At 36.1% G+C, this 57,671-nt stretch carries 32 protein-coding genes (2 of these 32 running past the window's edge); 23 read left to right on the forward strand and 9 right to left on the reverse strand.

The genetic code is table 11. From position 1 onward, the window contains the following. Positions 1 to 17,273, forward strand: partial view of a GA-like domain-containing protein gene (locus tag JG554_RS01045; RefSeq protein ID WP_203265344.1) — the 3' portion only. Its footprint begins 538 nt before the window's first position; the window shows 17,273 of its 17,811 coding nt (coding positions 539–17,811); its start codon lies beyond the left edge, outside the window; it ends in the stop codon at positions 17,271 to 17,273. Positions 17,274 to 17,471: 198 nt separating this feature from the next. Here the strand turns inward: JG554_RS01045 and JG554_RS01050 are convergent, their stop codons facing one another. From JG554_RS01050 to JG554_RS01060, 3 genes are read right to left on the reverse strand one after another with little or no spacing between them, the layout of a single operon-like run. Then, positions 17,472 to 18,038 carry an NADPH-dependent FMN reductase gene (locus JG554_RS01050; RefSeq protein ID WP_046206956.1) on the reverse strand — a complete coding sequence of 189 codons (567 nt, stop codon included), beginning with the start codon at positions 18,036 to 18,038 and terminating at the stop codon, positions 17,472 to 17,474. Between the two features lie 12 nt (positions 18,039 to 18,050). Beyond that, positions 18,051 to 19,112, reverse strand: coding sequence for an LLM class flavin-dependent oxidoreductase (locus JG554_RS01055; protein ID WP_064210014.1), 1,062 nt, complete (start codon positions 19,110 to 19,112; stop codon positions 18,051 to 18,053). Positions 19,113 to 19,124: 12 nt separating this feature from the next. Beyond that, entirely contained in the window at positions 19,125 to 20,051 is a 927-nt protein-coding gene (locus JG554_RS01060) for a VOC family protein (protein WP_046206958.1), read from the reverse strand. Positions 20,052 to 20,420: 369 nt separating this feature from the next. On the opposite strand from JG554_RS01060, the gene JG554_RS01065 reads away from it, so the two are divergent. Next, positions 20,421 to 21,161 (forward strand): sulfite exporter TauE/SafE family protein, encoded by a 741-nt coding sequence (locus JG554_RS01065; protein WP_046206959.1) that lies wholly within the window; start codon positions 20,421 to 20,423, stop codon positions 21,159 to 21,161. Positions 21,162 to 21,226: 65 nt separating this feature from the next. On the opposite strand, the gene JG554_RS01070 is transcribed toward JG554_RS01065, so the two are convergent. After that, on the reverse strand, positions 21,227 to 21,640 hold the full coding sequence (locus JG554_RS01070; protein WP_070038848.1) for a DUF2871 domain-containing protein: 414 nt from the start codon (positions 21,638 to 21,640) through the stop codon (positions 21,227 to 21,229). A 375-nt stretch (positions 21,641 to 22,015) separates the two neighbouring features. Here JG554_RS01070 and JG554_RS01075 point away from each other — a divergent pair, with 375 nt between their 5' ends. Continuing rightward, on the forward strand, positions 22,016 to 33,151 hold the full coding sequence (locus JG554_RS01075; protein WP_203265345.1) for an Ig-like domain-containing protein: 11,136 nt from the start codon (positions 22,016 to 22,018) through the stop codon (positions 33,149 to 33,151). 191 nt (positions 33,152 to 33,342) lie between these two features. After that, entirely contained in the window at positions 33,343 to 33,681 is a 339-nt protein-coding gene (locus JG554_RS01080) for a hypothetical protein (protein WP_046206576.1), read from the forward strand. Positions 33,682 to 33,824: 143 nt separating this feature from the next. Here JG554_RS01080 and JG554_RS01085 read toward each other — a convergent pair whose 3' ends face one another. Beyond that, on the reverse strand, positions 33,825 to 34,766 hold the full coding sequence (locus JG554_RS01085) for a DsbA family protein (protein WP_070037064.1): 942 nt from the start codon (positions 34,764 to 34,766) through the stop codon (positions 33,825 to 33,827). Between the two features lie 139 nt (positions 34,767 to 34,905). On the opposite strand from JG554_RS01085, the gene JG554_RS01090 reads away from it, so the two are divergent. Both JG554_RS01090 and JG554_RS01095 read left to right on the forward strand, forming a co-directional pair. Continuing rightward, on the forward strand, positions 34,906 to 35,466 hold the full coding sequence (locus tag JG554_RS01090; protein WP_070037067.1) for a TetR family transcriptional regulator: 561 nt from the start codon (positions 34,906 to 34,908) through the stop codon (positions 35,464 to 35,466). A 27-nt stretch (positions 35,467 to 35,493) separates the two neighbouring features. Further along, the gene (locus JG554_RS01095) at positions 35,494 to 35,835 is read left to right on the forward strand and encodes a DoxX family protein (protein ID WP_046206579.1); all 342 of its coding nucleotides are present in this window, start codon (positions 35,494 to 35,496) and stop codon (positions 35,833 to 35,835) included. A 74-nt stretch (positions 35,836 to 35,909) separates the two neighbouring features. Here JG554_RS01095 and JG554_RS01100 read toward each other — a convergent pair whose 3' ends face one another. Then, positions 35,910 to 36,362 carry a hypothetical protein gene (locus JG554_RS01100; RefSeq protein WP_046206580.1) on the reverse strand — a complete coding sequence of 151 codons (453 nt, stop codon included), beginning with the start codon at positions 36,360 to 36,362 and terminating at the stop codon, positions 35,910 to 35,912. A gap of 2 nt (positions 36,363 to 36,364) precedes the next feature. Next, complete coding sequence (locus JG554_RS01105) at positions 36,365 to 37,171, reverse strand: DUF3100 domain-containing protein (protein WP_064209135.1); 807 nt, start codon at positions 37,169 to 37,171, stop codon at positions 36,365 to 36,367. 177 nt (positions 37,172 to 37,348) lie between these two features. Between JG554_RS01105 and JG554_RS01110 the strand changes: the two genes are divergently transcribed. After that, complete coding sequence (locus JG554_RS01110; protein ID WP_070037070.1) at positions 37,349 to 38,518, forward strand: YbfB/YjiJ family MFS transporter; 1,170 nt, start codon at positions 37,349 to 37,351, stop codon at positions 38,516 to 38,518. A 289-nt stretch (positions 38,519 to 38,807) separates the two neighbouring features. Continuing rightward, positions 38,808 to 39,785: a tRNA dihydrouridine synthase gene (locus tag JG554_RS01115; RefSeq protein WP_070037073.1), complete on the forward strand. Its 978-nt coding sequence runs from the start codon at positions 38,808 to 38,810 to the stop codon at positions 39,783 to 39,785. Between the two features lie 56 nt (positions 39,786 to 39,841). Here JG554_RS01115 and JG554_RS01120 read toward each other — a convergent pair whose 3' ends face one another. Beyond that, a complete protein-coding gene (locus JG554_RS01120; protein ID WP_064209137.1) occupies positions 39,842 to 41,032 on the reverse strand; it encodes an MFS transporter in 1,191 nt (396 codons plus the stop codon). A 440-nt stretch (positions 41,033 to 41,472) separates the two neighbouring features. Between JG554_RS01120 and JG554_RS01125 the strand changes: the two genes are divergently transcribed. The 10 genes from JG554_RS01125 (at position 41,473) to JG554_RS01170 (ending at position 52,183) form a co-directional block, all read left to right on the forward strand. Next, a complete protein-coding gene (locus tag JG554_RS01125) occupies positions 41,473 to 42,438 on the forward strand; it encodes a DUF4352 domain-containing protein (protein ID WP_052722077.1) in 966 nt (321 codons plus the stop codon). Positions 42,439 to 42,461: 23 nt separating this feature from the next. Beyond that, a complete protein-coding gene (locus tag JG554_RS01130; protein WP_070037077.1) occupies positions 42,462 to 42,812 on the forward strand; it encodes a DUF4064 domain-containing protein in 351 nt (116 codons plus the stop codon). 366 nt (positions 42,813 to 43,178) lie between these two features. Beyond that, positions 43,179 to 44,285 carry a M23 family metallopeptidase gene (locus JG554_RS01135; protein ID WP_070037080.1) on the forward strand — a complete coding sequence of 369 codons (1,107 nt, stop codon included), beginning with the start codon at positions 43,179 to 43,181 and terminating at the stop codon, positions 44,283 to 44,285. A gap of 169 nt (positions 44,286 to 44,454) precedes the next feature. Beyond that, positions 44,455 to 45,213: a glycerophosphoryl diester phosphodiesterase gene (locus tag JG554_RS01140; protein ID WP_046206587.1), complete on the forward strand. Its 759-nt coding sequence runs from the start codon at positions 44,455 to 44,457 to the stop codon at positions 45,211 to 45,213. A gap of 274 nt (positions 45,214 to 45,487) precedes the next feature. Continuing rightward, a complete protein-coding gene (gene arr, locus JG554_RS01145; RefSeq protein WP_070037083.1) occupies positions 45,488 to 45,916 on the forward strand; it encodes an NAD(+)--rifampin ADP-ribosyltransferase in 429 nt (142 codons plus the stop codon). 180 nt (positions 45,917 to 46,096) lie between these two features. Then, positions 46,097 to 47,044 carry an SLAC1 family transporter gene (locus tag JG554_RS01150; protein ID WP_203265346.1) on the forward strand — a complete coding sequence of 316 codons (948 nt, stop codon included), beginning with the start codon at positions 46,097 to 46,099 and terminating at the stop codon, positions 47,042 to 47,044. 18 nt (positions 47,045 to 47,062) lie between these two features. Beyond that, positions 47,063 to 48,133: a MalY/PatB family protein gene (locus JG554_RS01155; RefSeq protein WP_316601016.1), complete on the forward strand. Its 1,071-nt coding sequence runs from the start codon at positions 47,063 to 47,065 to the stop codon at positions 48,131 to 48,133. Positions 48,134 to 48,279: 146 nt separating this feature from the next. Then, positions 48,280 to 48,738, forward strand: coding sequence for a MarR family winged helix-turn-helix transcriptional regulator (locus JG554_RS01160; RefSeq protein WP_064209143.1), 459 nt, complete (start codon positions 48,280 to 48,282; stop codon positions 48,736 to 48,738). Between the two features lie 196 nt (positions 48,739 to 48,934). Next, positions 48,935 to 50,578 carry an alpha-keto acid decarboxylase family protein gene (locus JG554_RS01165; RefSeq protein ID WP_203265347.1) on the forward strand — a complete coding sequence of 548 codons (1,644 nt, stop codon included), beginning with the start codon at positions 48,935 to 48,937 and terminating at the stop codon, positions 50,576 to 50,578. A 117-nt stretch (positions 50,579 to 50,695) separates the two neighbouring features. Then, a complete protein-coding gene (locus tag JG554_RS01170) occupies positions 50,696 to 52,183 on the forward strand; it encodes an aldehyde dehydrogenase family protein (RefSeq protein WP_046206593.1) in 1,488 nt (495 codons plus the stop codon). A gap of 129 nt (positions 52,184 to 52,312) precedes the next feature. On the opposite strand, the gene JG554_RS01175 is transcribed toward JG554_RS01170, so the two are convergent. Beyond that, complete coding sequence (locus JG554_RS01175; RefSeq protein ID WP_046206594.1) at positions 52,313 to 53,542, reverse strand: NADH-dependent flavin oxidoreductase; 1,230 nt, start codon at positions 53,540 to 53,542, stop codon at positions 52,313 to 52,315. Between the two features lie 308 nt (positions 53,543 to 53,850). Here JG554_RS01175 and JG554_RS01180 point away from each other — a divergent pair, with 308 nt between their 5' ends. The 5 genes in view from JG554_RS01180 to JG554_RS01200 are tightly spaced (at most 26 nt apart) and all read left to right on the forward strand, a layout consistent with a single transcriptional unit that may run on beyond the window. Further along, complete coding sequence (locus tag JG554_RS01180) at positions 53,851 to 54,855, forward strand: LLM class flavin-dependent oxidoreductase (RefSeq protein WP_070037096.1); 1,005 nt, start codon at positions 53,851 to 53,853, stop codon at positions 54,853 to 54,855. A gap of 26 nt (positions 54,856 to 54,881) precedes the next feature. Beyond that, positions 54,882 to 55,214: a glycine cleavage system H family protein gene (locus JG554_RS01185; RefSeq protein ID WP_046206596.1), complete on the forward strand. Its 333-nt coding sequence runs from the start codon at positions 54,882 to 54,884 to the stop codon at positions 55,212 to 55,214. Between the two features lie 3 nt (positions 55,215 to 55,217). Further along, entirely contained in the window at positions 55,218 to 56,006 is a 789-nt protein-coding gene (locus JG554_RS01190; protein WP_070037101.1) for a protein-ADP-ribose hydrolase, read from the forward strand. Continuing rightward, positions 55,999 to 56,883 (forward strand): SIR2 family NAD-dependent protein deacylase, encoded by an 885-nt coding sequence (locus JG554_RS01195; protein ID WP_046206598.1) that lies wholly within the window; start codon positions 55,999 to 56,001, stop codon positions 56,881 to 56,883. The genes JG554_RS01190 and JG554_RS01195 overlap by 8 nt, the downstream gene beginning before the upstream one ends. 9 nt (positions 56,884 to 56,892) lie before the next feature. Beyond that, on the forward strand, positions 56,893 to 57,671 hold the 5' portion of the coding sequence (locus JG554_RS01200; protein WP_070037109.1) for a lipoate--protein ligase. It continues 244 nt past the right edge of the window; 779 of the gene's 1,023 nt are visible here — the first part of the coding sequence; it begins with the start codon at positions 56,893 to 56,895; the stop codon falls past the right edge of the window.

Raw genomic sequence — 57,671 nt, forward strand, 5'->3', positions numbered from 1 at the left:
AAAATACGGATACTAAAATAAATAGTAATTCGAAATTGAACGAAAAAGAGCAACCAGTCACTCAAAATTTGATTTCGATGGAAAATAGAGTTACTGAAACGAAAGTTGAAGTGTCTAATAATAATATAGAGAAAAATGAATCAGAAAAAGGTTTGAGCACGAACGAAAAAGACGTCAAAAATGAAAAACAACCAGAAAAGCAATATATTCCAAAAACTCGAGTAGCTAGAAGTATCGACCGAAATCGATACTATAATGGAATAAGCTATAATCACCATTACTTTGGACCTAGATTATCTTATAATTCATTAAGAGCCGGAGATTATATTGCGACGGCACTTAATGAAGTAGAAAGAAATAGAGGAGAACTAACGGAAGAAGAAAGAAAGCTGTTTTTAAGAAATATTATTAGACAAACTTCATTAAAAAATAATAAAGCGGCTTATGACAGAATTTTTAATAGGGATTATTCTGTAGCAAGAAATAGAAAAATCACAGGGAGTCAAGCGAATAATATAAACACACTACTGTCAAAAATGAAAGATTTAACAGTTAATCGTGACAGTCCGAATTATCAAGGTATATATACATTTACAAATCAAAATGATGTAACTAAAAATGATTTTGGTATAGTAAAAGATGAAGTGTTACATGATGGTGAAGCTTTAATAGCAACAATGGAATTGTCAAAAGAAAAAGGTAGAGGAACGTATAGATTTGAAAACTATGCGATAAGACCAAATGATAGCCTCAATAAAAAAATTAAACAGGTCGTAGCAGTTTATGAAGGTAGACAAAGAGTTGTACTACGACAAGATCATTTAGGTTATTATTCATATACACGTCCAAACAGTGGCGGAAATGGTGACCCTGATAGAGGTGGTGGATCAGGCGGATCAGTAAAATTTTACATTTCTTTTGACGCTAATCAATATATTGATGTGAATAAAGATAAATTATTTGGTTATATCTTGAGTGATACTACAGATACTAATGTATTAAGAGGCGTAAATATTACTAATAAAGCTGTTAATATCCAAGAAGTGGCAGAAACAATCAATGAAGCTTTGAAAAAAGCAAAAATCAAAAAAGTAGAAGATGCTATAGAAGCAGCAACACAAGTGCAAAAACAAGCCAAAATAAAGCTAGGTGAAGTGACGCAAGACCAATTAGTAACACCAGATGAAAAAGCCGAAATAGATAAAATGAATGTAGAAATTGAAAAGGCCAAATCATCAGCAATACAAGTATTAGACGCTCTACCGAATGGCCTCACTAATAAAGATTTATTACGAAAAAGAATAAATGATATTACATCCGTAACATCACCAGAAGTAAACGATGCAGATAGTAATGGTGTGCTAGATACTGAACAATTGTCTGAAGCAACACAAGCAGTAGTGAATGCGGAACAGACAAAAGCAGCAGTAGATACGAAGTTGGCAGAAGTAACAGCAGATGGGTTAGTGACTCCGGACGAAAAAGCCGCAGTAGATGCGTTAATACAAACATTAGAAAGCGCAAAACAAACAGCGAAAGAAAAATTAAATAATGTATCGAATATCATAGTAGGAAAAGATGATCTCCAAACAAGGCTAGATAACATTGCATCCGTAACATCACCAGAAGTAAACGATTTAGATGGTAATGGAGTCTTGGATACTGAACAATTATCCGAAGCGTCTCAAGCCGTAGCGAATGCAGAACAAGCGAAAACCGCAGTGGATACGAAGTTATCTGATATTACAGCAGATGGATTAGTAACACCAGATGAAAAAGTCGCAGTAGATGCGTTAATCCAAACATTAGAAAGTGCGAAACAAACAGCGAAAGAGAAGGTAAATAGCGTACCATCTAGTATCGCAGGTAAGACAGATTTACAAACAAGATTGGATAACATTGCATCTGTAACGTCACCAGAAGTAAACGATGCAGATGGTAACGGAGTCTTGGATACTGACCAATTATCCGAAGCGTCTCAAGCAGTAGTGAATGCAGAACAAGCGAAAACCGCAGTGGACAATAAGCTAGCAGAAGTAACATCTGATGGTCTAGTAACGCCAGATGAAAAATCAGCAGTAGATGCGTTAATCCAAGCATTAGAAACAGCGAAACAAACAGCGAAAGAGAAGGTAAATAGCGTACCGAACGGTACTGCAGGCAAAGGTGAACTCCAAACAAGACTAGATAACATTTCATCTGTAACGTCACCAGAAGTAAACGATGTAGACAGTAATGGCATGTTAGATACAGATCAATTGTCCGAAGCGTCTCAAGCCGTAGTGAATGCGGAACAAGGGAAAACCGCAGTGGATACGAAGTTATCTGAGATTACAGCAGATGGTTTAGTGACTCCAGATGAGAAATCAGCAGTAGATGCGTTAATACAAACATTAGAAAGTGCGAAACAAACAGCCCAAGAGAAAGTAAATAGCGTACCGAACGGTACTGCGGGTAAAGAAGATTTACAAACAAGACTAGATAACATCGCGTCAGTAACATCACCAGAAGTAAATGATGTAGACAGTAATGGTGTGCTAGATGCAGATCAATTATTCGAAGCGTCTCAAGCCGTAGCGAATGCAGAACAAGCGAAAACCGCAGTAGATACGAAGTTATCTGAGATTACAGCAGATGGCTTAGTGACTCCGGACGAAAAAGCCGAAGTAGATACATTAATACAAACATTAGAAAGTGCAAAACAAACAGCACAAAAGAAAGTAAATAGTGTACCGAACGGTACTGCGGGTAAAGAAGATTTACAAACAAGACTAGATAACATCGCGTCAGTAACGTCACCAGAAGTAAACGATGCGGATAGTAATGGTGTTTTGGATACGGATCAATTATCCGAAGCGTCTCAAGCAGTGACTAATGCGGAACAAGCAAAAACAGCAGTGGACAATAAGCTAGCAGAAGTAACATCCGATGGCTTAGTGACTCCGGACGAAAAAGCCGAAGTAGATGCGTTAATCCAAACATTAGAAAGCGCAAAACAAACAGCCCAAGAGAAAGTAAATAGCGTACCGTCTAGTACCGAAGGTAAGTCTGATCTTCAAACAAGATTAGATAACATCGCGTCAGTAACATCACCAGAAGTGAACGATGCAGATAGTAATGGAGTCTTGGACACAGATCAATTATCCGAAGCATCTCAAGCCGTAGCGAATGCAGAACAAGCAAAAACCGCAGTGGATACGAAGTTATCTGAGATTACATCAGATGGATTAGTGACGCCAGATGAAAAAGCCGAAGTAGATGCGTTAATCCAAACATTAGAAAGCGCAAAACAAACAGCCCAAGAGAAGGTAAATAGCGTACCATCTAGTACTGCTGGTAAAGAAGATTTACAAACAAGATTAGATAACATTGCATCAGTAACATTACCAGAAGTAAACGATGCAGATAGTAACGGAGTTTTGGATACAGATCAATTATCCGAAGCATCTCAAGCCGTAGTGAATGCCGAACAAGCGAAAACCGCAGTGGATACGAAGTTATCTGAGATTACAGCAGATGGATTAGTAACACCAGATGAAAAAGCCGAAGTAGATGCGTTAATCCAAGTATTAGAAACAGCGAAGCAAACGGGCCAAGAGAAGGTAAATAGCGTACCGAACGGTACTGCTGGTAAAACTGATTTACAAACAAGACTGGATAATATCACTTCAGTAACGTCACCAGAAGTAAATGATGCGGATAATAATGGCGTGTTAGATACAGATCAATTGTCTGAAGCAACGCAAGCAGTAGTGAATGCAGAACAAGCAAAAACAGCAGTGGACAATAAGCTAGCAGAAGTAACAGTAGATGGATTAGTGACACCTGATGAAAAATCTGAAGTAGATGCGCTAATTCAAACATTGGAAGCATCGAAACAAACAGCCCAAGAGAAGCTAAACAATGTACCGAACGGTACTGTAGGGAAAGACGAGCTACAACCAAGATTGGATAACATTGCATCCGTAACATCACCAGAAGTGAACGATGCAGATGGTAACGGAGTCTTGGATACGGATCAATTGTCTGAAGCATCACAAGCCGTAGCGAATGCGGAACAAGCAAAAACAGTAGTGGACAATAAGCTAACAGAAGTAACATCAGACGGTTTAGTAACACCAGATGAAAAAGCAGCAGTAGACCAGTTAATTCAAACATTAGAAAGCGCAAAACAAACAGCCCAAGAGAAGCTAAACAATGTACCGAATGGCACTACAGGTAAAAATGCGCTACAAACAAGATTGGACAACATTACATCGGTAACATCACCAGAAGTAAATGATGTAGATAGTAACGGAGTCTTGGATACTGAGCAATTATCCGAAGCAACGCAAGCAGTAGCGAATGCAGAGCAAGCAAAAAGATCAGTAGATACGAAGTTGGCAGAAGTAACATCTGATGGTCTAGTAACACCAGATGAAAAATCTGAAGTAGATGCGTTGGTTCAAACATTAGAAGCAACGAAGCAAACAGCACAAGAAAAGGTAAATAGTGTACCGTCTAGTACCGAAGGTAAGGCTGATCTCCAAACAAGATTGGATAGTATCTTATCTGTAACGTCACCAGAAGTGAATGATGCGGATAGTAATGGCATGTTAGATACAGACCAATTGACTGAGGCATCTCAAGCCGTAGTGAATGCAGAACAAACGAAAACCGCAGTAGATAATAAATTAGCAGAAGTAACATCAGACGGCTTAGTGACGCCAGATGAGAAATCAGCAGTAGATACGTTGGTTCAAACATTAGAAGCAGCGAAACAAACAGCCCAAGAGAAGATAAACAATGTACCGAGTGGTACTGCAGGTAAAGATGATTTACAAAGAAGATTGGATAACATTGCATCAGTAACATCACCAGAAGTAAACGATGCAGATGGTAACGGAGTCTTGGATACAGATCAATTGTCCGAAGCAACGCAAGCCGTAGCGAATGCAGAACAAACGAAAACCGCAGTAGATAATAAATTAGCAGAAGTAACATCAGACGGCTTAGTGACGCCAGATGAGAAATCAGCAGTAGATACGTTGGTTCAAACATTAGAAGCAGCGAAACAAACAGCCCAAGAGAAGATAAACAATGTACCGAGTGGTACTGCAGGTAAAGATGATTTACAAAGAAGATTGGATAACATTGCATCAGTAACATTACCAGAAGTAAACGATGCAGATGGTAACGGAGTCTTGGATACAGATCAATTGTCCGAAGCAACGCAAGCAGTAGTGAATACAGAACAAGCGAAAACCGCAGTGGATACTAAATTGTCAGATGTAATAGCAGACGGATTAGTGACGACAGATGAAAAAGCTGAAGTAGATGCGTTGATTCAAACATTGGAAGCATCGAAACAAACAGCCCAAGAGAAGATAAATAATGTACCAGCAAGTACCGAAGGTAAGACAGAGCTACAAACAAGACTGGATAATATCACTTCAGTAACGTCACCAGAAGTAAATGATGCGGATAATAATGGCGTGTTAGATACAGATCAATTATCTGAGGCATCTCAAGCAGTGGTAAGTGCAGAACAAGCAAAAACCGCATTGGATACGAAATTGGCAGAAGTAACATCAGATGGTCTAGTAACACCAGATGAAAAAGCCGCAGTAGAAGCGTTAATCCAAGCATTAGAAAGTGCAAAACAAACAGCACAAGAGAAAGTAAATAGTGTACCGAACGGTACTGCGGGTAAAGAAGATTTACAAACAAGATTAGATAACATCGCCTCTGCAACATCGCCAGAAGTGAATGATGCGGATAGTAATGGCATGTTAGATACAGATCAATTATCCGAAGCGTCTCAAGCAGTAGTGAATGCAGAACAAGCAAAAGCCACAGTGGACAATAAGCTAAAAGAGGTAATATCCGATGGTCTAGTAACACCAGATGAGAAATCAGCAGTAGATGCGTTAATCCAAGCATTAGAAAGCACAAAACAAGCAGCGAAAGAGAAGGTAAATAGCGTACCATCTAGTACCGCAGGTAAGGCAGATTTACAAACAAGATTGGATAACATCACATCTGTAACTTCACCAGAAGTAAATGATGCAGATGGTAACGGAGTCTTGGATACAGATCAATTGTCCGAAGCAGATCAAGCAGTGACAAAAGCGGAACAGGCAAAAACCGCAGTTGATACTAAATTGGCAGAAGTAACATCAGATGGATTAGTGACACCTGATGAAAAAGCTGAAGTAGATGCGTTGATTCAAACATTGGAAGCATCGAAACAAACAGCACAGGAGAAGCTAAACAATGTACCGAACGGTACTACAGGAAAAGATGACCTACAAACAAGACTAGGTAACATCGCCTATGTAGCATCACCAGAAATAAATGACGTAGACAGTAATGGCGTGCTAGATAGTGATCAATTATCAGAAGCATCACAAGCCGTAGCGAATGCAGAACAAGCAAAAACAGCAGTGGATACGAAGTTATCTGATATTACAGCAGACGGATTAGTGACGACAGATGAAAAAGCCGAAGTAGATACATTAATTCAAACATTAGAAAGTGCAAAACAAACAGCACAAGAGAAAGTAAATAGTGTACCGAACGGTACTGCGGGTAAAGATGATTTACAAACAAGACTAGATAACATCGCGTCAGTAACGTCACCAGAAGTAAACGATGCGGATAGTAATGGTGTTTTGGATACGGATCAATTATCAGAAGCATCTCAAGCCGTAGTGAATGCAGAACAAGCGAAATCCGTAGTGGATACGAAGTTATCTGATATTACAGCAGATGGCTTAGTGACTCCGGTCGAAAAAGCCGAAGTAGATACATTAATTCAAACATTAGAAAGCGCAAAACAAACAGCCCAAGAGAAAGTGAATAGTGTACCGAATGGCACTACAGGTAAAAATGCGCTACAAACAAGATTGGACAACATTACATCGGTAACATCACCAGAAGTAAATGATGTAGATAGTAACGGAGTCTTGGATACTGAGCAATTATCCGAAGCAACGCAAGCAGTAGCGAATGCAGAACAAGCAAAAAGATCAGTAGATACGAAGTTATCTGAGATTACAGCAGATGGCTTAGTGACTTCGGACGAAAAAGCAGCAGTAGATGCGTTAATCCAAACATTAGAAAGTGCGAAACAAACAGCACAAGAAAAGGTAAATAGTGTACCGTCTAGTACCGAAGGTAAGGCTGATCTCCAAACAAGATTGGATAGTATCTCATCTGTAACGTCACCAGAAGTGAATGATGCGGATAGTAATGGCATGTTAGATACAGATCAATTATCAGAAGCATCTCAAGCCGTAGTGAATGCAGAACAAGCGAAATCCGTAGTAGATAATAAATTAGCAGAAGTAACATCAGACGGTTTAGTAACACCAGATGAAAAAGCAGCAGTAAATGCGCTAATTCAAACATTAGAAACAGCGAAGGAAACGGCTCAAGAAAAGGTGAATAGTGTACCGAATGGTACTGCGGGTAAAGATGATCTTCAAACAAGATTGGATAACATTGCATCTGTAACATCGCCAGAAGTAAACGATGCGGATAGCAATGGTGTTTTAGATACTGAGCAATTGTCTGAAGCAACGCAAGCCGTTGCGAATGCAGAACAAGCGAAAACAGTAGTGGACAATAAGCTAACAGAAGTAACATCAGACGGTTTAGTAACACCAGATGAAAAAGCTGAAGTAGATGCGTTAATTCAAGCATTAGAAGCAGCGAAGGAAACAGCCCAAGAGAAGATAAACAATGTACCGAATGGTACTGCGGGTAAAGATGATTTACAAACAAGATTAGATAACATCGCGTCAGTAACATCACCAGAAGTAAACGATGTAGACAGTAATGGAGTTTTGGATACTGAACAATTGTCTGAAGCAACGCAATCAGTGACTAATGCGGAACAAGCAAAAACCGCAGTGGATACGAAATTGGCAGAAGTAACAGCAGGCGGATTAGTAACTCCAGATGAGAAATCAGCAGTAGATGCGTTAATCCAAGCATTAGAAACAGCGAAGGAAACGGCGAAAGAGAAGGTAAATAGCGTACCGAACGGTACCGCAGGCAAAGGTGAACTCCAAACAAGATTAGATAACATTTCATCTGTAACGTCACCAGAAGTAAACGATGTAGACAGTAATGGAGTCTTGGATACGGATCAATTATCAGAAGCAGACCAAGCTGTAGTGAATGCCGAACAAGCGAAAACCGTAATGGATACTAAATTGTCAGAAGTAACATCAGACGGATTAGTAACACCAGATGAAAAAGCCGAAGTAGATGCGTTAATCCAAGCATTAGAAGCATCGAAGCAAACAGCCCAAGAAAAGGTAAATAGTGTGCCATCTAGTACCGCAGGTAAGACAGATTTACAAACAAGACTGGATAATATCACTTCAGTAACTTCACCAGAAGTAAATGATGTGGATGGTAACGGAGTCTTGGATACAGATCAATTGTCCGAAGCATCTCAAGCAGTAGCGAATGCCGAACAAGCGAAAACCGTAGTGGATACGAAATTGACTGAAATCACAACAGATGGTCTAGTAACACCAGACGAAAAAGCCGCAGTAGATACATTAATTCAAACATTAGAAAATGCAAAACAAACGGCGAAAGAGAAGGTAAATAGTGTACCGTCTAGTACCGAAGGTAAGGCTGATCTTCAAACAAGATTGGATAACATTGCATCAGTAACATCGCCAGAAGTGAATGATGCGGATAGTAATGGCATGTTAGATACAGATCAATTGTCCGAAGCGTCTCAAGCAGTAGTAAGTGCAGAACAAGCGAAAACCGCAGTGGATACGAAATTGGCAGAAGTAACATCAGATGATTTAGTGACTCCAGATGAGAAATCAGTAGTAGATGCATTGGTTCAAACATTAGAAAATGCAAAACAAACGGCGAAAGAGAAGGTGAATAGTGTACCGTCTAGTACCGAAGGTAAGGCTGATCTTCAAACAAGATTAGATAACATCGCGTCAGTAACATCACCAGAAGTAAATGATGCAGATAGTAATGGAGTCTTGGACACAGATCAATTATCAGAAGCATCTCAAGCCGTAGTGAATGCGGAACAAGCAAAAACAGTAGTGGACAATAAGCTAACAGAAGTAACATCAGACGGTTTAGTAACACCAGATGAAAAAGCTGAAGTAGATGCGTTGATTCAAACATTGGAAGCATCGAAACAAACAGCACAAGAGAAGATAAATAGCGTACCGAATGGTACTGCAGGTAAAGACGAGCTACAACCAAGATTAGATAACATCGTGTCAGTAACATCACCAGAAGTAAACGATGGGGATGGTAATGGTGTGCTAGATACTGAACAATTGTCTGAAGCAACGCAAGCCGTAGCGAATGCAGAACAAGCAAAAACAGCAATAGATAATAAATTAGCAGAAGTAACATCAGATGGATTAGTGACGACAGATGAAAAAGCTGAAGTAGATGCGTTGATTCAAACATTGGAAGCATCGAAACAAACAGCACAAGAGAAGATAAATAATGTACCATCAAGTACCGAAGGTAAGACAGAGCTACAAACAAGACTGGATAACATTACATCAGTAACATCACCAGAAGTAAACGATGCGGATGGTAATGGAGTTTTGGACACAGATCAATTATCAGAAGCATCACAAGCCGTAGCGAATGCGGAACAAGCAAAAACAGTAGTGGACAATAAGCTAACAGAAGTAACATCAGATGGTTTAGTGACGCCAGATGAGAAATCAGTAGTAGATGCATTGGTTCAAACATTAGAAGCATCGAAACAAACAGCCCAAGAGAAGATAAATAATGTACCAGCAAGTACCGAAGGTAAGACAGAGCTACAAACAAGACTGGATAACATTACATCCGTAACATCACCAGAAGTAAATGATGCAGATGGTAACGGAGTCTTGGATACAGATCAATTGTCCGAAGCAACGCAAGCTGTAGTGAATGCAGAACAAGCAAAAACCGCAGTGGATACGAAATTGGCAGAAGTAACATCAGATGGTCTAGTAACACCAGATGAAAAAGCCGCAGTAGATGCATCGGTTCAAACATTAGAAAGTGTGAAACAAACAGCCCAAGAGAAGGTAAATAGTTTACCGAACGGTACTGCAGGTAAAGAAGATTTACAAACAAGACTGGATAACATTACATCCGTAACATCACCAGAAGTAAACGATGTAGATGGTAACGGAGTTTTGGATACTGAACAATTGTCTGAGGCATCTCAAGCAGTAGTGAATGCAGAACAAGCGAAATCCGTAGTAGATAATAAATTAGCAGAAGTAACATCAGACGGTTTAGTAACACCAGATGAGAAAGCCGCAGTAGATGCGTTAATCCAAGCATTAGAAACAGCGAAGGAAACGGCCCAAGAGAAGGTAAATAGCGTACCAAACGGCACTGCAGGTAAAGATGCGCTACAAACAAGACTGGATAACATCACATCAGTGACGTCACCAGAAGTAAATGATGTGGATGGTAATGGAGTCTTGGATACTGAACAATTATCCGAAGCGTCTCAAGCCGTAGCGAATGTAGAACAAGCGAAAACCGCAGTGGATACGAAATTATCTGATATTACAGCAGACGGTTTAGTAACACCAGATGAAAAAGCCGCAGTAGATGCGTTAATCCAAACATTAGAAAGTGCGAAACAAACAGCGAAAGAGAAGGTAAATAGTGTACCATCTAGTACCGCAGGTAAGACAGATTTACAAACAAGATTAGATAACATTGCATCCGTAACATCACCAGAAGTAAACGATGCAGATGGTAACGGAGTCTTGGATACTGAACAATTGTTTGAGGCATCTCAAGCAGTAGTGAATACAGAACAAGCGAAAACCGCAGTGGATACGAAGTTATCTGAGATTACAGCAGATGGATTAGTAACACCAGATGAAAAATCTGCAGTAGATGCGTTAATCCAAACATTAGAAAGTGCGAAACAAACAGCCCAAGAGAAAGTAAATAGCGTACCGAACGGTACTGCGGGTAAAGAAGATTTACAAACAAGACTAGATAATATCACTTCAGTAACATCACCAGAAATAAATGACGTAGATAGCAATGGTGTGCTAGATACAGATCAATTATCAGAAGCAACGCAAGCCGTAGTGAATGCAGAACAAGCAAAAACCGCAGTGGACAATAAGCTAGCAGAAGTAACATCAGATGGTCTAGTAACACCAGATGAAAAAGCCGCAGTAGAAGCGTTAATCCAAGCATTAGAATGTGCAAAACAAACGGCGAAAGAGAAGATAAACAATGTACCGTCTAGTACCGAAGGTAAGACTGATCTTCAAACAAGATTAGATAACATTGCATCAGTAACATCGCCAGAAGTGAATGACGCAGATAGCAATGGTGTGCTAGATACTGAACAATTATCCGAAGCGTCTCAAGCCGTAGCGAATGTAGAACAAGCGAAAACCGCAGTGGATACGAAATTATCTGATATTACAGCAGACGGTTTAGTAACTCCAGATGAAAAAGCCGAAGTAGATACATTAATTCAAACATTAGAAAGTGAAAAACAAACAGCACAAGAGAAAGTAAATAGTGTACCGAACGGTACTGCGGGTAAAGATGATTTACAAACAAGACTAGATAACATCGCGTCAGTAACGTCACCAGAAGTAAATGATGTGGATAATAATGGCGTGCTAGATACAGATCAATTGTCTGAAGCGTCTCAAGCAGTAGTGAATGCGGAACAAGCAAAAACAGTAGTGGACAATAAGCTAAAAGAAGTAACATCAGACGGCTTAGTGACACCAGATGAAAAAGCTGAAGTAGAGCAGTTAATTGAAACATTAGAAGCCGTGAAACAAACGGCAAAAGAAAAGCTAAATAGTGTACCGAACGGTACTGCAGGAAAAGGAGTTCTCCAAACAAGACTGGATAACATAACATCTGTAACATCACCAGAAGTAAACGATGCAGATGGTAACGGAGTCTTGGATACAGATCAATTGTTTGAAGCAACGCAAGCAGTAGCGAATGCGGAACAAGCGAAAACAGCAGTAGATAATAAATTAGCAGAAGTAACATCCGATGGTCTAGTAACACCAGATGAAAAATCTGGAGTAGATGCATTGATTCAAACATTAGAAAGCGCAAAGCAAACAGCGAAAGAGAAGGTAAATAGCGTACCATCTAGTACCGCAGGTAAGACAGATTTACAAACAAGATTGGATAACATTGCATCTGTAATGTCACCAGAAGTAAACGATGCGGATAGCAATGGTGTGCTAGATACAGAACAATTGTCTGAGGCATCTCAAGCAGTAGCGAATGCGGAACAAGCGAAAACCGCAGTGGATACGAAATTGGCAGAAGTAACATCTGATGGTCTAGTAACACCAGATGAAAAAGTTGAAGTAGATGCGTTAATTCAAAAATTAGAAGCATCGAAACAAACGGCGAAAGAGAAGATAAACAATGTACCTAGTGGCACTGCAGGTAAAGATGCGCTACAAACAAGACTGGATAACATCACATCAGTGACGTCACCAGAAGTAAATGATGTGGATGGTAATGAAGTCTTAGATACTGACCAATTATCCGAAGCGTCTCAAGCAGTGGTAAGTGCAGAACAAGCAAAAACCGCAGTGGACAATAAGCTAGCAGAAGTAACATCCGATGGTCTAGTAACACCAGATGAAAAAGCTGAAGTAGATGCGTTAATCCAAACATTAGAAAGCGCAAAACAAACAGCCCAAGAGAAAGTAAATAGCGTACCGAACGGTACTGCGGGTAAAGATGATTTACAAACAAGATTGGATAACATCACATCAGTAACATCACCAGAAGTAAACGATGCGGATGGTAACGGAGTCTTAGATACGGATCAATTATCCGAAGCATCACAAGCAGTGACGAAAGCCGAACAAGCGAAAATCGCAGTGGATACGAAATTGGCCGAAATCACAGCAGACGGATTAGTGACGACAGATGAAAAAGCTGAAGTAGATGCGTTGATTCAAACATTGGAAGCATCGAAACAAACAGCCCAAGAGAAGATAAACAATGTACCGAATGGTACTGCAGGTAAAGATGATTTACAAACAAGATTGGATAACATCGCCTCTGTAACATCACCAGAAGTAAATGATGTGGATGATAACGGAGTCTTGGATACTGAGCAATTATCCGAAGCATCTCAAGCCGTAGTGAATGCGGAACAAGCGAAAACAGTAGTGGATAAGAAGTTGGCAGAAGTAACATCAGACGGCTTAGTGACGCCAGATGAAAAAGCCGAAGTAGATGCATTGATCCAAACATTAGAAAGCGCAAAACAAACGGCAACAGAAAAACTAAACACTGTACCGAGCGGAACCGTAGGTAAAGACGATCTACAAACAAGATTGGACAACATTACATCGGTAACATCACCAGAAGTGAATGATGTAGATAGTGATGGTATTGTAGATAATCAACACATTTCTGAAGCAGGAAAAGCAGTAGCGAAAGCCGAACAAGCGAAAACAGCAGTGGACAATAAGCTAGCAGAAGTAACATCAGATGGATTAGTGACTCCAGATGAGAAAGCCGAAGTAGATGCGTTAATCCAAACATTAGAAAGTGCAAAACAAACGGCAAAAGAAAAGCTAAATAGCGTACCAAGCGGCACTGCGGGTAAAGATGATTTACAAACAAGATTGGACAATATCACATCAGTAACGTCACCAGAGATAAACGATGCAGATAGTAATGGTGTTTTAGATACAGACCAATTGTTAGAAATTTCTCATATCATAGCAGATGTGGAAAAGGCAAAAGTAGCAGTGGATACAAAATTGTCTGAGATAACAGCAGACGGATTAGTGACTCCGAATGAAGCAGCCGAAATTGATAGACTAATCTTTGGATTGAAAGTAATCAAACAATCAGCGAAAAATAAATTGAATACTGTACCGGATGGCACACCAGGTAAAGATGTATTACAAAGAAGATTAGACAATATCAAATCCGTAAGATCACCAGAAGTGAACGATGCAGATAGTAATGGCGTGTTGGATACAGAGCAATTATCAGAAGCATCACAAGCAGTGACGAAAGCCGAACAAGCGAAAATCGCAGTGGATACGAAATTGACCGAAATCACAGCAGATGGATTAGTGACTCCAGACGAAAAAACTTCAGTAGACGCGTTAATTCAAAAATTAGAAGCTACGAAACAAACGGCGAAAGAGAAGATAAACAATGTACCGAATGGTACTGCGGGTAAAGATGATTTACAAGCAAGATTGGATAATATCGCATCAGTAACGTCACCAGAAGTAAATGATGCGAATAGCAATGGTAAGTTAGATTCAGAGAAATTGTCTGAAGCAACGCAAGCAATAACGAATGCCGAGAAAGCGAAAACCGCAGTGGATACGAAGTTAACAGATGTAACATCCGATGGCTTAGTAACACCAGATGAGAAATCAGAAGTAGATGTATTAATTCAAGCATTAGAAACTGAGAAACAAGTAGCGAAAGAGAAATTAGATAATATACCGGACAGTACAGAAGGTAAAGATGATTTACAAACAAGATTGGATAATATCACATCAGTAACGTCACCAGAAGTAAATGATGCAGATAGTAATGGAGTCTTGGATACTGAACAATTATCCGAATCGTCTCAAGCAGTAGTGAATGCAGAACAAGCAAAAACCGAAGTGGATACGAAGTTATCTGAGATTACAGCAGATGGATTAGTGACTCCAGACGAAAAAACTTCAGTAGATGCGTTAATCCAAGCATTAGAAAGCGCGAAACAAACTGCAAAAGAGAAACTAGAAAGTGTGCCGAATGGTACTGCAGGTAAAGGTGACCTCCAAACAAGATTAGACAGCATCGCTTCAGTAACATCACCAGAAGTAAACGATGCGGATAGTAATGGTAAATTAGATACAGACCAATTGTTTGAAGCAACGCAAGCAGTAGTAAGTGCGGAAAAAGCGAAAGTGACAGTGGATAAGAAATTGACTGAAATCACAGCAGATGGATTGGTGACTTCAAACGAAAAGGCAGAAGTAGATGCGTTAATTCAAGCATTAGAAAGCGCGAAACAAACTGCAAAAGAGAAAATAAATAGCGTACCGAGCGGTACCATAGGGAAAGATGAGCTCCAAACAAGATTGGATAACATTAAATCCGTAACATCACCAGAAGTAAATGATGTAGATAGTGATGGTAATGGAGATAATCAACACATTTCTGAAGCAGGAAAAGCAGTAGTGAATGTGGAACAGGCAAAAGCAGCAATAGATACAAAATTGTCTGAGGTAACAGCAGATGGATTAGTGACTCCAGATGAAAAAGCGAGCGTAGATGCGTTAATCCAAGCATTAGAAAGCGCGAAACAAGCAGCGAAAGAGAAATTAGGTAGTGTGCCAAATGGTACCGCAGGGAAAGCCGAGTTACAAACAAGATTGGACAATATCACATCAGTAACACCACCAGAAGTGAACGATGCAGATAACAATGGTGTGCTAGATACTGAGCAATTATCCGAAGCGTCTCAAGCAGTAGTGAATGCGGAACAAGCCAAAACGACAGTGGACAACAAGTTAACAGAAATAACATCCGATGGTCTAGTAACGCCAGATGAAAAATCTGAAGTAGATGCATTAATTCAAACATTAGAAAGCGCAAAACAAACGGCAAAAGAAAAGCTAAATAGCGTACCAAGCGGCACTGCGGGTAAAGATGATTTACAAACAAGATTGGACAATATCACATCAGTAACGTCACCAGAGATAAACGATGCAGATAGTAATGGCGTTTTAGATACAGACCAATTGTTAGAAATGACTCATATCATAGCAGATGTGGAAAAAGCAAAAGCATCAGTGGATAAAAAATTGTCTGAAATAACATTCGATGGTTTAGTAACTCCAAGTGAAGCAGCCGAAATTGATAGACTAATCTTTGGATTGAAAGTAATCAAACAATCAGCGAAAAATAAATTGAATACTGTACCGGATGACATACCAGGTAAAGATGTGTTACAAAGAAGATTAGACAATATCACATCAGTAACATCACCAGAAGTAAATGATGCAGATAGTAACGGTATCTTGGATATAGAACAATTATCAGAGGCGGAAAAAGCGATAGAAGCAGCTGAAATAGCAAAAACAGCAGTGGATAAAAATTTAACTGAAATCACATCCGACGGCTTAGTGGCTCCAGAGGAAAAAGCAGCAATAGATCAGTTGATTCAAACATTAGAAACTGCGAAACAAGTAGCGAAAGAGAAATTAGAGAATGTACCAAACGGAACTGCGGGTAAAGATACGTTACAAAGAAGATTGGATAATATCGTATCGATAACATCACCAGAAGTGAATGATGCAGATAGTAATGGTGTTCAAGATACAAAACAAGTATCAGAGGTAAGTAAAGCGATTAAAGCAACAGAATCAACAAAAGCAGCAGTAGATAAGAAACTAGCAGAGATTCAATCCGATGGACTAGTAAATCCAAAAGAGAAAGCAGAAATTGATAAGTTGATTCAAAAATTAGATAAAGAAAAACAAGCAGTGAAAGACAAGTTAGCCAAAGTACCAAACGGCACAGTAGGAAAAGCAGAGTTACAAAGAAAATTAAATGAAATTCCATCCGTAACGTCACCAGAAGTAAATGATGCAGATAGTAATGGTGTTCAAGATACAAAACAAGTATCGGAAGCTAAAAAAGCAATTGCTGATGCTAATGCAGCACAAACAAAAGTGATTAATAAAATAAAAGAAATTAGAAAAGATGGTTTGATTACGCCAAGTGAACAAGCTGACTTAGACAAACTAATTGAAAAATTAGATTCATTAAGAAGTATTGCAAAAGAAAAAATAAGTAACTTGCCAAACGGTACATCAAATATTGCTGAATTACAGACTAACTTAGATAAAGTCACATCTGAAATAATATCAAAAGTAAAAGATATAGATAGTAATGGTATATCAGATAAGAAACAGTCATTAGGTATGGATAAAATAAATGACAAATATAATTCAAGTCATTTTGAAAATGACGAAAAAGCGACTAAAAATAATAAGTTGCTAGACATGCATTCACGTCAATTTAATGTTCAAAATAATCATCACAATCTTGAAAGATTAAACAAAAAATTGTTTGTAAATCCAAACAAAGAAAATAATTTCAATATGAATTTACCGTATAGTGGATTAGACAAAAATAACCCTTATGCATTCGAAATTCTATTTGGAATTTTAGGATTAATGATTGTTTATAGAAGATACTTAAAAAGTGATAAAAACACAGAACATTAAGTTTAAAATTTAAAAAGTTTCATTGGATTTATAAGCACTTTGGAATGATTAGATTAAAAGTCTAGTCTCCAAAGTGCTTTTTTAATAAAATTAATGGTATATAGTAATTAAAAAAGACTTATTTTGTTCCTAATCATGTAAACAAAATAAGTCTTAAAACTTAGCAACCGTGAATTTTAATATATTGATGATCATTAATTAGAAATCATATTGATCTTCTTCTTCTTTCAAAACTTGTGCATATGCTTTTGAAGTACGTAATGTAGATGAAACTAAATCATCTATCCTAAATAAAATATCATCGTTTACAATCTCATTATTTGAAAAATCGCGTTCTTCTATAAATACATAAGTTTGCATAATATGTGCCTTCATATAACCTAATATTGGTTTTAGTTGTGTTTCTGGGATGAGATAATGTTTTGGCGATCCTGCAGTTGCAAGTATACTTACTATTTTATCTTTAAATGCATTAACTGGTAGTAAATCAAATACATTTTTTAATGTACCGGGAATAGAAGCTTGGAAAATTGGGAATCCGATAAAAATGACATCAGCATTCATCAAAGTTTGCGTAAGATATAATGTATCGCCATTGTAATCTAAATAATTTCTGCCATCACTAAACACTAGTTCTAATTCTTTTAAATCAATAAAATTAATATGGTGTGTATCATCTTGATTCATAAGTGCTTGATTCAAATATGTCATAGCAGTACGCGTTTTTGAACCAACGCTGGAGCCAGATAGTAATACAATATTCATAGTATCATTGACCTACTTTCTTAAATGTTTTTTTACTGTTGGAATAATTTCATTGCCTATAAGGTCTATATTTTTCATGATTTTATTAAATGGAACACCGCCAAAATCAATTTGTGCCATAAATCGTTGGTGATTATATAACTCATGTTGATATAGAATTTTTTCAATGATTTGTTGTGGGCTACCAACCATTAAGGCATCTCTATAGTCAGGGGCCTTTGCAAATTGTTGTTTTGGATAACCTGCACCTCTGATAAATGACATTCCAACATTTAGATGCGGGTAGAATTCTTTTAAAGCATCTTGAGTAGTGTCAGCAGTATAAAATAAACTTGCTGTTGATACTGGTAAAGATTCAGGTGAATTATCATAACCATTTTCTTTTGCAGCTAATCTGTACTGTTCTATAGAATCTTGAAAAGTCATTGCTGGACCACCGAGTGTTGTAATCATCATTGGTATTCCTTGCCTACCTGCTTTGATAGCACTTGCTGGAGGTCCTCCGACTGCACGCCAAATAGGTAATGTGTCATCAATTGGACGTGGGAAAATCTTCATATTATTTAAATCAGGTCTGAATTTGCCTGACCAAGTAATTTTATCTGTTTTATTTAATTCCATTAATAAATTAAGTTTTTCTTCATAAAGTTCATCATAATTATTCAAATCTAATCCAAATAAATCAAATATACCTGTTCGTGAAGCACGACCTGCTACAATTTCAGCTCGGCCATGTGAAATTAAGTCTAAAGTAGCAAAATCTTCAAATACCCTTACAGGATCTGCAGCACTTATAATACTAGAAGAACTGGAAATTTTTATTGTTTTAGTGGCTTGTGCTACGGCACCTAAAACTACTGTATGTGCTTGTGTTGTAAAATGTTCTTGATGGCTTTCACCGATACCAAATACATCAATACCAGCCTGTTCAGCTAATTGACTAGCTTCAATAAGTTCATTAATTCTTTGTTCATAACTCACTTTTTCTCCATTATGTGGATTTAATAAATGGTCACCCAATGAGTAGAGTCCAAATTCTAATGGAGTATTTTCATTCATTTTTAACTGTGCCATATAATCACCTTTCTATAATTCATGTAGATTATTTTCAATTTCTGTACGTTGTGGTTCCATAAAGTCTGGTAAATTTAAATGTTTACCCAAATCTTCTATTTTTGTATCTACTGTAAACCCAGGTTCATCCGTGGCAAATTCGTATAAAATACGGTTTTGTCTAAAATATAAAGATTTGAAAAAATATCGGTCTATAATTCCTGAGTTATTTTCAGGTTGTTGCTCTATTATTTTATGAATTGAATTTAAATCACTATCTTTTGGTGTATTAACAGCAATATGGTGCACATAACCTTGGCCAGGTCGAGCACGTTCACCTTGTTGTTCTACAATAACAAAATCAGTATATAATCCGTTATGATCTAAAGTCATCACGGTTTCGTTTAAATCACTTCTAAGTGTATATGATAAGCTATTTTTTAAAAAATCGAGTGTAGCTTGAGCATTTTTAACTCTTAGTTCTACAGGACCCATTCCTAAAATTTGGTATTGCTCAGGTATCTCAGTATATGGATTTTTTCTCCAAGCATTCGGTGTATAATAATTGTCATTAACTAATAAAATGATCTCCAAACCATCTATATCTTTAAAGGTAATGGCAGGCTGATTTAAATAAACTAACGGTGTCCATGTAATATTGAATTGACTTAATCTTTCTTTAAAAAAATTCAAAGCACTTTCGTCAGGTATAAGTAATGATAAGCGATATATAGAATCAGTTCCTGGACGGTTTTTTCCTAAAAGTGGTATTTCAAAAAAACTTAATAGTGTCCCAGCCGAACCAATTTCATCTCCAAAAAACAAATGGTACATTTTAGGATTATCTTGGTTAACTGACTTTTCAACCAGTCTTAGTCCTAAAATTTGAGTATAAAAATCTTTGTTTTTTTGAGCGTTTTTTGTATACATTGAAATGTGATGGTGACCAACGATATTCATATAATACCTCCTCGTAATAAACTTTCTAGTTGCTTGTGTTTTAAGTATGGTAGTAATAAAACTTCTCAATACTCATAACCACTATCGTGTAGATTAAACACTAACGGTATAAAAAATATACTAGTTTTGTATAATATATTTCCTTTTTAGAAAAAAAGCAAGTTTGAGCGTTTATGAATGATAGTAGAATAAAGCGTGCTCTGATTTTTAAAATATTATAATGAAAGTTTGATATAATCAATTTGATAGTTTATGAATGTTATTATTATAAGCGTTAGTAAGTGTTAACAAAATAAATTAATAAGTAACATAATATTAATAGAAGAGATATGGCTGTTATGGATGACGCATTGAATCAGGAGTTAAAGCATGGATTTATTTTTAGTTTACATTTTGATTTCTATATTTTTAGGTGGATTAGTCAGAACATATTTTGGTTTTGGGGAAGCACTCGTGAGTATGCCACTTTTAGCATTGATAGGATTAAATTTACATACATCTATTTCACTGGTGGGGTTGGCTGGACTAACAGTAGCGAGTTTAAATATATTTTTAGATTATAGAAATATAAAAATTAAAGTACTATTATTAATGTTGTTGGGGAGTTTATTAGGTGTTCCACTTGGTATTTTGATTTTACAGCATATTGCAACTTCATTTATACAAATTATGCTTGGGTTATTTTTAATATTATATGGTATATATGCGTTTGGAAAGATTACCTTTTTTAAAAATAGATATAATATCATATTAAAATCTAACATATGGCCAAGCCTAACAGGTATGATTTCAGGTGTATTAGGAAGTTTGTATAATTCACATGGTGTACCAGTTGTCATTTATGGCACAATGGCGCCTTGGCATATTAAAGATTTTAGAAGTACAATACAAGCCCATTTTTTAATTACAGCTATATTCGTAGTGATCGGTCAAGCATCTGGAGGAATATGGACCAGTCAAACGGTATCATTATTTTTATTGAGCATACCTTGTTTGATTATTTCAGTTGTTGTTGGAAAGTATCTTATAAACCATACGACTTATCATAATTTTGAAAAATGGATTTACTTGTTTATTATAATTTTAGGTTTTTTACTATTGTTAATATGAAAGTCAAAAGGTCGAATCGATTTCTATGTTTAGAAATGTGATTCGACCTTTAATTATATCTACGTTTATTTAGAATTGACATTAATACTTTTATTTAATAATACAAAGAATAAAATGAAAGCGATAGAAATAGCAATGTGACCTAATCCTGAAATACCAGCAATAGCAGGGCTCACTTCAAAACCTTTCATAGTTGCTATACCATTTACAAATTGCATAGCAACCGTTAATAATACACCGATATGATAGACATAAAAGAAATAGTTAAATAAAGTGGGGTGTTGAGTAAGTTTTAATTGGTGTTCTATCACCATAAATATTAAAAACATAATTGTACCTAAAACAAGTAAATGTGTATGTGTTACGTTTAATTGCGAATAACCACTAAAGTTTTCTGCTTTTGACATCTCTCTATAAAATAAACCACTTAGCATGCCTAATAATGTATAAAATGCTGAACTGAACATTAATCTTTTCATTTTAACGACCTCCTGTAATGAATGTTTAATTTAAATATAATGTAAGATTGTGAACTCTATATGAACGATTGAAAACTTCTTTATTTTTGTATGGCATTTCATTGTTTAATTAATTTTACAATTTAAAACAATTTTTTTATCATGCTTAATGGAGAAAATTGTTCGTAAAACAGAATTTCTGAAACTATATAGAAATTAACAATATTGAAAATATCTTGATTGTGGCATGCTAAAACATATAAATTTAAAATGGCGAACAACTGTAATTTGCGACATTTTTTCATATTAATAACTTACCTTTAAGAAATATCTTGATTTTTCAAATTAATTGAGTAGAATTAAATTGTGATAAAGTTTATTTTGAGGTGGGAAAAGATGAAAAACAAACAAGGATTTTTACCTAATAGGTTAAATAAATACTCTATTAGAAAGTTTACAGTTGGAACAGCATCATTATTGATTGGGGCGACACTTGTATTTGGAGTAAGTAGTGAAGCAAAAGCTGCTGAATTAGACTCAATTACGAATGATAATAAGGCTAATGATTCAGATAAAGGTGAAGCACTTGATGTGCAAGACATAAAAAGTGTAGAAGAAAATGACACAACGTTAAGTCGCAGTGAAAACAATGTTACTGAAGAAAAGACAGAAAATTCTGAAAATGGATTACAAAAAGAAGAAACTGATAATGATCTAAGTAAGAATCAAAAAGAGCCAGATAATAACGACGCAACCTTAGGTCAACAAGAAGAATATAATAACACTAATGAGTCTACAAACGAGAATGAATCTACAAATGAGGTTTTGAATAAACAAACAACAGAAAAAGCAGATACATCTGAAACAAAACAAGATGAAAACAGTGATACTTCACATTTAGATGAAGATAGTACGAACAAAGAAGAATCTGATCAAGAAAGAGCAACTGAAAGTAATGAAACAACAACGGATAACAATAAAGTAAAAGATTCAACAAATGAGACGTCAACAGAAACAACAACAGAAACAACAAAATATACAGATGTATCTAGCAATGAAGCGCCAACTGAAAAATCACTAGAAAAAAATCCTGACACTTCTAATAATACAAAAGAAGGCACTAGAACAGAAAATTTAGATGGGCAAAATGATAAACAACCATCAACTGAACCATCTTCTGATGATGAAAAAACTACAGAAATGACGAAAAATCCTGAAACGAGTAATCACACACAATCAAAATTAACAAAACAACTGTCAGAAACAGAGAATAAACAAAAGGCAGTTGAAGATTATTTAAATAGTCAGCTTTCAACAGAAGACACTAAAGCAATTTTAGAAAACGCTGATATTGATTATAAAAATACAACTGATGAAGCAATAAATATTGAAATTTTAAAGGCTTCAATTATTCAACTTTCGAATGAACAAGATAAAGCGAAAACGTTAGCCACTCCAAAACGTACTTTGTTGCGTTCAATGGCTACGCCAACTGCATTACGAGCAGCAGTAGAACAAAATGAAAAAGTTGAAAAATCACTGGGCTATATGGACAACTATACATTTGCATCATTGATTTTTGATCCAAGTAAGTTAGATTCACAAAAGACTCTAGACAGCAATGTCATTCCTTTTGATATTCATAGTTACATGTCAGGCTCAAATTCAGGGGATCGCTATAAAATTGATTTGAAATTGGATCCGAAAATAGCAAGTCATGTCACAAAAATATCTGCTAATCCTAGTGGTAGAAATACCCCTGTTGAATTTATAAGATTAAAAGATGAAAACGGTGATTTCACTAATACTTGGGAAATTAATTTTATCAGAGCAAATGATGGTTTGTTCGGAGGCGCTGAAATACTATCACAGTATACAGCGACTAACGGTAAAATAGAATTAGATGATACAGTGGGTAACATTTTGAATGCATCTGGAGAATTAAGTAATAATAAGTTGAATTATCAAATGTTTGTTAGAGATTCACTATCTAATAAAATTGTTAAGACTTCTGAAAGTAGCGGTTATTTCTTAACTACAGCTGACAAAGATTTAAGTCAATTAGAAAATAACCTTTCTCCAGAAAATAGTAATGCATTTAAAGCAAGTAGCGGCTCTGCTACATATGATGGTTCTGTGGGAAAACACGGAGGAATACTGATTGATCAACAAATAATGAAAAATGGTATTTTCGCATATTCTAAAGTTAAAGGAAAACAATGGTCATATAACTATCAAATAGATAAAGATTTATTACCTTATATTGAAGGAGTAGAACTACACACATATGACTACAAAGGTCTTTCGGGTTTTGACAAGACCTATCATGCTGGAGACAAAGTAGCTGATTTACAGCTTGATAGTATCGGTAATGGCACAATTACTAGTAATGACTTAAATAAATTAATCGAGTTTAACAATTCTTTACCTGAAACAGTAGGCGTTCGTATTGTAATTAAATTAAATCAAAGTGTAAATAATATATTAACTAAAGATGCAGAATATGATTCTGAAGGTAATCTTATTCGAGAAACAACAAAACAAAAAGAAGATTTTACTTTCGCAGGTTATTTAACTGATAGTAATAATCTTTTAATAAATAATACGTTAGGGACTTCAACTTTAGCACTACAAGATTATGATAAAGATGGTTTACTAGATCGATATGAACGACAAGTATCACTTTCAGATCCTGAAAACGAAGATACAGATGGAGATGGTAAAAATGACGGTGATGAAGTCATCAATTATAAAACGTCACCATTAGTAGGTAAACCTGATGCGGCCGATATTACAAATGAGGCTAGAGTTGTAACTGGGTCAGTTCCATTAAAAGAAGGTGCAGCAACTCAAACTGCAAAAGTGTTAGATGCAAATGGAAAAGTCATTGGTACATCAACAGTCAATCCTGATGGCACTTTCTCAGTATCTATACCACAATCACCTGAGGGCACCTACACTATCGCAATCGATTCACCTAATTATGAAAATGATGAAGTGAATACATTCGAAGTTATTGATATTTCCAAGGTACCAACACCATCAATTAATCCAGTTGATGACAATGATACAGTAATTAAAGTTAATGGTGCAGCAGGTGCAACTGTTACGATTAAAGATAATAACAATGTTGAAATTGGAAAAGTTCAAATTCCCAATGATGGTTCAGCAGCCTCTTTAACATTGAATCAACCATTGAAAGCTGGAACTATTTTAACTGCAACAGCTAGTAAAGGTGGAAAAACAAGTGAAGTTTCAGATCAAATTACAGTAACAGATGCGACAGCACCAGACGCACCAGTGATAAATCCAATAACAAGTAAAGCCACACAAGTAACTGGGACAGCAGAACCTAATTCAACAGTAACTGTTGCTTTCCCAGGTGGTGGTAAAGTTTCAACAACTGCTGACAGTCAGGGTAAATATGCAGTAGATATACCGAGTGGTGTCACTCTTCAAGGTGGCGAAGTATTTAAAGCTATAGCAACAGATAAAGCAGGTAATGAATCACCTGTTGCGACGCGTATAGTAACAGACATAACAGCTCCAGATGCTCCTACATTAAATGACGTCAATAGTAATAGTAAGCAATTGAATGGGCAAGCAGAAGCAAATTCAACAGTTAGTGTGACATTCCCGAGTGGCGAAGTTGTAGATGCAGTAGCAGATCAAGATGGAAACTTCACAGTAGATATTCCAGAAAACGAAGGATTACAAGGTTGGGAAACGATAGTAGCTACGTCGAAGGACAAAGCAGGTAACGTTTCTCAAAAAGGTAGCACTCAAGTCATAGATGCAACAGCGCCAGATGCACCACAAATAAGCCATGTGACAAGTGTAAGTACAGAGGTTAAAGGCACAGCAGAAGCAAATTCGACAGTTAGTGTGACATTCCCAAGTGGCAAAGTTGTGGAAACTAAAGCTGATCAAGATGGGAATTTCACTGTAACTATCCCAGAAAATGAAGGGTTACAAGGTAAAGAAACGATCAGTGCTACATCAAAAGATAGTGCTGGTAATGTTTCTCATGCTGGATCAACAACAGTAACAGATGCAACAGCACCTGCACCACCAACGGTTAACAGTGTAACTAGCCAAGATAAAAATATTAGTGGGACAGCAGAACCAAATTCTACAATAACAATCAAATTTCCAAATGGTGAAACAGCTACTGGTGCAACAGATGAAACAGGAAATTATACAATAGCAATTCCGAATGAAGTTAGTTTAGAAGGCGGCGAAGAAATACAAGTTACATCTACAGACGATGCTGGTAATGAAACAGAACCAGTTAAAACAACGGTAGTAGACACAACAGCACCAGATGCACCGACGGTGAAAGAAGTAACAAGCGAAGATACAACAATCGGTGGCACTGCCGAACCAGGCTCAACGGTTACAGTGACGTTCCCAGATGGCACAACGGCAATAGGAACAGCTGATGGCCAAGGTAATTACACAATAGATATTACGTCTGGTACTAAATTAGAAGGTGGAGAAGAACTACAAGTAACAGCAACAGATAAAACAGGAAATATTTCAAATCCAACTTCAACGATTGTTATAGATAAGACAGCACCGGATGCACCTAAAATAAATAGAGTATCAAGTGAAGACGCACAAATTGTGGGAAGTTCAGAACCTAATTCAACAGTCACAATCACATTCCCTGGTAATATCACGGTTGATGTAGTAGCGGATGAACACGGTAACTTTAGCGTAGATATTCCAGATGCTATTGATTTAATTGGTGGCGAAGAGATTCAAGCGATAGCACAAGATAAATCTAATAATAAATCAACAGAAGCTTCAACAATAGTAGTTGATGCAACAGCGCCAGAGGCACCAACAGTGAAAGAAGTAACAAGTGAAGACACAACAATCAGTGGCATATCAGAGCCAGGTTCAACAGTTACCGTAACGTTCCCAGATGGTACTACAGCAGAAAGTAAAGCAAATAACCAAGGTGGATATACAATTACTATTCCTGAAAAAATAGATTTAAAAGGTGACGAAGAACTATTAATATCAGCGATGGATGGTAATGGAAATATCTCAGATTCTATAACAACAACAGTGAAAGACATAACAGCACCTGCAGCACCAACGGTGAAAGAAGTAACAAGCGAAGATACAACAATTGGTGGCACTGCCGAACCAGGATCAACGGTTACAGTGACGTTCCCAGGCGGAACAACGGCAACAGGCACAGCCGATGATCAAGGTAACTATACAATTGAAATTCCAACAAATATTGACCTAAAAGGCGGAGAAAACATTGTCGTAACAGCGGCAGATAAAGATGGCAACAAATCAGAAGAAGCGACAACAACAGTTAAAGACACAACAGCACCTGCAGCACCAACGGTGAAAGAAGTAACAAGCGAAGATACAACAATTGGTGGTACAGCAGAACCAGGCTCAACGGTTACAGTGACATTCCCAGATGGTAAAACAGCAACAGGAACAGCAGATGATCAAGGCAACTATACGATTGAAATTCCATCAGATGTCAAATTAGATGGTGGAGAAAACATTATAGTTACTTCTAAAGATAAAGATGGTAATACATCAGAAGAAGCGACAACAACAGTTAAAGACACAACGGCACCAGAGGCACCGACGGTGAAAGAAGTAACAAGCGAAGATACAACAATTGGTGGTACAGCAGAACCAGGCTCAACGGTTACAGTGACATTCCCAGATGGTAAAACAGCAACAGGTACTGCAGACAGTGAAGGCAACTACACAATCGAAATTCCAACAAATATTGACCTAAAAGGCGGAGAAAATATTGTCGTAACAGCGGCAGATAAAGATGGCAACAAATCAGAAGAAGCGACAACAACAGTTAAAGACACAACAGCGCCATCAGCACCAACGGTGAACGGAGTAACAAGCGAAGATACAACAATTGGTGGCACGGCAGAGCCAGGCTCAACGGTCACAGTGACATTCCCAGGCGGTAAAACGGCAACAGGCACAGCTGATGATCAAGGCAACTATACGATTGAAATTCCATCAGATGTCAAATTAGATGGTGGAGAAAACATTATAGTTACTTCTAAAGATAAAGATGGTAATACATCAGAAGAAGCGACGACAACAGTTAAAGACACAACAGCGCCATCAGCACCAACGGTGAACGGAGTAACAAGCGAAGATACAACAATTGGTGGCACGGCAGAGCCAGGCTCAACGGTCACAGTGACATTCCCAGGCGGTAAAACGGCAACAGGCACAGCTGATGATCAAGGCAACTATACGATTGAAATTCCATCAGATGTCAAATTAGATGGTGGAGAAAACATTATAGTTACTTCTAAAGATAAAGATGGTAATACATCAGAAGAAGCGACGACAACAGTGAAAGACATAACAGCACCAGAGGCACCGACGGTGAAAGAAGTAACAAGCGAAGATACAACAATTGGTGGTACAGCAGAACCAGGCTCAACGGTTACAGTGACATTCCCAGATGGTAAAACAGCAACAGGCACAGCCGATGATCAAGGTAACTATACAATCGAAATTCCAACAAATATTGACCTAAAAGGCGGAGAAAACATTGTCGTAATAGCGACAGATAAAGATGGCAATAAATCAGAAGAAGCTACGACAACGGTAGTAGACACAACGGCACCAGAGACGCCAACGGTGAACGGAGTAACAAGCGAAGATACAACAATTGGTGGCACGGCAGAGCCAGGCTCAACGGTTACAGTGACATTCCCAGGCGGAACAACGGCAACAGGCACAGCCGATGATCAAGGCAACTATACGATTGAAATTCCATCAGATGTCAAATTAGATGGTGGAGAAAACATTATAGTTACTTCTAAAGATAAAGATGGTAATACATCAGAAGAAGCGACAACAATAGTTAAAGACACAACGGCGCCATCAGCACCAACGGTGAAAGAAGTAACAAGCGAAGATACAACAATTGGTGGCACGGCAGAGCCAGGCTCAACGGTCACAGTGACATTCCCAGGCGGTAAAACGGCAACAGGCACAGCTGATGATCAAGGCAACTATACGATTGAAATTCCATCAGATGTCAAATTAGATGGTGGAGAAAACATTATAGTTACTTCTAAAGATAAAGATGGTAATACATCAGAAGAAGCGACGACAACAGTTAAAGACACAACAGCGCCATCAGCACCAACGGTGAACGGAGTAACAAGCGAAGATACAACAATTGGTGGCACAGCAGAACCAGGCTCAACGGTTACAGTGACATTCCCAGACGGAACAACGGCAACAGGCACAGCCGATGATCAAGGTAACTATACAATCGAAATTCCAACAAATATTGACCTAAAAGGCGGAGAAAACATTGTCGTAACAGCGGCAGATAAAGATGGCAACACATCAAAAGAAGCGACAACAACAGTTAAAGACACAACGGCGCCATCAGCACCAACGGTGAAAGAAGTAACAAGTGAAGATACAACGATTGGTGGCACAGCAGAGCCAGGCTCAACGGTTACAGTAACGTTCCCAGACGGAACAACGGCAACAGGTACTGCAGACAGTGAAGGCAACTATACGATTGAAATTCCATCAAATGTAGATTTAGAGGGTGGAGAGCTAATCAAAGTTGTAGCAACAGATAAAGATGGCAACAAATCAGAAGAAGCGACAACAACAGTTAAAGACACAACAGCACCAGAGGCACCGACGGTGAACGGAGTGACAAGTGAAGCTACAACAGTAAGTGGCACAGCAGAGCCAGGCTCAACAGTTACCGTGACGTTCCCAGACGGTAAAACGGCAACAGGCACAGCTGATGATCAAGGCAACTATACGATTGAAATTCCATCAGATGTCAAATTAGATGGTGGAGAAAACATTATAGTTACTTCTAAAGATAAAGATGGTAATACATCAGAAGAAGCGACAACAACAGTTAAAGACACAACAGCGCCATCAGCACCAACGGTGAACGGAGTAACAAGCGAAGATACAACAATTGGTGGCACGGCAGAGCCAGGATCAACGGTCACAGTGACATTCCCAGGCGGTAAAACGGCAACAGGCACAGCTGATGATCAAGGCAACTATACGATTGAAATTCCATCAGATGTCAAATTAGAAGGTGGAGAGCCAATCAAAGTTGTAGCGGCAGACAAAGATGGCAACAAATCAGAAGAAGCGACAACAACAGTTAAAGACACAACGGCGCCATCAGCACCGACGGTGAAAGAAGTAACAAGCGAAGATACAACAATTGGTGGTACAGCAGAACCAGGCTCAACGGTTACAGTGACATTCCCAGATGGTAAAACAGCAACAGGCACAGCCGATGATCAAGGTAACTATACAATCGAAATTCCAACAAATGTTGACCTAAAAGGCGGAGAAAACATTGTCGTAACAGCAACAGATAAAGATGGCAACAAATCAGAAGAAGCGACGACAACAGTTAAAGACACAACAGCACCAGAGGCACCAACGGTGAAAGAAGTAACAAGTGAAGCTACAACAGTAAGTGGCACAGCAGAGCCAGGCTCAACGGTAACCGTAACGTTCCCAGATGGAACAACGGCAACAGGTACAACTGATGATCAAGGTAACTACACAGTTGATATTCCATCAAATGTAGATTTAGAAGGTGGAGAGCCAATCAAAGTTGTAGCGACAGACAAAGATAACAACACATCAACAGAAGCAACGACAACAGTAGTAGACACGACAGCACCAGAGGCACCAACGGTGAAAGAAGTAACAAGTGAAGATACAACGGTAAGTGGAACGGCAGAACCAGGCTCAACAGTTACCGTAACGTTCCCAGATGGAACAACGGCAACAGGAACAGCAGACAGTGAAGGTAACTATACAGTTGAAATTCCATCAAATGTAGATTTAGAAGGTGGAGAGCCAATCAAAGTTGTAGCGACAGACAAAGATGACAACACGTCAACAGAAGCAACGACAACAGTAGTAGATACGACGGCACCATCAGCACCAACGGTGAAAGAAGTGACAAGCGAAGCTACAACAGTAAGTGGCACAGCAGAGCCAGGCTCAACGGTTACAGTGACATTCCCAGACGGAACAACGGCAACAGGCACAGCCGATGATCAAGGTAACTATACAATCGAAATCCCATCAGATGTTAAATTAGATGTTGGAGAGCCAATTAAAGTTGTAGCGGCAGACAAAGATGGCAACAAATCAGAAGAAGCGACAACAACAGTTAAAGACACAACGGCGCCATCAGCACCGACGGTGAAAGAAGTGACAAGCGAAGCTACAACAGTAAGTGGCACGGCAGAACCAGGCTCAACAGTCACAGTAACGTTCCCAGATGGAACAACGTCAACAGGAACAGCAGACAGTGAAGGTAACTATACAGTTGAAATTCCATCAAATGTAGATTTAGAAGGTGGAGAAGATATCAAAGTTACTTCTAAAGATAAAGTTGGCAATACATCTGAAGAGACAATGACAACAGTAGTAGATACGACAGCACCAGACGCACCAACGGTGAATGGCGTAACAAGCGAAGCTACAACGGTAAGTGGAACGGCAGAACCAGGCTCAACAGTTACCGTGACGTTCCCAGATGGAACAACGGCAACAGGTACTGCAGACAGTGAAGGCAACTACACAATCGAAATCCCATCAGATGTAGATTTAGAAGGTGGAGAACCAATCAAAGTTGTAGCGACAGATAAAGATGGCAACAAATCAGAAGAAGCGACAACAACAGTTAAAGACACAACAGCACCAGAGGCACCAACGGTGAAAGAAGTAACAAGCGAAGATACAACAATTGGTGGCACGGCAGAGCCAGGCTCAACGGTCACAGTGACATTCCCAGGCGGTAAAACGGCAACAGGCACAGCTGATGATCAAGGCAACTATACGATTGAAATTCCATCAAATGTAGATTTAGAAGGTGGAGAGCCAATCAAAGTTGTAGCGACAGACAAAGATAACAACACATCAACAGAAGCAACGACAACAGTAGTAGACACAACAGCACCATCAGCACCGACGGTGAAAGAAGTGACAAGTGAAGCTACAACGGTAAGTGGAACGGCAGAACCAGGCTCAACGGTCACAGTGACGTTCCCAGATGGAACAACGGCAACAGGAACAGCAGACAGTGAAGGTAACTATACAGTTGAAATTCCATCAAATGTAGATTTAGAAGGTGGAGAGCCAATCAAAGTTGTAGCGACAGACAAAGATAACAACACATCAACAGAAGCAACGACAACAGTAGTAGACACAACAGCACCATCAGCACCGACGGTGAAAGAAGTGACAAGTGAAGCTACAACGGTAAGTGGCACAGCAGAGCCAGGCTCAACGGTAACCGTAACGTTCCCAGATGGAACAACGGCAACAGGTACAACTGATGATCAAGGTAACTACACAGTTGAAATTCCATCTGATATAGATTTAGAAGGTGGAGAGCCAATCAAAGTTGTAGCGACAGACAAAGATAACAACACATCAACAGAAGCAACGACAACAGTAGTAGACACGACAGCACCATCAGCACCGACGGTGAACGGAGTGACAAGTGAAGCTACAACGGTAAGTGGCACAGCAGAGCCAGGCTCAACAGTAACCGTGACGTTCCCAGATGGAACAACGGCAACAGGAACAGCAGATGAAGAAGGTAACTACACAGTTGAAATTCCATCTAATATAGATTTAAAAGGTGGAGAAGAATTACAAGTAACAGCTACAGATAAAAATGGTAATGTATCTAAATCAAGTATTGTTATAGTAAGTGATTCAGGAGAAAACCCAGGTACAGGAGAAGAACCAGGTACGGGAGAAGAACCAGGTACAGGAGAAGAACCAGGTACAGGAGAAGAACCAGGTACAGGAGAAGAACCAGGTACAGGAGAAGAACCAGGTACAGGAGAAAACCCAGGTACAGGAGAAGAACCAGGTACAGGAGAAAACCCAGGTACAGGAGAAGAACCAGGTACAGGAGAAGAACCAGGTACAGGAGAAGAACCAGGTACAGGAGAAGAACCAGGTACAGGAGAAGAACCAGGTACGGGAGAAGAACCAGGTACAGGAGAAGAACCAGGTACAGGAGAAGAACCAGGTACAGGAGAAGAACCAGGTACAGGAGAAGAACCAGGTACAGGAGAAGAACCAGGTACAGGAGAAGAACCAGGTACAGGAGAAGAACCAGGTACAGGAGAAGAACCAGGTACGGGAAAAGAACCAGGTACGGGAGAAAACCCAGGTACGGGAGAAAATCCAAGTACAGAAGGAAACTCAAATACTCAAGAACCGAAATCAGGAGAAAGTTCAGATATAAGCCAACCATCTAAACGCGATCATATTTCAGAGTTAGAACAAAATCAAACTTCAAAAATAGTAAATGATCGTTCCGATAACTCTAGAAAAATTAATGATAATAGATCTGAATTACCTGAAACAGGAAAAGATGAAATTAATAAAGGTACTTTATTTGGTTCATTATTTGCAGGTTTGGGTGCGTTATTACTAGTTTTCAAACGTCGTAGAAAAAATGAAGAAGATAAATAATTAATAAATTATAAAAATAGTATTAAATAAAGAAACCTGAGACATGTGCAGTCTCAGGTTTTTTACTATCTAATTATTGTTTAAATAAAACTGATTATAAATTGAGTTTGATTTATTATGAATAGTTTATTAATTGTGCGTAATATGTATATACTAATTATAGATATAAAAAATTAAAATGGGGTTTCTGTATGTATATCATCGTTCAATATAGCAGAGGTAACACACTATTTTACTTGCGTAATAGAAATCAAGAACCAATCAATTCAAAAGTAGTAGCAATTTCTAAAACCAAATATAATGAAGGATTGTTACAACACATCTATAGGATACTTTCTCAAACGAATCATAGTGTTAAAGAAATAGACTTTGTAGTAATAGAAATGAATGACATAGAATCAATAAAAATAAATGCAGTTTGTGAAGTGAGTAGGTATTTAGAAGCGCAGCTAAATAAAAATATCATTGTAACTAATAGTATAGAAACTTTTAATTACAATGAATATTTGAAAAAATATAAAACGACATGAGTAAGAATATAAATGCAATAAAGTGACACTTTATATAAACATATTTGATAAATTGATTGAATTTCACCTGCATTGAGCAAGTACATATAGTGTTTGATGAACGTAAGCCATTTCGCTCACAATGTCAGTTAGATTGTCATATATTACGATAAAATAAATTCATAATAATTTTCACCAAGGATATTTTTGGCTGTGTAAACTGAAGGACTCAAATTTTGTTCAACGAAATTTGGTACTTCGCCTTGCGCAATATCATACATAATTTCAATTTCTTTAGAAAATAAACGATGTTGTTTTTTTAAATATAATTCTAAATCTGGCAATGGTTTTGAAACGGTTTTTCCATTATTGTTAAGTTTTTTAAGTGTATCTATATAAACATTTAAATCTCTAGCACCTACAATTTTGGTACCTTGGTTATCATGATTTACTATGACAACTGTAGGGAAACCTCTGACACCTAATTCTCGTACTAAGTTAAAATCGCTTGAAAGTAGTTGCTGGCCTTGCGTACTATTTGCTAAATCAAAAATAGTTTCAATATTTATTGTTTTATTGTTTTTATATAAAGTTTGTACAATTGATTTAAGTATTTTGTTATCAGAAATATTTTGGTTAAAGACGAAAACAGCTTCCCTCACTAATCTAATAAATTCAATAGCAGAAGTCGGGGAATCTAATTGCTGAATCGCTTTATACAATCGAGATGCTGGGTATGAAGATTGCACAGGATCTAATTCCATAACTGTACCATCGATAGGCATGCGTGAATATTGACCTACTTCTTGCCAATGTGGTGTCACATCAGCTGATTTATAAATGCCATTAGCAGGATCAATAGGACCATCCCCCCAAGCTTCTAAAAGACCACCCATAATCATTTGAAAATTAAACAAATGACCGTACTGAACTAACAGTTTATTTAAAATTGGTTCGAAAGCCCAACAATGTGAACACATAGGATCAGTTATATAATATAAAGTTAAATTAGGACTTTGGTTGTTCAAGTTTATGTTTTCTACTTCATTTTCTTCACTCGGTTTGCAAACACCTGAATACATATCACATACCATATTTTTTTCCATAATTGTACCTCCGTAGTTTAATTAAATTGATATACTCTTATGATAAGTAGTAATATGAATAATAAGTACCAACAAATTGTAGAAAATGTTGAATATTCAACATCCAGAATTAAATGTTGGGAGAAAATGAGGGAGTCGAATGGTACAATCAAAATCAGACTTGCGCGTCACTAAAACGAGAAAATCTATCATGCAAGCTTTTATCAAATTGTCTGGTGTTAAAGATTTTAAAAGTATAACTGTAAAAGATATTACACAAGAGGCACTTATTAATAGAGCTACGTTTTATTATCATTTCAGTGATATCTATGATTTGTTAGAAAAAGCGCTTGCTGAGGAACTATTAATTAATTTAAATTATGAATATTTTGAATATAAACCATTGAGTGAAAATACAATTATCGACATCTTTAAAGTAGTGGCAGAGTTTCAATTGTCTTTAAATAGAAGATGTCATAGGAGTTATCCTGAGACAATAGACCATATTGTTCAAGAACATATTGCAAATGTATTGTATAAATTGTTGAATGATATTGACTTTGAAGAAGATAGTACACGACAATTGGCTGCAAACATGATAAGTGCAAGTATCTATAAAGCAGCTGAAACATGGTACCAAAAGGATAGTGAGATGTTACCTGAAAATTATATTAAACGCATTACGCCTTATATGATTTCTGGTTTGCTAGCGTATGACTAAGATAAAAATGAAAAGGGGGTCGTTAAAATGAGTATTATTATCATTATATTGCAAATAATTTTGGGGATATTTTTTATCATGACAGGATCAAAAATTCTATCTGGTGCAATGAAACAAGATTTTGCGCGTCTTGGTTACCCACCTATTTTTAATCAAATTACAGGAATTTTTGAATTTGTAGGTGGTCTGGGGATGTTGATAGGTGTGTTGTATAATGTAATTGCTTTATTATCAAGTATATTACTAGGTGCAACGATGTTTGTTGGTGCAATTTCATTGATTTTCTTAGGCAAGGATCCAGTTAAAAAAGCGATTCCAGCTATTGTACTTTTTTTATTGAACTTTATAGTATTCATTTATTATATTTAAAGTATTTTCTGACTTTAATTGTCCCCGTACAAACGATAGATTGAATTGTTTGTACGGGGATGATTATGTGTAGATTATGCTAAACCTTGAATGCTTAAAACAATTTCTGCTACAAGGGCAGAACCTACGTATGTACTGAGCAATATTACGGTTCCTACGACAATTGTTTTCCAACCTAACTTAGCAAAATCGGCCCACGAATTTCCTATAGAAACACCTGCATATGCAACCACTGGTGTAGCTAATGACAATAGATCTACTTTTTCAGTCCATTCAACAATGTGTGATGATCCAGGGATGCCTGGTATTGTAATGATGAGTCCGATTATACCAATATAAGCAATACTAGGTATATTTAAAGGAACAATATCACGTAAGATTAAACCGCTTAATGCAATGCCCATTAATGTAAGAATGCCCGGTAAAGCTTCTATTGGCATAACACTGTAACCAATCCAATTACTAAAAAGTGAAATAATGCCTACCACACATAATGTGAGTATCCAGTTTGTAACTTTTGAATTCATACTCATTGCTCCTTATCTTTTGTGAATTTTGATTTAATATGCATAATAAAGCTGTAATATTTTCGAGTTAATGGCAAAGCAATTAATATACCCACATAAAGCCCTGTGACAGATGTAAGTAAATTACTCACACCAGAGAATGCTGTAATTGTACTAGCTTGGTCAGGATACATTTCAACTAAGGGACCTAGTGCAGCAGCAGTCATCACACCACTTCCTACACCTGTCGCCATTGCAAATGCTAATGGGCTAAAAGGTAAAATAGAGATTAGTATGCCGGAGAAAATGCTAAAAAATATTGCCCCAAATATCGTTCCAAATATATACATGGACATGACTCCTCGCCATTCAGGAGAGGTAATACCATATTTTTCAGTAATAAGTGCTAAATTTGGTTCTCTACCTATTGAATGTGTCATGCCTATAGATTCTCTACGTAAACCTAAAAGTATAGCTAGCGGTAATGAAATAATAATAGTAGCTAAATTTCCGGCTTCTTGAAGTATTAAAGCGGGCCCAGCTGCAATAATTTTAGGAAGGGCAGGTCCAGCCTCTACCCCGAATTTTGCTATGAGTAATGCTACAGAAATAAAGACCATTGGTTCAGAGTGCTTAGCTTGTCTTTTACCTATAATAGGTGTGAAATATACTCCCAAACCAAGTAATACTGCGTAAACTACTGGTAACAATAGGATTGAAGTTATACCTAATGGAATTTTATGTGCGCCAATCACTTCAGAAATGATCATAATGATTAGGACAATGCCATGTAATCTCCAATCTTTCCAAAGTATATTTTGTTGTTGCATAACAATCCCCCTAATAAAAATCTGAAAATTCAAAATAATAATAATGCCTATTCTATACTTACTATTTCAAAATTAAAAGGGGGTTGAAGATAATATTATTGATTGCTAATGAAAAAGTATTTGTAAATATCATGAAAAGTGTATAATGTAATTAATTTATTGAAAGGTGTGTAAAGTATGAAAGAAGCGTATAAGCAACTTGTTTTAGGTATGTTGTGTTTGTTTATTGTTATGGCAATTGGACGTTTTGCATATACGCCCATCATGCCTTTTATGCAGCTTAATACCAGTATGGACAATCCGAGTGCTGGTATGTTGGCTACATATAATTATTTAGGGTATCTTATTGGCGCAATAATTCCAATTTGGATTATTGTATTTAATAAGGTAGTCGATCTTAAAATATATTTAATGATTAATATTATTTCAACACTATTCATGGGTATTTTTGATAGTTATATCTTATGGGCTATTTTTAGATTTGTTTCTGGTGTGTCTAGTGGTACTGTTTTTGTATTAGCATCAAATGTTGCGTTAGAAGCATTAAAAATGGTTCGAAAAGAACGTATATCAGGTCTGCTTTATAGTGGTGTAGGTTTAGGTATTTTTTCAAGTAGTATCTTTATTTTTTTATTTACTTCAGTGAATACATGGAAAACGACTTGGGTTTTGCTCGGTATTTTTTCATTAATCATGGCTATTTTTATTATATTTGGTATGCGTGAAAATGATCGTACTGATCACGAAAGCCATAAAACAAACGAAAGTCAATCTAATGTATCAAGTAAGTTGAAGAAAAAATTTATTTGGGGATTTTCCATTGCATATTTTTGCGAAGGTGCTGGATATATTATTACGGGCACATTTTTGGTTGCCATTGTTAAATCGATACCCTCGTTATCAGACTATGCAGCATTAAGTTGGATGTTTGTTGGATTAGGCGCGATACCATCGACCATTCTTTGGTCTATGTTGGCTGATATGTTAGGCCATGGTAAGGCGACCTATTTAGCTTTTATTTTACAAATAATAAGTGTTACTTTGCCAATACTATCAGAAAGTATGTTGAGTTTGATTCTAAGTTCATTATTATTTGGTTCAACGTTTTTAGGGCTTACTACATTATTTATGTCCAAAGCACAAGCTTTAATGTATCAAAATAATAGTAAGCTGAACTTAGTTGCGATATTGACTGTTATATACAGTTTGGGGCAAATGATTGCACCTGCATTGTCAGGATTATTAATTGGAAGCGCAGGGAACTTCAATGCAGCCTTGATTTTTGCTGCTGCTATTTTATGTGTAGGGTTATTTAGTAGTATGTATAGTTACCGGACTAGGTATTAAATGAATATTTTCTTATAACTTTGATAATTTTGTTAAAAAGTGAAGAAAAATCATGAGATAGATCGCCTTCTGCATGTATAACTTGAACTGCTTTCGAAAATATTTAAGGTGACAATAGATTTATTTCGAATGCGTAACTATTCGATTATTTAGGTAATAAGTTTTTAGATAAGCTGTTTTCGAGTTGCTTTTGGAAGTTTATAATCTTTTTGTATAAGTCCAATTTTTGTGGTAATATCGTCATGGATAAAAATTCGAGATAATAATAGATAAGAAGGTTAAAATATATATGAAAGAAAATTTTTGGCGTGAATTACCGCGTCCATTTTTTGTTTTGGCGCCTATGGAAGATGTAACAGATGTAGTCTTTCGTCATGTAGTCAGCGAAGCGGGAAGACCTGATGTCTTTTTCACTGAGTTTACAAATACGGAAAGTTTTTGCCATCCTGAAGGCGTACATAGCGTACGTGGCCGTTTAACTTTTACAGAAGATGAACAACCCATCGTTGCACATATTTGGGGTGATAAACCTGAACATTTTCGTGAAATGAGTATTGGCATGGCAGAGATGGGATTTAAAGGCATTGATTTGAATATGGGGTGTCCAGTTGCGAATGTTGCAACAAAAGGTAAGGGTTCAGGACTAATATTACGTCCTGAAACTGCAGCTGAAATTATTCAAGCATCTAAAGCAGGAGGGTTACCTGTAAGTGTTAAAACACGTTTGGGTTATTCTGAAATTGATGAATGGAGAGAGTGGTTGAAACATGTTTTTCAACAAGATATTGCGAATTTATCAATTCACCTGCGTACACGTAGAGAGATGAGTAAAGTAGACGCCCATTGGGAATTAATCGGTGAAATTAAAAAACTACGTGATGAAATTGCACCAAATACATTATTGACGATAAATGGTGATATTCCAGATAGAAAAACTGGGCTTGAACTGGCAGAAAAGTATGGTATCGATGGTATCATGATTGGACGTGGGATTTTCCATAATCCTTATGCTTTTGAAAAAGAACCAAGAGAACATACGAGTGCAGAACTTTTAGACTTGTTGAGACTTCATCTTGATTTGTTCGACAAATATTCACAAGAAGAAACACGCTTATTTAAACCTTTGCGCAGATTCTTTAAAATATATGTGCGTGGCATCAGAGGTGCAAGTGAGTTAAGACATCAACTGATGAGTACAAATACGACTGATGAAGCACGTGAACTACTAGATGAATTTGAAGCAAATATGGAAACAACAATACAATAGTAAAAATTTGAATATATAAATAGGCTTGGAAATCTTAAACTTTTAGATTTTCAAGCCTATTTTTGCTTAATGGTAAGAGCAATAACGAATGCTATGACCATAAAACTAGTAATCATTAAAACTACGCCAGGCCATTGAATATAGTTATAAAACACACCGGCTAAAGTACCACCTACAGAAGAACCCATATAATAAAATAATAAGTATAGGCTAGAGGCCTGTGCTTTATGGTCTTCTGCACGACTGGTAACGACTGCACTTGCAATTGCATGCCCACTAAAAAAAGCATAAACACTAAAGGCTAAGCCAATAATTTTGAATGTTAGCGGTGGCAATAAAGTGATGTTAATACCGAAAATTAACAATAAAACACTGAATTTCAAGGCATTTAAAGTACCTAATTTCATACGTAATTTTGCGTTTAGTATTGAGGAAATCATACCTATTAAAAATAATAAGTAAATAAAACTAATGATACTATCATGTAAATTATATGGTTTTTCTGATAACACGAAACCAATATAGTTAAATGCTGCGATGTTACACCCAAGTAGCAGAAAGCCAATCATAAATGGTTTGAGCAATCTGATATTTGTTAGATGCTTATAATAACTCATTAATAATGTTTTTACAGAAAAACGCTGTTTTTCAAAATGTTTAGATGACGGTAATAAAAATGTAAATAAAATGGCTGCAATAAGACTGATTATACCTATAGAAATTAGGCCAGTTTGATATCCATATATACTTGAAATAAAACCGGTGAATATTCTTCCAAAGGCACCGCCAAAAGCATTTCCACTAATATAAATGCCCATCGCCTCAGGTAAATTTTGTGATGAAATTTCTTCACCAATATAAGCCATTGCGATTGATGGTAAACCAGCTAGACATATGCCTTGGATTAATCGCACAATTAAAAAAGTATTGAAATCTGTTAAAAATGGTTGTATTAAGGCGAGTAAGGATACAGAAAGAACAGAAAAAATCATTATAGGTTTACGGCCTAACACTTCGGATAGTGCCCCGAAAAATAGCATAGCAATCGCTAAGGTAATGGTTGCTGCTGATAAAGCTAAACTTGAAACAGTTTCACTAATATTAAATGACTTTGTGAAATGTGGAATCAAAGGTTGAACACTATATAAGATAGAAAAGATAGTAAAACCGGAAATGAAAAGTGCAATAATGATTTTTAAATAGTCTTTCGAACCTTTTGTCACATAATGTTTTTTTAAATTATTCAATGTCATGCCCCGCTTATTAGTTGATATTTTTATGGTAGCATGTAATTAATAATATAAAAAATATATTATTTATACTTGAATTTTTGTTAAAAACATAAAGTACATTTTTATGACATATCACTTAATAGAACACTTACAGCTTTGTAACAATTTGAACAGAGATTTGAATAAATCATATAAAAAGAAAAATTTTAATATGACTGTAGGACTAATTATTTATGAAATTTCGTTTCTAAGATAATTATTTCTACAGTCATTTTTGTAACAAAAATATGTTTTCCTAAGATAGCACATTAATAAAATTTTAAATTAACATAAATTTCAAAAAAATGATTGATTTTAACTAAATATGTTATAAGATTATGTAGTATGGTTTAAAATAATTTTAAAGTTGAACAAAATTCAAATTAACTGTAAATGTAAAATGAGGAAGTGGTAAAATGAAAAAACTATTGTTTTTGGCTGTTTTAATCATATGTATCTTAGCTGGTTGTAATACGGAAGGTAAGGAAACAAAATCTGACAGAAAAGAAGATAATAAGTCAAAAGCTACGAATACTATGAAGAATTTTAAAATTGGACAAGTAGTGGACGCTGATGGTGTAGATGTGAAATTAGCAAAAGTAGAATATGTAAATAATTATGATGAATATAGTGAACCTGAAAATGGCAGAGTTATAAAAGTATATTTGAAATTTAAAAATAATAATGAAGATCAAGTATTAGTTGATTCGACTGATTTTAGCATGAAAGTGAACGGTGAAAATTATCAAGAATGGTACGGGGAGAGTGAAGGAGACTCAGGGTTTTCACATCAATTGAACAAAGGAAATACTGGATCAGGTATGATTACTTATGACGTTCCTGAAAATGATACATATACTTTAGAAATGGATGCTACGCCAAATTTTGAAAATATTAAAGCAAAATGGAACATAAAGAAAGAAGATATTAAAGAAGCGAGTAATCAACAAACTAGTAATTCTGTATCAGCAAGTAATGATAATGAAAGTACAAGTGAAACAGCGGATGCTGAAAAAACTGATACCGAAAAAGAAGATGATGAAAGCGATGAAATAACATATCCAGCAGAAATGTATAACACATTAGTTGATGAATATAATGAACTCACGGATGGTGAAAAAATGGACCATGTTGATCATGAGGTATTAGAGATAGAATATGATCAATTAGAAGCACGTGTTGATGAATTATACAATAAAAAGATGGAAGAAGAAGATCAAGCATTTGAAGAAGAAATGAAAAAGCAAGATGAAGCATACGAAAAGGAAATGGATGAGATAGATAAAGAATATGAAGAAGAAATGGATGAAATAGATAAAGAGTATGAAGAAGATATGAAACAAAGCGAAGAAGATGAAACTGCTGAAGATGAAGCAGCGTAGTAAAAAGAAAAGGAGTAATTTATATGAATGAGTATATTGGAAAAAAACAAACAAATAGAGTAGCAGAAATGATTTTAGGAATATTAGGAAGTATATTTGGTATTATAGGTGGCTTATTCGCTATAATGGTCGACGGTATTGGCAAAGAATTTGGAGCAACAGAAAGTGGCAGTATAACTGGATTAGGCGTAGCGGTTATAATAACTTGTATAATAACACTGGTTCTTAGTTGTATTATAAACAAAAAAAGAGTCTTAATAGGAATATTATTAATCATAGGTGGTATTTTAAATATAATTTTTATAAGCTTTTTTGGTATTTTATCAGGTATATTAATATTAGTAGCCGGTATATTAGCATTAATAAGAAAGTAATACAGTAGACAAAAAATAGTATTAAACCATCCGAGACATAGATAATGATGTCTCGGTTTTTTGTATCAAGCTAATGTTAATTAGATAATTATTAGCCTTGTATATAAATGTACTTAAAAATGTATTTATTCGATTGTTAACTATGTAATAGAATAAGGAAAGCTTTTTAGAAAATGAAATACCATAACACGCTATTTTTTTGAAATTTTGAAGGTGCAATCGTAATACATATTAGGAATTTTCAAAAAATTTACGTTACATCACAAATAAATTACTAACAAATTAAAAAACAGTTTCTGCTATTCTTTTTATACAGTTTCTCTGATACTATTATGTATGTAAAAATTTTGGGAGGACTTATTAATTATGAAAAAAATGGTTACAGCAACAATTGCTACATTATCTTTAGGTGCAATTGGTATCGCACAAGGTGAAGCACACGCTTCAGAAAATAATCAATCTAATACACAGTACACAAGCAATCAGTCTTATAGTGATATTTTTAATTATGGATATATTGATCAAGATGATAATGGGAACTATCATCACACATTAGATGGAAATTGGGATCAATCTATGTTTGATCAACAACAATATTATTTCTATTTAATAGACGATGAGGGGAATTATCATTACTATTATTTCCCAATGAATAATCAAAGTGCTAATAACACTTCAAACAACGCTTCAAACGTAGATAATGTAAATGTCTCAGATGATAATAACTACACTGATGACCAAAGTCATGAAGAAGTACAATCAGAAGGTTATGACATCAACCAAACATCAGAAAACGATGATGTTGATAATAGTGCAACAACGAACCATGGCACTGAATCTCGACAAACAGCACAAAGTAATTCTAATAATGTAAATCATACACAAAATAACGCATCAACAAATAACAATTATGAAACAAGTTACACACAAAATAATGGTACGAATAATGTGCAACAAAACACTACATCAAGTAATGATTCAACACCACAACAACAAGCTGCACCACAACAAAAAGCTGCACCACAACAAAAAGCTACACAATCAGAAGTAGCATCAAACAGTAGTAATAATAGTACACATTCATCAAATTGGTTAACTAAAAATCGTCAATTACAACCTTATGGTAGTTACCATGGCGGTGGTGCACACTATGGCGTTGACTACGCAATGGATGAAAACACACCAGTTTATTCATTAGCAGATGGTACAGTAATTCAAAGTGGTTGGAGTAACTATGGTGGTGGTAACCAAGTTACAATCCAAGAGAAAAACAGTGATAACTATCAATGGTATATGCATATGAATTCTTTAAATGTTAAATCTGGCCAAGAAGTTAAAGAAGGACAACAAATTGGTTTATCAGGAAGTACAGGAAATTCTACTGCACCTCATTTACATTTCCAACGTATGTCAGGTGGCGTGGGGAACGGATATTCTGTTGATCCAACTTCATATGTAAATTCAAAATCATAATATATGACACCTATTGGTCGCCTTTGAACTCCTATTAAGGATACAGAAGGCGACTTTTTGTTTGATTTTCGACTATAAAATGTTTTTTCTGATAATAGCTTAGATAATTTGAATTATGGTTCATGACATATCATAATTACACTAAAATCACATTGAAGGGGAAGATGATATGTTTACAGTTTATGCTCATAGAGGATTATCAAGTAAAGCACCTGAAAATACAATGGCAGCATTTGAAGCAGCTGCGCATGTGCCTGGATTAAAATGGATTGAGCTTGATGTTGCAATAACAAAAGATGAACAACTCGTCATTATTCATGATGATTTTTTAGATAGAACAACAGACATGATTGGCGAAATTACACAATTGAATTATGATGAAATCAAACAAGCATCTGCTGGCAATTGGTTTAATGCTAAATATGCAGAGGAAAAATTGCCGACTTTTGATGAGGTGGTTGCATTAGCTAATAAATATAAAATGAATTTAAATATTGAATTAAAAGGTGTAACAGGTAAAGATGGTAGTGTGTTATCAGAAAGTATGATTAAACAAGTTGCTGAAAAATTAAACACATTAAATTCAAATTTAGATATTTTATTATCTAGTTTTAATATTGTTTTATTGAAATTAGCACAGCAGCTAATGCCACAATATAAGCGAGCAGTTCTTTTTAAAGCAGCAGCATTTACAGGTGATTGGAGAACACTTTTAGACTATTGTGAATCAACGATTGTCAATATTGAAGATGCAAAACTGTCTCAAGCACGCGTACGTTCAATTAAAAATGCTGGTTACGAATTAAATGTATGGACGGTGAATAGTAAAGTGAGGGCAAATCAATTGTCCAATTGGGGCGTAGACGGCGTGTTTACAGATAAAGCTGATGAGTTAGTCCATTTAAATAGTGGGTTTAATGCTGATTAAATTAATATAATTATCATATATAAAACGGTGCTGCAAAACTTTTTGAAGTTGATTAGCTCCGTTTTTAATTTAGATGTAACAGAAGTTTCGTTTAAGCAAGCGCTATGTCGTACATTATTTTTATAATCAACAATTGTTAAAAAAATAATATAAATATAAAACCTCCTTTGCTTTAATTATACGATGCGAGTGTCAGATATTATAGTCTATATTTTCCAATAGATATTGCATATAATAATTGAACAGCTTACTGATTATGAGGGGGACTTAAGCGATGAACAGTGAAACAGCTCAATTTGGACAAAACTTATATTTACATGGTACAAAAGCTAAATTAGAGATAGGTGATTTACTGCATCCATTATATAAATCGAATTATCAAGATCGAATTATGAACCATATATATTTCACAGGTACATTAGAAGACGCAAAATGGGGAGCTGAACTTGCAGTTGCTTTATCTAAGGATAGGGCAGAAGAGCATATTTATGTTGTTGAACCATTGGGAGAATTTGAAGACGATCCGAACGTCACAGATAAAAAATTACCTGGCAATCCAACGCTTTCTTATCGCTCTACTGAACCACTAAAAATTGTCGCGGAATTAAGCGTATGGGAAAGACATTCGGATGACGATATTAACCAAATGCTCAAGGGTTTAAAGCAGTTGAGGGACAAAGGATTAGATGTTATTGAAGATTAATATATCGATATGAATGTCACATTCAAATATGTGCATATATTGAATTAATACAAAAATAAAGGCACAGAAGATTAGGCAAGATGATAAAAAGGTAACGAAATAATAATCTTATTTTACACATAAATAGTTTAAGCATAGTATAGTAATGATATAACTAAATATTGTAAAAGGATTAAAATTATGTTTTATAAATTGATTAAAGTATTACCAACGGCTATTTGTGGATTAGCATTAGGTATCGCTTCGCTTAGTAATTTACTGTTTAATATGTCTTGGTATGGTTTAGCAGTGTTATTTTTTATATTGAGTTGCATCATTTTAGTGTTATTTATTAAAAAGTGTATATTGTATCCTCATACAGTATATAATGAATTGAGTGATCGTCATATCTGCGCTACCTTCCCAACGTTTCCAATGGCTTTAATGACAATCATTTACATCATAAAGCATCACTTGAATGTCAATCTTGGTTTACTATTATGGTTATGGTGGTTAACGATTATCATCCAATTTATAATTATTGCAGGTTTTATTTACTATCATCTAATATTACATAACAAAGGTACTGTTTTGCCGAATACGAGTTGGTTTGTAACATTTGTAGGGATAGGTGTAATAGCTGAAACTGCAAAAGAATTTAATCCAGTCCTAGGTGAATTCACGGTATGTATAGCAACCTTTTGTTTTATAATACTAATAGCGATTATTTTAATCAAAAAAACTTGGCGCTTATATAATGAAAATCAATTTCCAATGTCAATCATTATAGCGGCTCCTGCAGCACTTTGTCTTAATGGGTTTTTAATCAGTGCAAAATCGAATGACATCATTATAATGGTAAGTGGTTTTATAATATCCCAACTACTTTTTATGGTCTCATTAATGTTTATTCCTAAGTTAGTGGCTATAAATTTTAAATTTTCATTTGCTGCTTTAACATTTCCGTGGGTAACAACAGCGACTGCTTATTTTAATTTTATGATTCATGTGCGTTTTCCGAGCGTATTACAAAATTTATTACAATTCATGTTGATATGTGAAATTATATTTGCGTTATTAGCTGTTGTGTATGTCATTTTGGGTTATATTGTTTTTTTGAGAAAAAGAATCAACAATAATGTGTTTTAAGGTAAAGGAGTGGTTGTAATGATTTATCATTTTAATGAAGTTGTTAATAGAAAGCAGACGCGATCAGTTAAATGGGATACGATGGAGGATGTGTATCATATTGATGATGCTTCAGATGTACTGCCAATGTGGATTGCGGATATGGATTTTAAAGCGCCACAACCAGTGATTGAAGCGTTACAGAAATGTGTCGATCACGGTGTGTTTGGCTATTCTTATTTAGATGAAGACTGCAAAAAAGCGATTCAATCTTGGTTTCATAAACGTCATGATTGGCATATTGAGAAAGATTGGATTCTTGCGCATTCAGGTGTAGTTCCTGCGATAGCATCAATTATTGAAACATTTACGACTCCAAAAGATAGTGTTTTAATCACGCCTCCGGTTTATCCACCTTTTTCCAATTTGCCTTCAGGTATGAATCGACAATTAATAACGTGTGCTTTGATAGAAGATGAGAGAAATTACTCAATCGACTTTGAAGACTTTGAAGAAAAGTTAAAGCAAGGCGTAAAAATGTTTATCTTATGTAACCCACATAATCCAGGCGGCATTGTTTGGTCTAAAGACACTTTGGAAAAAGTGATTGAATTATGTGTGAAATATGATGTGTTAATACTATCAGATGAAATTCATGCTGATTTGGTATTTACTGATTATCAACATATCCCGCTTGATAAATTAGCATCTGAAAAAGAAGCACAAAAAATCATTACGTGCACTGCACCTACAAAAACATTTAATCTAGCAGGTATTCATGCTGCTTTGATTATTTCACCCAATAAAGATATTAGACAAGCATTAGAGTCAAATTTTGCGGCACATGGTTTAGGCGTTAACCGTATTAGTCCATTTGGTGCAGCTGCACTAGAATCTGCCTATACTCACGGGGAAGATTGGCTTGATGAACTCATAGATATTGTGTCTTCAAATATGGATTATGCTATTTCAGAAATTACTAAAGCCATCCCACAAATAAAAATTAAAAAGCCTCAAGCAACCTATTTGTTATGGATTGACTATAGAGAAACGGGTTTAACTGAAGAAGAAATGATGAGAAAGTTTAGAACAAGGCAAAGTTGCGCTTGAACCTGGTACAAAGTATGGTGAAGAAGGCAGAGGCTTTTTAAGAATGAATGTAGCTTGTGCGCCTCAAACTGCCAAAGATGGTGTTCAACGTTTTATTAAAGCTTTGAGTTAAAGGTTCCCCAAAAATTTTAAAAGGACAGTGACTTATGGAAATAAAAAATAATGACTATGAAAATTTGCTATTTTACTTCGCATATAAAACATTTATTACGACAGCGGATGAAATCATTAAAGATTATGGTTTGAATCGTCAACACCATAGATTTTTATTTTTTATTGAAAAAGTCCCTGGCATCTCGATTAAAGATTTATTGAAAAAGTTAGAAATTTCTAAGCAAGGTAGCCATGCAACTTTAAAAAAACTAAGAGATGAAGCATTCATTGTAGAAAAACAGGCACCAGAAGATAAACGTATTAAAACGTTATATCCAACAGAAAAAGGCCGCAACTTAGTGCGTAAATTAAATAAAGCACAAAATGATATGTTTAAAGAAATTCAAGAAAAAGTTGGCAATGATTGGTATGCGATTATGGAAGAATTTGCTTCATATAGAGAAGGATTCCAATCAGTAAAATATTTGAAAGATGAGAAGAATAATTTTTAAAGTATGTGTATGTCAATAGAATAGCAAAATTGTACCTACTTAATACAATCGTTTATATCAGAGGCTTGTTTTCTAGATGTTAGAAAAAGCCTCTTTGTTTGGTTATGTAAATAAGTCAATAAACTTGACCTAATTTATTTAACAAGTTATATTTAATGTGTAATGAAAACGAAACACATTAAAGGAGAAATGATGTATGCAAAAAAGAGTAGGACAATATTTAATGGATGCAATTCGCTCAGTTGGTGTTGATAAAGTATTTGGTGTACCTGGTGACTTTAATCTTACATTCTTAGACGATATTATCAATCGAGAAGATATGGAATGGATTGGTAACACAAATGAACTTAACGCAAGTTACGCAGCAGATGGTTATGCAAGAATTAAAGGCATTAGTGCAATGGTAACAACATTTGGTGTGGGAGAGCTAAGTGCGGTTAACGGTATTGCAGGTGCATATGCAGAACGTGTACCAGTCATAGCAATCACAGGCGCACCAACACGTGAAGTTGAACGTGCTGGTAAATATGTACATCATTCATTAGGTGAAGGCACATTTGATGATTATCGTAAAATGTACAAACATATCACAACAGCACAAGGATATATCACTCCAGAAAATTCACAAACTGAAATTCCTCGATTAATCAATGCAGCAATTAATGAAAAACGTCCCGTTCATATACATTTACCTATAGATGTAGCTGCTGTAGATATTGAAGTAGAAACACCATACCAATATACTGCACCAGCCAAACAAGATGTTGACAGTTATATAGAAATAATAGAAAACAAATTAAAAAATGCAAAGCAACCTTTAATTATAACTGGACACGAAATCAATAGTTTTGCGTTGCATGATAAACTAGAACAATTTGTTAACCAAACACATATACCAGTTGCTCAATTGTCCTTAGGTAAAGGGGCTTTCAATGAAGAGAATCAATATTATATGGGTATTTATGATGGAAAGATTGCAGATGAACAAATTAAAGCTTATGTAGATCAAAGTGATGTCATTTTAAATATCGGAGCAAAACTTACAGATTCTGCTACTGCTGGATTTTCTTATGGATTTAATTTAGAAAATGTAATCATGATGAATCATCATTATTTTAAAGTTGACGAATTACGTGATGAAGAAGTAAAACTCGTAGATTTACTAGATAGTTTGTTGAATATTGATTATACAGCTGACGTGAATTATCCACGTTATCAAGTAACTAACGAAACGGTTGAATTAAGTGATGAACCATTAAAACAGTCAACATATTTCAAATTAATGCAGCAATTTATTCAGCCTCAAGACGTTATACTTGCTGAACAAGGCACGTCATTCTTTGGTGCTTATGATTTACTATTCTCTAAAGATAATACATTTATAGGACAACCATTATGGGGATCAATCGGTTATACTTTACCTGCGACTCTAGGAACACAAATTGCGGACAAACAACGTAGAAACGTGCTGTTGATTGGTGATGGTTCGCTTCAACTAACTGTTCAAGCATTATCAACAATCATACGTGAGGCATTAAAACCGGTTATTTTTGTCATCAATAACGATGGATATACAGTGGAACGTAAAATTCACGGTGAAACTGCACTGTACAACGATATTAAAATGTGGAACTACAAGCAGTTACCGTTCGTGTTTGGTATGAAGGAAACAGACGTTCAAATACATGATGTTACAACAAGTAATACGTTGGCAACGGCATTAGACGAAATTAATCAAAACCCTAACATAATGCATTTTGTAGAAGTTCACATGGATGTACATGATGCACCAGAAAAATTAGATGCTATAGGTAAGGCTTTTGCCCAACAAAATGGGTGATGATTGGAATTTTTTAAAAAACAGTGATATTCGTTTACAATGAAATTGAGAAGTTAGGTTAACTATTGACTTAAATAAAGTTATTATCAATAACGTCAAAGCAAAGGAGAGATTGTCATGACAGTAAATATAAAAGATTATGTTGATGAGAATTACGGATTGTTAATTGATGGTGAATTTGTAAAAAGTAATAGTGGAGAAACATTAGAAGTTGTTAACCCAGCCACAGGGGAGATACTCTCAAATATTTCCAAAGCTGACGAAACGGATATCGACAAAGCTGTATCATCAGCTCAAAGCGCCTTCGAATCATGGAGTTTAACTTCTAAAACGGAGCGTGCGGATTTATTAAGAAAAATTAGTGAAAAATTGATGGCAAATAAAGATAAGCTTGCAACAGTGGAAACGTTGAATAATGGTAAACCGATTCGTGAAACCTCAACAATTGATATACCGTACGCTGCAAGACATTTTAACTATTTTGCAAGTGTTATTGAAACACATGAAGGTTCAGTGAATGATATTGATAAAGATACTATGAGTATCGTACGGCATGAACCTATTGGCGTTGTAGGTGCTGTAGTAGCTTGGAATTTCCCAATGCTCTTAGCAGCATGGAAAATTGCACCAGCCATTGCGGCAGGGAATACAATTGTTATTCAACCATCATCTTCAACGCCGTTAAGCTTATTAGAAGCAGGTAAGATTTTTCAAGAAGTATTGCCACAAGGTGTGGTTAATATCGTAACTGGTAAAGGTTCAGAATCAGGTAATGCTATTTTTAATCATGAAGGTGTAGATAAATTATCATTTACAGGTTCAACAGATGTCGGCTATCAAGTTGCTGATGCAGGTGCAAAACGTATTGTCCCTGCTACTTTAGAACTTGGTGGTAAAAGTGCAAATATTATTCTAGATGATGCAAATTTAGACTTAGCTGTTGAAGGTATCCAACTCGGTATATTATTTAATCAAGGTGAAGTATGTAGTGCAGGCTCACGTTTATTAGTCCAAGAAGGTATATACGACGCGTTAATTTCTAGATTAAAAGAGGCATTTTCAAATATTAAGGTTGGAGATCCATTAGATGCGCACACGCAAATGGGTAGCCAAACGAGCGATGAGCAGATGAATAAAATATTGTCTTATATCGATTATGCTGAACAATCTAATGCTGAGGTACTAACTGGAGGTAAACGTATTGTCGCAAATGGATTAGATAAAGGTTACTTTATAGAACCAACACTTATTGCGGTTAGCGATAATAATAATAAGTTGGCCCAAGAAGAAATCTTTGGTCCTGTTTTAACAGTAATCAAAGTAAAAGATGATCAAGAAGCGATTAAAATTGCTAATGATTCTGACTATGGCTTAGCGGGTGGCGTATTCTCACAAGATATTACACGCGCACTGAATATTGCTAAAGCAGTCAGAACAGGAAGAATTTGGATAAATACGTATAACCAAGTGCCGGAAGGTGCACCATTTGGTGGTTATAAAAAATCTGGTATTGGTCGTGAAACGTATAAAGAAGCATTGAGTAATTATCAACAAGTTAAAAATATATTTATCGATACAAGTAATGAATTAAAAGGCTTATATTAAGTGTTTTTCTATAAATTTTGTGAAAATGATGATAAAAGCAGCCGCAAAAATTAGAAATCTAATTTTCGCGGCTGCTTTTTAAAACGGTACATATGCTTTAAGAATCATGGTTCTTATATCGTGGAAGTCTTAAGTCTCATTTTCATGATCTACTTCCTTATAATTTACTGCATCATAATTTGTTTCAAGTTTACGCAATTCATCTCGAGTTTCTTTCTTTAATCCTTCACCGTAATCCATCATTTTTACAATATCTTTAAAAGCAGCATAAGGAATTGCCAATTCATCTATATCTTCCAAGGTTATATGCAAATCAATGTCTTCTGGTCTTTGTTCTTTTAATTTGGTAACAAAGTCTGGTTCAGTTACAAATGGTGATGACATGCCCACCATATCTGCATTTTGTAAGGCGTCTAAAGCGCTATCCGGAGAATTAATCCCACCACTAGCAATGAGCGGAATGCGTCCGTTAAGATATTGATAAACGACTGCATTGACATATTCTCCGTTATATTTTCCTTCAGAACGTACTTTGTTTTGATAGATTTGACGTCCCCAACTTGCAATCGCTAAATATTGAATATTGGCAGTTTCTAGCACCCAGTCTAAGTGACGGTTAAACTCATCAACAGTGTAACCTACATCACTACCTCGTGTTTCTTCGGGCGTGGCACGGTAACCTAAAATAAATTGTGGGGGTGCTTCTTGATCAATAACATTCTGAACAGCTTTTAATATTTCTAATTCAAAGCGTGATCTATTCTCTAAATTTTGACTTCCGTATGCATCAGTCCTTAAATTTGAAAAAGTTGAGAAAAATGTTTGAATTAATAGGCGTTGTGCAGCTGAAATTTCAACACCGTCAAATCCAGCTTTAATTGCGCGTGAGGTTGCATCTGCGTATTGTTGTATTACGGATTTGATTTTGTCTGTAGTCATAGATAAAACTTCATGCTTAATTGGTGAATTTAAGGTCATTGCACTTGGTCCGTACACCTGACCAAAGTTTAAAATTGCTTGATTTGAAAAACGGCCAGCATGCGTAAGTTGTAGTATTGCTTTGTTTCCGTCTTGTTTCATGGCTTTGGCTAAAGTAGTTAAGCCAGGAATACAACTATCATCAGTAATGCTAAAACCATATTCAAATAATTGTCCATAAGGTTCAATATAAGCGGCGCCAGTAACTTGAAGTGGTGCTGAATGTGCACGACGTCGTGCATAGTTAATATCTGCCTCTGTGATATGTCCGTCCTGTGTAGAAGAATTAGTTGTCATTGGAGATAAAACAAAACGGTTGTTTAAGACAATACCATTTGGCAAAGTGAGTGGCTTTAATAAAGTATTGTAATTCATATTCATAATTATAACCTCTATCTTCGTTGTTATTATTAATTTTAAAGTAACACTTAAATATAAAAGGGTCAAAACTAGGAAAAGTAAAAAAATTTTTAAGCAAAATCTAACAAAAATTTTCTATATCCGTTATCCTATAAGGTGTAGACAATTTAAAGTGGACGTATCGTATGTTGAATGATGCAAAGTGTATTGTGTACTGCGTTGCATTTATCTTAACTGAAAGTTATAAGATACTCAAATATACTCGCTTTAAGTGCAATCGTTAACAAAGCATATTGTATGATGTATGATTGGTGGAGGTGGTAGTTCACGTGGTTCAATTTAATGTGTTAGATTACGCTGTGATTGATGAAGGCAAATCTGCCGAAGAAGCTTTACAAGATACTGTTCATTTAGCACAATTAGCTGACAAACTCGGCTATAAACGATTTTGGATAACAGAACATCATAATGTACCAGCATTTGCATGTAGTAGTCCTGAATTATTAATGATGCAAATACTGAATAAAACACAGAACATTGCTCTGGGGTCTGGTGGGGTGATGTTACCTCATTACAGCCCGTATAAAGTTGCCGAAAACTTTCGTATGTTAGCAGCACTTCATCCTGAACGTATCGATTTAGGTATAGGCAATAATGCAGGTACTGCTCAAGTGAAAGCAGCGATGAATGAAACAAAATCACATTTTTTAGACTACGGGCAGTCTATTGAAGATGTGAGACATTATTTAACAGAGCAACAGACGCAGCAACGGCATCATCGCGTTGTAGCACAACCAAGTACGACATTTATTCCAAGTATGTGGTTGCTCAGTACCAGTGTAGCATCAGCTAAAAAGGCAGGTGCTCAAGGTATGGGGTACACATTAGGTACTTTTCTATTACCTAATGCGAAAGCAATAGATAAAGCAAAAGATAGTGTGAAAATGTATAGAGACGCATTTCAACCATCGTCATTAAATATGGTGCCATCTGTGATGATTACTGTCTTTATTGCATTGGCTGATTCAGCAGAAGAAGCGGAAACTTTAGCCCAAAGTTTAGATATATGGTTATTAGGCAAGGAACAATTTGCTGAGTTTGAGCGTATGCCCTCTCCTGAAACAGCACGATCTTATCATTGTACAGAGAAAGATGAGCGACAAATCGCTCAAAGTCGTGCACGTATCATTGTAGGCACAAAAGAAAGTGCGAAGCCACAAATCGATCGTATGATTCAAGATTTTAATGCAGATGAAGTCATGGTGGTACCTTTGATACCGAGTATTGAAGCACGTTGTCGAGCTGTTGAATTGCTTGCAGAAATATATTTATAAAATATTAATGAAGGGAAGTATTCATGATGAAAAAATTAGCGAATTATTTATGGGTAGAAAAAGTAGGAGCACAATATGTTTATAGTATGACACCAGAGTTACAAGACGATATAGGTACCGTTGGTTACGTGGAATTTATAGGGGACGATGAAGTAAAAGTAGATGATGAAATCGTAAGTATTGAAGCTTCTAAAACAGTCTTAGATGTTCAATCTCCATTAGCTGGTACAATTGTAGAACGAAATACAAAAGCAGAAGATGAACCAACAATTTTGAATTCAGAAAAACCTGAAGAGAACTGGTTAGTTAAATTAGAAAATGTTGATGAAGCAGCATTTAACGCTCTACCAGAGGCATAATATATGCAACAACAAGAACGCTTAGCTTATTTAATTGAATATTTATGGCGTGAAGCACACGGTGAAGCAACTTTAAATTTGCCAGAAGATGAAGCAACGCGTTGGGAAATGTATAGAGGGCTAACAAATGTAAGAGCACCCCAACCCATTGCTGACACTTATTTAGACGTGCAAGATGCATATTTACAAGCGATGAATCGTCAACATGTTACGCATATTGATACATTGTCGCCAATGATTGGTGACGATGTATTTTTATGGCAAGGAGATATCACTCAACTCAAAGTAGATGGGATTGTGAATGCAGCAAACAGTCAATTACTAGGTTGTTTTGAAGCCAATCATAATTGTATTGATAACATCATTCATACTAAAGCCGGGGTACAGCTACGTTTGGCATGTCATGAAATCATGGAAGTACAAGGGAAAAAAGAAGGTATAGGAAAAGCTAAAATAACATCAGGATATAATTTGCCAGCCCAATATGTAATTCATACAGTAGGGCCGCAAGTTCGCAAATTGCCAGTATCTGAGATGAATAAAGATTTGTTGGCGCGCGCATATCGAAGTTGTTTAGAAATTGCAAAACAACATTCACTAAAAAGTATAGCGTTTTGCTGTATTTCTACAGGTGTGTTTGGCTTCCCACAAGCAGAAGCTGCAAAGATAGCCATTAACACTGTATTAAATTATAAAAAAGAGTATCATTTGGATGATATAAAGATAGTATTTAATGTGTTCACTGATACCGATGCACAATTATACAAGGAGGAGCTAAAACGTTATGACTGAACCAACATGGCGTGTCATGTCAGCAAATCAAAGTTGCCAATCTGACGTATTAGCACAAGCTATAGATGAAGCGGATGCAATAGTTGTTGGCATAGGGGCAGGTATGTCTGCATCAGATGGGTTTACGTATATAGGAAAAAGATTTACTCAAAATTTTCCGGATTTCATAGAAAAATACGGATTTTTTGATATGTTACAAGCAAGTCTGCATACATTTGAAAGTTGGCAAGAATACTGGGCATTTCAAAGTAGATTTGTTGCATTGAATTATTTAGATCAACCAGTAGGTGCATCTTATGTTGCGCTAAAAGAAATACTAAAAAACAAAGCGCATCATATTATTACTACTAATGCAGATAATGCGTTTGCAGTAGCAGGATATGATTTGAACAAAGTGTTTCATATTCAAGGTGAATATATCCTATGGCAGTGTAGTCAACATTGTCATCCACAAACCTACCGAGACGATGAGGCAATCCGTCAAATGATTCAAGCGCAATCAAATATGGAAGTACCGCGTGAACTCGTGCCACACTGCCCTAAGTGTGATGCACCTATGGAAATTAATAAGCGAAAAGCACAAGTCGGTATGGTAGAAGATGCAGATTTTGAGGCACAATTATCTCGTTACAATCAGTTTCTTGAAAATCATAAGACAGGCAAAGTCTTATATTTAGAAATTGGTATTGGCTATACTACACCGCAATTTGTGAAGCATCCTTTTCAACGTATGACAAGGCAAAATCCTGATGCATTATTTATGACATTAAATAAAAAAGCATATAGAATTCCTCAAAACATACGCGAAAGAACGATACATTTAACGGACGATATTTCGACATTAATTTTAGAAGCAAATAATAAATTAACAAAGTAGGAGAAAACTATGTATTTAATTGAACCGATTCGTAACGGTGAATATATAACAGATGGTGCAGTTAATACTGCAATGCAAGTCTATGTTAGTCAAAATATATTTTTAGATGATGATATTTTATTACCTTATTATTGTGATCCAAAAGTGGAAATAGGTCGTTTTCAAAACACAGCAGTAGAGATTAACCAAGATTATGTAGATGAACATGGTATACAAGTGATGCGTCGTGAAACAGGAGGTGGCGCAGTTTATGTGGATCGTGGTGCTGTGAATATGTGCTGTCTTTTACAGAATGATCATTCGATATATGGTGATTTTCAAAAGTTTTATGAGCCAGCAATTAAGGCGTTACATAATTTAGGTGCTACCGAAGTCATTCAAAGTGGACGTAATGATTTAGAGATTAATGGAAAGAAAATTTCTGGCGCTGCTATGACTTTAATCAATGGACGTATCTATGGAGGTTACTCACTTTTATTAGATGTTGATTACGAAGCAATGATTAAAGTTTTAAAGCCGAATCGTAAAAAAATTGAATCTAAAGGAATTAAATCTGTTAGATCGAGAGTTGGAGCTATTCGCGAACATTTAGCAAATGAATATCAAAATATTACAATACATGAGTTTAAAGACTTAATGATTAAACAATTATTGGGCTTAGACGATATCAATGACGTTAAACGTTATGAATTAAGTGAAGCGGACTGGCGTGCGATAGATGAAATGGTGACAAATAAATATAAGAATTGGGAATGGAACTATGGACGTTCCCCGCGCTATGAATATAA

Source organism: Staphylococcus sp. 11-B-312, from assembly GCF_016743055.1.
In the GTDB taxonomy this organism is placed as follows: domain Bacteria; phylum Bacillota; class Bacilli; order Staphylococcales; family Staphylococcaceae; genus Staphylococcus; species Staphylococcus ureilyticus.

What these genes read in the sequence shown, in the direction of transcription:
- JG554_RS01135 (WP_070037080.1), top strand. Translation starts at nt 43,179, where the DNA reads ATGAAAAAAATGGTTACAGCAACAATTGCTACATTATCTTTAGGTGCA.
- JG554_RS01190 (WP_070037101.1), top strand. Translation starts at nt 55,218, where the DNA reads ATGCAACAACAAGAACGCTTAGCTTATTTAATTGAATATTTATGGCGT.
- arr (WP_070037083.1), top strand. Translation starts at nt 45,488, where the DNA reads ATGAACAGTGAAACAGCTCAATTTGGACAAAACTTATATTTACATGGT.
- JG554_RS01055 (WP_064210014.1), bottom strand. Translation starts at nt 19,112, where the DNA reads ATGGCACAGTTAAAAATGAATGAAAATACTCCATTAGAATTTGGACTC.
- JG554_RS01155 (WP_316601016.1), top strand. Translation starts at nt 47,063, where the DNA reads ATGATTTATCATTTTAATGAAGTTGTTAATAGAAAGCAGACGCGATCA.
- JG554_RS01115 (WP_070037073.1), top strand. Translation starts at nt 38,808, where the DNA reads ATGAAAGAAAATTTTTGGCGTGAATTACCGCGTCCATTTTTTGTTTTG.
- JG554_RS01050 (WP_046206956.1), bottom strand. Translation starts at nt 18,038, where the DNA reads ATGAATATTGTATTACTATCTGGCTCCAGCGTTGGTTCAAAAACGCGT.
- JG554_RS01090 (WP_070037067.1), top strand. Translation starts at nt 34,906, where the DNA reads ATGGTACAATCAAAATCAGACTTGCGCGTCACTAAAACGAGAAAATCT.
- JG554_RS01185 (WP_046206596.1), top strand. Translation starts at nt 54,882, where the DNA reads ATGAAAAAATTAGCGAATTATTTATGGGTAGAAAAAGTAGGAGCACAA.
- JG554_RS01125 (WP_052722077.1), top strand. Translation starts at nt 41,473, where the DNA reads ATGAAAAAACTATTGTTTTTGGCTGTTTTAATCATATGTATCTTAGCT.
- JG554_RS01060 (WP_046206958.1), bottom strand. Translation starts at nt 20,051, where the DNA reads ATGAATATCGTTGGTCACCATCACATTTCAATGTATACAAAAAACGCT.
- JG554_RS01165 (WP_203265347.1), top strand. Translation starts at nt 48,935, where the DNA reads ATGCAAAAAAGAGTAGGACAATATTTAATGGATGCAATTCGCTCAGTT.
- JG554_RS01175 (WP_046206594.1), bottom strand. Translation starts at nt 53,542, where the DNA reads ATGAATATGAATTACAATACTTTATTAAAGCCACTCACTTTGCCAAAT.
- JG554_RS01070 (WP_070038848.1), bottom strand. Translation starts at nt 21,640, where the DNA reads ATGAAAAGATTAATGTTCAGTTCAGCATTTTATACATTATTAGGCATG.
- JG554_RS01085 (WP_070037064.1), bottom strand. Translation starts at nt 34,766, where the DNA reads ATGGAAAAAAATATGGTATGTGATATGTATTCAGGTGTTTGCAAACCG.
- JG554_RS01105 (WP_064209135.1), bottom strand. Translation starts at nt 37,171, where the DNA reads ATGCAACAACAAAATATACTTTGGAAAGATTGGAGATTACATGGCATT.
- JG554_RS01170 (WP_046206593.1), top strand. Translation starts at nt 50,696, where the DNA reads ATGACAGTAAATATAAAAGATTATGTTGATGAGAATTACGGATTGTTA.
- JG554_RS01095 (WP_046206579.1), top strand. Translation starts at nt 35,494, where the DNA reads ATGAGTATTATTATCATTATATTGCAAATAATTTTGGGGATATTTTTT.
- JG554_RS01150 (WP_203265346.1), top strand. Translation starts at nt 46,097, where the DNA reads ATGTTTTATAAATTGATTAAAGTATTACCAACGGCTATTTGTGGATTA.
- JG554_RS01100 (WP_046206580.1), bottom strand. Translation starts at nt 36,362, where the DNA reads ATGAATTCAAAAGTTACAAACTGGATACTCACATTATGTGTGGTAGGC.
- JG554_RS01130 (WP_070037077.1), top strand. Translation starts at nt 42,462, where the DNA reads ATGAATGAGTATATTGGAAAAAAACAAACAAATAGAGTAGCAGAAATG.
- JG554_RS01160 (WP_064209143.1), top strand. Translation starts at nt 48,280, where the DNA reads ATGGAAATAAAAAATAATGACTATGAAAATTTGCTATTTTACTTCGCA.
- JG554_RS01110 (WP_070037070.1), top strand. Translation starts at nt 37,349, where the DNA reads ATGAAAGAAGCGTATAAGCAACTTGTTTTAGGTATGTTGTGTTTGTTT.
- JG554_RS01065 (WP_046206959.1), top strand. Translation starts at nt 20,421, where the DNA reads ATGGATTTATTTTTAGTTTACATTTTGATTTCTATATTTTTAGGTGGA.
- JG554_RS01195 (WP_046206598.1), top strand. Translation starts at nt 55,999, where the DNA reads ATGACTGAACCAACATGGCGTGTCATGTCAGCAAATCAAAGTTGCCAA.
- JG554_RS01080 (WP_046206576.1), top strand. Translation starts at nt 33,343, where the DNA reads ATGTATATCATCGTTCAATATAGCAGAGGTAACACACTATTTTACTTG.
- JG554_RS01075 (WP_203265345.1), top strand. Translation starts at nt 22,016, where the DNA reads ATGAAAAACAAACAAGGATTTTTACCTAATAGGTTAAATAAATACTCT.
- JG554_RS01140 (WP_046206587.1), top strand. Translation starts at nt 44,455, where the DNA reads ATGTTTACAGTTTATGCTCATAGAGGATTATCAAGTAAAGCACCTGAA.